62 protein-coding genes and 1 riboswitch (2 of these 63 only partly in view) are annotated in these 56,903 nt (G+C 41.8%); of the genes, 38 read left to right on the top strand and 24 right to left on the bottom strand.

What is annotated here, in order from left to right; genetic code table 11:
* From infC to ACFQZS_RS04975, 5 genes are all read left to right on the top strand, one after another.
* Nucleotides 1-183, top strand: partial view of a translation initiation factor IF-3 gene (gene infC, locus ACFQZS_RS04995; protein ID WP_377097893.1) — the 3' end only. The gene continues 384 nt to the left of window position 1, outside the view; 183 of the gene's 567 nt are visible here — the last part of the coding sequence; the start codon falls outside the window, past its left edge; the stop codon is at nt 181-183.
* Nucleotides 184-323: 140 nt separating this feature from the next.
* Complete coding sequence (gene rpmI, locus ACFQZS_RS04990; RefSeq protein ID WP_377097891.1) at nt 324-524, top strand: 50S ribosomal protein L35; 201 nt, start codon at nt 324-326, stop codon at nt 522-524.
* Nucleotides 525-599: 75 nt separating this feature from the next.
* On the top strand, nt 600-944 hold the full coding sequence (rplT, locus tag ACFQZS_RS04985) for a 50S ribosomal protein L20 (RefSeq protein ID WP_377097889.1): 345 nt from the start codon (nt 600-602) through the stop codon (nt 942-944).
* Nucleotides 945-1,219: 275 nt separating this feature from the next.
* Complete coding sequence (locus ACFQZS_RS04980) at nt 1,220-3,637, top strand: outer membrane beta-barrel protein (RefSeq protein ID WP_377097887.1); 2,418 nt, start codon at nt 1,220-1,222, stop codon at nt 3,635-3,637.
* 113 nt (nt 3,638-3,750) lie between these two features.
* Nucleotides 3,751-4,641, top strand: a complete 891-nt coding sequence (locus ACFQZS_RS04975; RefSeq protein WP_377097885.1) for a hypothetical protein — start codon at nt 3,751-3,753, stop codon at nt 4,639-4,641.
* 88 nt (nt 4,642-4,729) lie between these two features.
* Here ACFQZS_RS04975 and ACFQZS_RS04970 read toward each other — a convergent pair whose 3' ends face one another.
* Complete coding sequence (locus ACFQZS_RS04970) at nt 4,730-5,491, bottom strand: SRPBCC family protein (RefSeq protein WP_377097883.1); 762 nt, start codon at nt 5,489-5,491, stop codon at nt 4,730-4,732.
* A gap of 76 nt (nt 5,492-5,567) precedes the next feature.
* A riboswitch (cobalamin riboswitch) is annotated at nt 5,568-5,771 on the top strand.
* Between the two features lie 103 nt (nt 5,772-5,874).
* Between ACFQZS_RS04970 and ACFQZS_RS04965 the strand changes: the two genes are divergently transcribed.
* The 7 genes from ACFQZS_RS04965 to ACFQZS_RS04935 all read left to right on the top strand — a co-directional run bounded on the left by ACFQZS_RS04965 (nt 5,875) and on the right by ACFQZS_RS04935 (nt 13,767).
* Entirely contained in the window at nt 5,875-7,887 is a 2,013-nt protein-coding gene (locus ACFQZS_RS04965; RefSeq protein WP_377097881.1) for a TonB-dependent receptor plug domain-containing protein, read from the top strand.
* A 9-nt stretch (nt 7,888-7,896) separates the two neighbouring features.
* Nucleotides 7,897-8,964: a YncE family protein gene (locus tag ACFQZS_RS04960; protein WP_377097879.1), complete on the top strand. Its 1,068-nt coding sequence runs from the start codon at nt 7,897-7,899 to the stop codon at nt 8,962-8,964.
* Between the two features lie 58 nt (nt 8,965-9,022).
* Complete coding sequence (locus ACFQZS_RS04955; protein ID WP_377097877.1) at nt 9,023-9,601, top strand: DUF6580 family putative transport protein; 579 nt, start codon at nt 9,023-9,025, stop codon at nt 9,599-9,601.
* 66 nt (nt 9,602-9,667) lie between these two features.
* Complete coding sequence (locus ACFQZS_RS04950; RefSeq protein ID WP_377097875.1) at nt 9,668-10,357, top strand: SIR2 family NAD-dependent protein deacylase; 690 nt, start codon at nt 9,668-9,670, stop codon at nt 10,355-10,357.
* A 338-nt stretch (nt 10,358-10,695) separates the two neighbouring features.
* Nucleotides 10,696-11,319 (top strand): AAA family ATPase, encoded by a 624-nt coding sequence (locus ACFQZS_RS04945; protein WP_377097873.1) that lies wholly within the window; start codon nt 10,696-10,698, stop codon nt 11,317-11,319.
* A gap of 5 nt (nt 11,320-11,324) precedes the next feature.
* Nucleotides 11,325-11,798, top strand: a complete 474-nt coding sequence (locus ACFQZS_RS04940; protein WP_377097871.1) for a helix-turn-helix domain-containing protein — start codon at nt 11,325-11,327, stop codon at nt 11,796-11,798.
* Between the two features lie 448 nt (nt 11,799-12,246).
* A complete protein-coding gene (locus ACFQZS_RS04935; RefSeq protein ID WP_377097869.1) occupies nt 12,247-13,767 on the top strand; it encodes a glycosyl hydrolase family 28 protein in 1,521 nt (506 codons plus the stop codon).
* Nucleotides 13,768-14,308: 541 nt separating this feature from the next.
* Here ACFQZS_RS04935 and ACFQZS_RS04930 read toward each other — a convergent pair.
* Nucleotides 14,309-14,557: a hypothetical protein gene (locus ACFQZS_RS04930; RefSeq protein ID WP_377097867.1), complete on the bottom strand. Its 249-nt coding sequence runs from the start codon at nt 14,555-14,557 to the stop codon at nt 14,309-14,311.
* Nucleotides 14,558-14,645: 88 nt separating this feature from the next.
* Here ACFQZS_RS04930 and ACFQZS_RS04925 point away from each other — a divergent pair, with 88 nt between their 5' ends.
* The 4 genes from ACFQZS_RS04925 (at nt 14,646) to ACFQZS_RS04910 (ending at nt 17,362) form a co-directional block, all read left to right on the top strand.
* A complete protein-coding gene (locus tag ACFQZS_RS04925; protein WP_377097865.1) occupies nt 14,646-15,128 on the top strand; it encodes a GAF domain-containing protein in 483 nt (160 codons plus the stop codon).
* Nucleotides 15,121-15,774: an alpha/beta hydrolase gene (locus tag ACFQZS_RS04920; RefSeq protein WP_377097863.1), complete on the top strand. Its 654-nt coding sequence runs from the start codon at nt 15,121-15,123 to the stop codon at nt 15,772-15,774. The genes ACFQZS_RS04925 and ACFQZS_RS04920 overlap by 8 nt, the downstream gene beginning before the upstream one ends.
* Nucleotides 15,771-16,379 (top strand): DNA-3-methyladenine glycosylase, encoded by a 609-nt coding sequence (locus tag ACFQZS_RS04915; protein ID WP_377097861.1) that lies wholly within the window; start codon nt 15,771-15,773, stop codon nt 16,377-16,379. Before ACFQZS_RS04920 ends, ACFQZS_RS04915 begins: the two co-directional genes overlap by 4 nt.
* Before the next feature lie 80 nt (nt 16,380-16,459).
* The gene (locus tag ACFQZS_RS04910; RefSeq protein ID WP_377097858.1) at nt 16,460-17,362 is read left to right on the top strand and encodes a histone deacetylase family protein; all 903 of its coding nucleotides are present in this window, start codon (nt 16,460-16,462) and stop codon (nt 17,360-17,362) included.
* On the opposite strand, the gene ACFQZS_RS04905 is transcribed toward ACFQZS_RS04910, so the two are convergent.
* The 4 genes from ACFQZS_RS04905 to ACFQZS_RS04890 are packed head-to-tail and all read right to left on the bottom strand — an operon-like array spanning nt 17,359 to nt 20,351.
* Nucleotides 17,359-18,744 carry an MATE family efflux transporter gene (locus tag ACFQZS_RS04905; protein ID WP_377097856.1) on the bottom strand — a complete coding sequence of 462 codons (1,386 nt, stop codon included), beginning with the start codon at nt 18,742-18,744 and terminating at the stop codon, nt 17,359-17,361. The genes ACFQZS_RS04910 and ACFQZS_RS04905 overlap by 4 nt on opposite strands.
* Before the next feature lie 39 nt (nt 18,745-18,783).
* The gene (locus tag ACFQZS_RS04900; protein ID WP_377097855.1) at nt 18,784-19,410 is read right to left on the bottom strand and encodes an AlbA family DNA-binding domain-containing protein; all 627 of its coding nucleotides are present in this window, start codon (nt 19,408-19,410) and stop codon (nt 18,784-18,786) included.
* 4 nt (nt 19,411-19,414) lie between these two features.
* On the bottom strand, nt 19,415-19,879 hold the full coding sequence (locus tag ACFQZS_RS04895) for a GNAT family N-acetyltransferase (protein ID WP_377097853.1): 465 nt from the start codon (nt 19,877-19,879) through the stop codon (nt 19,415-19,417).
* Nucleotides 19,857-20,351, bottom strand: a complete 495-nt coding sequence (locus ACFQZS_RS04890; protein ID WP_377097851.1) for a DUF4442 domain-containing protein — start codon at nt 20,349-20,351, stop codon at nt 19,857-19,859. The genes ACFQZS_RS04895 and ACFQZS_RS04890 overlap by 23 nt, the downstream gene beginning before the upstream one ends.
* Nucleotides 20,352-20,460: 109 nt before the next feature.
* Here ACFQZS_RS04890 and ACFQZS_RS04885 point away from each other — a divergent pair, with 109 nt between their 5' ends.
* A complete protein-coding gene (locus ACFQZS_RS04885) occupies nt 20,461-20,661 on the top strand; it encodes a hypothetical protein (RefSeq protein WP_377097849.1) in 201 nt (66 codons plus the stop codon).
* A 105-nt stretch (nt 20,662-20,766) separates the two neighbouring features.
* On the opposite strand, the gene ACFQZS_RS04880 is transcribed toward ACFQZS_RS04885, so the two are convergent.
* The 8 genes from ACFQZS_RS04880 to ACFQZS_RS04845 form a co-directional block, all read right to left on the bottom strand.
* A complete protein-coding gene (locus tag ACFQZS_RS04880) occupies nt 20,767-22,032 on the bottom strand; it encodes a tetratricopeptide repeat protein (protein WP_377097847.1) in 1,266 nt (421 codons plus the stop codon).
* An 8-nt stretch (nt 22,033-22,040) separates the two neighbouring features.
* Complete coding sequence (locus ACFQZS_RS04875; protein ID WP_377097845.1) at nt 22,041-23,147, bottom strand: tetratricopeptide repeat protein; 1,107 nt, start codon at nt 23,145-23,147, stop codon at nt 22,041-22,043.
* Between the two features lie 5 nt (nt 23,148-23,152).
* Complete coding sequence (gene gyrA, locus ACFQZS_RS04870; protein ID WP_377097843.1) at nt 23,153-25,723, bottom strand: DNA gyrase subunit A; 2,571 nt, start codon at nt 25,721-25,723, stop codon at nt 23,153-23,155.
* 141 nt (nt 25,724-25,864) lie between these two features.
* Nucleotides 25,865-26,260: a hypothetical protein gene (locus ACFQZS_RS04865; protein ID WP_377097841.1), complete on the bottom strand. Its 396-nt coding sequence runs from the start codon at nt 26,258-26,260 to the stop codon at nt 25,865-25,867.
* A 1-nt stretch (nt 26,261) separates the two neighbouring features.
* Complete coding sequence (gene hemF / locus ACFQZS_RS04860) at nt 26,262-27,173, bottom strand: oxygen-dependent coproporphyrinogen oxidase (protein ID WP_377097839.1); 912 nt, start codon at nt 27,171-27,173, stop codon at nt 26,262-26,264.
* Nucleotides 27,174-27,235: 62 nt separating this feature from the next.
* On the bottom strand, nt 27,236-28,477 hold the full coding sequence (locus ACFQZS_RS04855) for an MFS transporter (protein WP_377097837.1): 1,242 nt from the start codon (nt 28,475-28,477) through the stop codon (nt 27,236-27,238).
* 114 nt (nt 28,478-28,591) lie between these two features.
* The gene (locus tag ACFQZS_RS04850; RefSeq protein WP_377097835.1) at nt 28,592-28,789 is read right to left on the bottom strand and encodes a cold-shock protein; all 198 of its coding nucleotides are present in this window, start codon (nt 28,787-28,789) and stop codon (nt 28,592-28,594) included.
* A 141-nt stretch (nt 28,790-28,930) separates the two neighbouring features.
* On the bottom strand, nt 28,931-29,566 hold the full coding sequence (locus ACFQZS_RS04845) for a peroxiredoxin (RefSeq protein WP_377097834.1): 636 nt from the start codon (nt 29,564-29,566) through the stop codon (nt 28,931-28,933).
* A gap of 216 nt (nt 29,567-29,782) precedes the next feature.
* Here ACFQZS_RS04845 and ACFQZS_RS04840 point away from each other — a divergent pair, with 216 nt between their 5' ends.
* The 14 genes from ACFQZS_RS04840 to ACFQZS_RS04775 all read left to right on the top strand — a co-directional run bounded on the left by ACFQZS_RS04840 (nt 29,783) and on the right by ACFQZS_RS04775 (nt 41,526).
* Nucleotides 29,783-30,163, top strand: coding sequence for a hypothetical protein (locus tag ACFQZS_RS04840; protein ID WP_377097833.1), 381 nt, complete (start codon nt 29,783-29,785; stop codon nt 30,161-30,163).
* 20 nt (nt 30,164-30,183) lie between these two features.
* On the top strand, nt 30,184-30,549 hold the full coding sequence (locus ACFQZS_RS04835; protein ID WP_377097831.1) for a hypothetical protein: 366 nt from the start codon (nt 30,184-30,186) through the stop codon (nt 30,547-30,549).
* 28 nt (nt 30,550-30,577) lie between these two features.
* Nucleotides 30,578-30,943 carry a hypothetical protein gene (locus ACFQZS_RS04830; RefSeq protein WP_377097829.1) on the top strand — a complete coding sequence of 122 codons (366 nt, stop codon included), beginning with the start codon at nt 30,578-30,580 and terminating at the stop codon, nt 30,941-30,943.
* Between the two features lie 27 nt (nt 30,944-30,970).
* Complete coding sequence (locus tag ACFQZS_RS04825) at nt 30,971-31,330, top strand: hypothetical protein (RefSeq protein ID WP_377097827.1); 360 nt, start codon at nt 30,971-30,973, stop codon at nt 31,328-31,330.
* Between the two features lie 26 nt (nt 31,331-31,356).
* The gene (locus ACFQZS_RS04820; protein ID WP_377097826.1) at nt 31,357-31,722 is read left to right on the top strand and encodes a hypothetical protein; all 366 of its coding nucleotides are present in this window, start codon (nt 31,357-31,359) and stop codon (nt 31,720-31,722) included.
* Between the two features lie 75 nt (nt 31,723-31,797).
* The gene (locus ACFQZS_RS04815) at nt 31,798-32,916 is read left to right on the top strand and encodes an aminotransferase class I/II-fold pyridoxal phosphate-dependent enzyme (protein ID WP_377097824.1); all 1,119 of its coding nucleotides are present in this window, start codon (nt 31,798-31,800) and stop codon (nt 32,914-32,916) included.
* On the top strand, nt 32,913-33,521 hold the full coding sequence (gene bioD / locus ACFQZS_RS04810) for a dethiobiotin synthase (RefSeq protein ID WP_377097822.1): 609 nt from the start codon (nt 32,913-32,915) through the stop codon (nt 33,519-33,521). The genes ACFQZS_RS04815 and bioD overlap by 4 nt, the downstream gene beginning before the upstream one ends.
* A 15-nt stretch (nt 33,522-33,536) precedes the next feature.
* Nucleotides 33,537-34,424, top strand: coding sequence for a 3-hydroxyacyl-CoA dehydrogenase family protein (locus tag ACFQZS_RS04805; protein WP_377097820.1), 888 nt, complete (start codon nt 33,537-33,539; stop codon nt 34,422-34,424).
* A 143-nt stretch (nt 34,425-34,567) separates the two neighbouring features.
* Nucleotides 34,568-35,275 carry a TolC family protein gene (locus ACFQZS_RS04800; protein WP_377097818.1) on the top strand — a complete coding sequence of 236 codons (708 nt, stop codon included), beginning with the start codon at nt 34,568-34,570 and terminating at the stop codon, nt 35,273-35,275.
* Nucleotides 35,276-37,432: a GumC family protein gene (locus tag ACFQZS_RS04795; RefSeq protein ID WP_377097816.1), complete on the top strand. Its 2,157-nt coding sequence runs from the start codon at nt 35,276-35,278 to the stop codon at nt 37,430-37,432.
* A 15-nt stretch (nt 37,433-37,447) separates the two neighbouring features.
* The gene (locus ACFQZS_RS04790; RefSeq protein WP_377097814.1) at nt 37,448-38,638 is read left to right on the top strand and encodes a glycosyltransferase; all 1,191 of its coding nucleotides are present in this window, start codon (nt 37,448-37,450) and stop codon (nt 38,636-38,638) included.
* Nucleotides 38,628-38,777 carry a hypothetical protein gene (locus tag ACFQZS_RS04785; RefSeq protein WP_377097812.1) on the top strand — a complete coding sequence of 50 codons (150 nt, stop codon included), beginning with the start codon at nt 38,628-38,630 and terminating at the stop codon, nt 38,775-38,777. Before ACFQZS_RS04790 ends, ACFQZS_RS04785 begins: the two co-directional genes overlap by 11 nt.
* Nucleotides 38,777-40,309: an O-antigen ligase family protein gene (locus ACFQZS_RS04780; protein WP_377097811.1), complete on the top strand. Its 1,533-nt coding sequence runs from the start codon at nt 38,777-38,779 to the stop codon at nt 40,307-40,309. Before ACFQZS_RS04785 ends, ACFQZS_RS04780 begins: the two co-directional genes overlap by 1 nt.
* 5 nt (nt 40,310-40,314) lie before the next feature.
* Nucleotides 40,315-41,526 (top strand): glycosyltransferase, encoded by a 1,212-nt coding sequence (locus ACFQZS_RS04775; RefSeq protein WP_377097809.1) that lies wholly within the window; start codon nt 40,315-40,317, stop codon nt 41,524-41,526.
* Nucleotides 41,527-41,652: 126 nt separating this feature from the next.
* On the opposite strand, the gene ACFQZS_RS04770 is transcribed toward ACFQZS_RS04775, so the two are convergent.
* From ACFQZS_RS04770 to ACFQZS_RS04755, 4 genes are read right to left on the bottom strand one after another with little or no spacing between them, the layout of a single operon-like run.
* On the bottom strand, nt 41,653-43,332 hold the full coding sequence (locus tag ACFQZS_RS04770; RefSeq protein WP_377097807.1) for a GMC oxidoreductase: 1,680 nt from the start codon (nt 43,330-43,332) through the stop codon (nt 41,653-41,655).
* A gap of 8 nt (nt 43,333-43,340) precedes the next feature.
* Nucleotides 43,341-43,916, bottom strand: a complete 576-nt coding sequence (locus ACFQZS_RS04765; RefSeq protein WP_377097805.1) for a gluconate 2-dehydrogenase subunit 3 family protein — start codon at nt 43,914-43,916, stop codon at nt 43,341-43,343.
* Complete coding sequence (locus ACFQZS_RS04760) at nt 43,913-44,692, bottom strand: glycosyltransferase (RefSeq protein ID WP_377097803.1); 780 nt, start codon at nt 44,690-44,692, stop codon at nt 43,913-43,915. Before ACFQZS_RS04760 ends, ACFQZS_RS04765 begins: the two co-directional genes overlap by 4 nt.
* 2 nt (nt 44,693-44,694) lie before the next feature.
* Nucleotides 44,695-45,498 (bottom strand): glycosyltransferase, encoded by an 804-nt coding sequence (locus ACFQZS_RS04755; RefSeq protein ID WP_377097801.1) that lies wholly within the window; start codon nt 45,496-45,498, stop codon nt 44,695-44,697.
* 78 nt (nt 45,499-45,576) lie between these two features.
* On the opposite strand from ACFQZS_RS04755, the gene ACFQZS_RS04750 reads away from it, so the two are divergent.
* The 3 genes from ACFQZS_RS04750 to ACFQZS_RS04740 all read left to right on the top strand — a co-directional run bounded on the left by ACFQZS_RS04750 (nt 45,577) and on the right by ACFQZS_RS04740 (nt 48,928).
* Nucleotides 45,577-46,920 (top strand): lipopolysaccharide biosynthesis protein, encoded by a 1,344-nt coding sequence (locus ACFQZS_RS04750; RefSeq protein ID WP_377097799.1) that lies wholly within the window; start codon nt 45,577-45,579, stop codon nt 46,918-46,920.
* 98 nt (nt 46,921-47,018) lie between these two features.
* A complete protein-coding gene (locus tag ACFQZS_RS04745; protein WP_377097797.1) occupies nt 47,019-48,185 on the top strand; it encodes an esterase in 1,167 nt (388 codons plus the stop codon).
* Nucleotides 48,186-48,253: 68 nt separating this feature from the next.
* Nucleotides 48,254-48,928, top strand: coding sequence for a 3-keto-disaccharide hydrolase (locus ACFQZS_RS04740; RefSeq protein ID WP_377097795.1), 675 nt, complete (start codon nt 48,254-48,256; stop codon nt 48,926-48,928).
* 41 nt (nt 48,929-48,969) lie between these two features.
* Here the strand turns inward: ACFQZS_RS04740 and ACFQZS_RS04735 are convergent, their stop codons facing one another.
* Complete coding sequence (locus tag ACFQZS_RS04735) at nt 48,970-49,572, bottom strand: CDP-alcohol phosphatidyltransferase family protein (RefSeq protein ID WP_377097793.1); 603 nt, start codon at nt 49,570-49,572, stop codon at nt 48,970-48,972.
* A gap of 27 nt (nt 49,573-49,599) precedes the next feature.
* Complete coding sequence (locus tag ACFQZS_RS04730) at nt 49,600-50,715, bottom strand: acyltransferase family protein (RefSeq protein ID WP_377097791.1); 1,116 nt, start codon at nt 50,713-50,715, stop codon at nt 49,600-49,602.
* 89 nt (nt 50,716-50,804) lie between these two features.
* Here ACFQZS_RS04730 and ACFQZS_RS04725 point away from each other — a divergent pair, with 89 nt between their 5' ends.
* Nucleotides 50,805-51,656: a beta-1,6-N-acetylglucosaminyltransferase gene (locus ACFQZS_RS04725; RefSeq protein WP_377097789.1), complete on the top strand. Its 852-nt coding sequence runs from the start codon at nt 50,805-50,807 to the stop codon at nt 51,654-51,656.
* On the opposite strand, the gene ACFQZS_RS04720 is transcribed toward ACFQZS_RS04725, so the two are convergent.
* From ACFQZS_RS04720 to ACFQZS_RS04705, 4 genes are read right to left on the bottom strand one after another with little or no spacing between them, the layout of a single operon-like run.
* Nucleotides 51,657-52,199, bottom strand: coding sequence for an ATP-binding protein (locus ACFQZS_RS04720; protein ID WP_377097787.1), 543 nt, complete (start codon nt 52,197-52,199; stop codon nt 51,657-51,659). It abuts the gene before it with no gap.
* 2 nt (nt 52,200-52,201) lie between these two features.
* Nucleotides 52,202-52,537 carry an STAS domain-containing protein gene (locus ACFQZS_RS04715; protein WP_377097785.1) on the bottom strand — a complete coding sequence of 112 codons (336 nt, stop codon included), beginning with the start codon at nt 52,535-52,537 and terminating at the stop codon, nt 52,202-52,204.
* Nucleotides 52,538-52,539: 2 nt separating this feature from the next.
* The gene (locus tag ACFQZS_RS04710; RefSeq protein ID WP_377097783.1) at nt 52,540-53,673 is read right to left on the bottom strand and encodes a SpoIIE family protein phosphatase; all 1,134 of its coding nucleotides are present in this window, start codon (nt 53,671-53,673) and stop codon (nt 52,540-52,542) included.
* On the bottom strand, nt 53,666-54,223 hold the full coding sequence (locus ACFQZS_RS04705) for a hypothetical protein (RefSeq protein ID WP_377097781.1): 558 nt from the start codon (nt 54,221-54,223) through the stop codon (nt 53,666-53,668). The genes ACFQZS_RS04710 and ACFQZS_RS04705 overlap by 8 nt, the downstream gene beginning before the upstream one ends.
* A gap of 67 nt (nt 54,224-54,290) precedes the next feature.
* On the opposite strand from ACFQZS_RS04705, the gene ACFQZS_RS04700 reads away from it, so the two are divergent.
* The 3 genes in view from ACFQZS_RS04700 to ACFQZS_RS04690 are tightly spaced (at most 1 nt apart) and all read left to right on the top strand, a layout consistent with a single transcriptional unit that may run on beyond the window.
* The gene (locus ACFQZS_RS04700; protein ID WP_377097779.1) at nt 54,291-55,208 is read left to right on the top strand and encodes a glycosyltransferase family 2 protein; all 918 of its coding nucleotides are present in this window, start codon (nt 54,291-54,293) and stop codon (nt 55,206-55,208) included.
* A complete protein-coding gene (locus tag ACFQZS_RS04695) occupies nt 55,205-56,368 on the top strand; it encodes a glycosyltransferase family 2 protein (RefSeq protein ID WP_377097777.1) in 1,164 nt (387 codons plus the stop codon). The genes ACFQZS_RS04700 and ACFQZS_RS04695 overlap by 4 nt, the downstream gene beginning before the upstream one ends.
* A 1-nt stretch (nt 56,369) precedes the next feature.
* On the top strand, nt 56,370-56,903 hold the 5' portion of the coding sequence (locus tag ACFQZS_RS04690; RefSeq protein ID WP_377097775.1) for an acyltransferase. It continues 87 nt past the right edge of the window; the window shows 534 of its 621 coding nt (coding positions 1-534); it begins with the start codon at nt 56,370-56,372; the stop codon falls past the right edge of the window.

Raw genomic sequence — 56,903 nt, 5'->3', positions numbered from 1 at the left:
GGCGAAAAAGTAAGAGCTTACGTGCACTTTAAAGGCCGTGCAATTGTTTACAAGGAGCAGGGCGAAATATTGCTGCTGCGTTTTGCACAAGCTTTAGAAGAAGTAGGCAAAGTAGAGCAATTACCAAAGCTGGAAGGAAAACGGATGTTTTTAACCGTTGCCCCTAAGGCCGCCAAAAAATAGGTTGGTTATACGTTAGACGTTTTACGTTGTACGTGTTAGTCAAAAAGAAAGAAAGTAAAAACGTTGAACGTATTACGTAAAACGTTTAACAAAGATAAAGCGTTGAGAAACGCCTGTAACTAACAAAAATAAATAACGACATGCCAAAAATGAAAACCAATTCCAGTGCTAAAAAGCGTTTTAAGCTTACTGGAACCGGTAAAATTGCAAGAAAGAGCGCTTTTAAAAGCCACATCTTAACCAAGATGAGCACTAAACGTAAGCGTAATCTTACCCACACTACATTAGTATCTGATGCTGATATGGGTAACGTAAAACGTATGCTTGCAATCGGAAAGTAATTAACAAATTAATTAACCAGGTATTAGAGTATTAAAGTTCGTTAATACGGCACTCACTACCAAAAACAACAAAAAATGCCACGTTCAGTTAACGCCGTAGCGTCCAGAAGACGCAGGAAAAGGATCATGAACCTCGCCAAAGGTTATTGGGGTTCACGCAGCAAGGTTTACACCATTGCTAAAAACACAGTAGAAAAAGGTTTACAATATGCTTACCGCGACCGTAAGACCAAAAAACGCGAATTCCGCGCGCTTTGGATACAACGTATCAACGCAGGTGCACGTCAGTATGGTATCTCTTACTCACAATTAATGGGTAAGTTAAATGCTAAAAACATCGGTTTAAACCGTAAGGTATTAGCTGATTTAGCTATGAACAACCCTGACGCTTTTAAAGCAGTTGTTGACGCAGTAAAATAAATTATTTTGATTTCACCGGTTTAAGGTGATTTCGCAGATCTATAAGGCTTCCCGAGAATTCGGGGAGCTTTTTTTGTTTAGGCTCATTTCTGAGCGACAACAAAATAGGGCGTAAGCCGCATTTTATTTTTCCTAACGCTATTTCCAAATCAGGTTGTTTTGTTACTTTAGAGTAATAAAAGTAGCATTGTATATGCTGCACAGCCAGTTACGTTATCATTTACAAAAACTTGTTATTACTTAAACACTGCCTGCCTAAGCTAGCAATTATTAATATGCCGCTACCTCGTTTTGTCAAAACCCTGGTGTTTGTTGTTGCATTGCTATTTTTTGTGTTACAAATACATGCCCAAAGCGCTAATAATGTGTATACCATTACAGTGCTGAACGACAAAATGCAACCGCTTGAAAATGTTGTTGTAATGCAATTACAGGCTCCCGATGATAAGCTTGTTAAAACTGACGTTACCGATCAAAACGGCGAGGTAAAATTCAGGATAGATATACCGGGCGATTACCGTTTTGCAACGCAGCTAATGGGTTATAATGACGGACTAACCGCCGCTTATACTTTACCAGGCAAAATTATGGCTGCTACCATTAACCTTTCAGCGGCTTCAATTGATTTGAAAGAGGTTAATATTAGTGGCAAACGCATGTTTTTAGAGATGCAACCCGGCAAAATGGTAGTTAATGCAGGCAGCAGCATTTCAAACGCGGGAACTAACGTACAAGAGTTTTTACCAAGATTACCGGGTGTGTCTGTTGATAAAAGCGGAACCATCAGCCTGCGCGGAAAAGCAAAGGTGCTGGTACTGATAGATGGCAGGCAGATCTATTTGTCCGGCGAAGACCTGCTTAACAGACTTAGCGGCATAAGTTCATCACAAATACAACAGGTGGAGTTGATCTTCAATCCATCTGCCAAGTATGATGCCAGCGGGAACGCGGGCATTATCAATATAATAACCAAAAAGAACGGACAAAATGGGTTCAACGGCAATGTTAGCGTTTCAGGTAATCAGGGTAAATATTTTAAGACGGCTGATTTTATTAATCTGAACTTTAAAACGGGCAGGTTCAGCTCATTTTTTGATTACTCGGCCAACGTAGATAATAATTATACTGATGTTTATGACACCCGAGACTACATAGCTTACGGCAGGTTAGAAATGACGACCCGCATAAAGGTAAAAAAGGTTAACACCGATCTCAGAACCGGTACAGATTACCAGCTATCTGATAAAAGCAGTGTTGGCTTAACCTTGAGCGCATCAACTTTTGACAGGGATCACCCCGGTTACGCGGAGGCTAAATGGCTGGACAATACGGGTAAGGTAATTTCAACCAATTCGCTAAGCAATAATTTTGTAGACGGTTTAAAAAACATTGGCGCAAGCTTAAATTTTAACAGTGAGTTAAGCCAAACGCAGCATTTTTCTGTTGATGTAGATGCTTTGAAATATAATGCCTATAACGATCAAACCACCACAAACCAGGAATTATCGCCCGGCGGCAATTTAACGGGAAGTATTGTGCATTTCCCCACAACTATTAATATTTACGCGGGCAAGGCCGATTACAGCCTGCAGCTGGATAAGAACAAACGCTTTGAAACCGGCGTAAAATTATCCAGAAGCAATACGGATAATATATCAGACTATAGAAATTACGATGGCGCGCTGCAATCTAAAGACCTTTCAAACAGTTACCGTTATTTTTATAACGAGCATATTTACGCGTTGTACTCTAATTTGAATATTACGGGCCAAAAAATAAACGCGCAACTGGGTTTAAGGTATGAAAATTCGCAGTATACATCGCAGATCACTGATAACTTAGCCGGCAGAAATAATTCGTTTACCACTAATTACGGTAGTCTTTTCCCATCATCAACCCTAAGTTATAAGGTTGATTCGGTTAACTCGTTTACCCTGGCGGCAGGGCGTCGTATAGACAGGCAAACCTTTAAAACCTTAAATCCGTTTTTACTGTTTTTAAATAACTACACTTTAGAGGGAGGGAATGCGGATCTGAAGCCACAGTTTAGCTGGAACTTTGATCTTAGCCATTCGTGGAAAGATAAAATTATTACCACCCTATCATACAATACCACAAAAAATTATATGGCGGGCTCGTCGCTGGGTACAACCGGGCCGCAGGTACTTGTAAATACTATAAACGTAAATAATGTACAAAACATAGGCTTATCGGTAGCTACACAATTTGAAATGGCCGCGTGGTGGTCGGCTACTGCTTCAGGGTCTGTTAATTATAAAAAATTTAGTGGCTACAAAGACTGGCAAATTCAAACATCAATTACCCAATTCCAGCTGAATGTTGGTAACCAGTTTACCATTAGCAAAAGTGTTAGCGCCGAACTTACCGGCAATTATATTTCAAAAAGCAGGCCCGAGCTGCTATCGGTGGAATTGCCCACGGGAAATGTTTCCGTAGGACTTTCAAAAACAGTGCTTAATGGAAGCGGCTCTGTTAAACTTTATGGCCGCGATCTATTTTACAACTCGGCAACCCGGGCACTATCTGACATTCGCACAGGTACTGACTATGCCGTGTTTAAGCGCGATTTTAGATATGTCGGAATCAGTTTTAGCTACCGCTTTGGCAAAACCATGAAAGACCGCAAGCGCTCTGACGGAAGCGCCGCTGAGGAGAGCGGGAGGGCGCAGTAAAATAGTATTAAGGCATGGCGTAGCGTAAAAAGGCTTTCCGGTTTTCGGGGAGCCTTTTTTGTTGTAGCAAATTGTACTATTTTAGCCGCACCAATATTTAAAACTTAAAATTAATGATAACGAAAAGATACTGGATAGGAATTTGCCTTGCCTTTAGCGTGCTTGCATCCTGTCGCAACGCCCAAAACAATAATGAAAATGACGGAGTTGATTCTTTAGTAACCAGAACCAGAGGACAGATTTGGGGGATGATGAAGATTGATGACACTCCCGCACAGCAAGTATCCGGTTTAGTAAAAACAAAAGTTTATGCTGTAAACGTATTTGCAGAAAAGCTTGCGGAAGAACCAACACTAAAAAACTGGCAATCGGTATTAACTTCTGCCAAGCGCGATAGCAGCCATATCTACATCAGCCAAAATTTAGATAAAGTTGCCGTTAACGCTATCATAAGCAGCGCTACGCAACAAGCTAAAAGCACCAACGCTTTGATCAGCAACTTAAAAGAGCTATCGGCAAGTGGAGTGGCGCTTAATTTTGGTGATGTAAACGCTCAGGATACATCGCGATATTTAACCTACATAAAAAAATTAGCGGGGGCTTTACATGCCGAAAAATTTGAACTTGCTATAGTCGTACCTCCGGTGAATTCATTTGATGTAAAAACACTCACCTCATTAGAGGTTGCTGCCGACTACCTGCTTTTTGATTTTAGCACTACCGGAAACGACGCAAGCCAGGCAATAGTTGACTTTAAGGGCATTGAACAAACCAGCATGATAGATGCTATTACCCATACGCTCACATCAAATATCAATCCGCGTAAATTACTGCTTGTTTTTTCTTCTGATGATGAAAACCTGGACATGCGTTGTAAGTTTGTTATACGTCTTGGCCTGAATGGGGTAGTAATTAACTATTCGGGCAAAAAAAGCGACCCAAATCTTAACGCGATTTTGAAGGAAAAATTTGTTTATGTGGATACGGTGCGGAAGGGGCAGTAAAGATTAGTTTTTTTGATTTCAGAGATAAATAAAAGGCCCCGTTTTCGGGGCCTTTTTGATGCAATTTGTGTGAGCGTAATGTTTGTGTTTAGCTTTTAACCCCTACCTTATGATTGGCCGTGCCGTTGCGGTGCACAGGCTTTAAACTGGTATCAATATCCATGTATTGTTTAAAATTACGTACATCGGTATCAACCATATTTTTAAATACAGGGTTTAGCACATGGGCCACGCCGGCGCCCAATCCTCCCGCAGGCGGCTGATAGCTGATGATCACATCAACAATAGTTCCTTTTCCGTCGGCAGCATCTCTAAAGAACACCTTGCCCGCATTATCAATTATTGAGTCGGGCAGAGAACTCCAGCCAATCACTTCGCCTGGCTTATCTTTTACTATTTGGGCATCCCAGCTTACGGTACCCACACCTGTAGGCAATCGTAATACCCAGTGTGAGCGGGTGTCGTCTACTTCCTCTACACTTTCCAGGTGGTTCATAAACAGAGGGAGGTTATCCAGCTTGCGCCAAAAGTTGTAAACCTCTTTACGGGGCTTATCAATAACAAATGCCGATTTAATGGTGACGTCAACAGGCTCTTGACTATTTTTGCCGATAGATTCATAAATATCGCAATGACCACTTATGCCACGGTTGAGCAAATAGCTGCCGGCGCCCAATTTGAACAAGCTAAAAAGCGGACTTTTAAAAAGCCCCTTCAAGCCCGAAAATGTCATTTTAACGCCTACAGCGATAGAAATATACCGCTCCGGCCAGTTCAGATTGATCTCATCCTCCTTTAACGGAAGCGATTTATAATCCTGTATTGTGGGTGTTAACGTTCTTGTTGCCATAGTAATTAGTTAACAACGGATATAGCGTAAGGTTTTGGTTGAGATAAAACAGGTTGTTTGCCATGGATACTTATTGTACATTTGCCATGCTTTAGGTTTCCTGCCAGATAACAATCGTCAGGAATTAAAAGGGAATACAGTGTAAATCTGTAACTGTCCCGCAGCTGTAAGCTCCATAACCAAACGTCCAATCAATTGGTCACTATCCTTTAACTAAGGGATGGGAAGGCCGGACAGGAGGGGAGCAAGTCAGAAGACCTGCCCATAGCCATATTAATTCACAGCTTTCGGGGATTGAAGCTTGGATGTGAAATACGCCAATTATCGGCGTGTTCTCATTCTGACGTATCCTTTCCCCTGCGCTGTAAGTTTTATTTGTAAGCGTGAAAAAATCAGTAATACCGTGTGTAAAATCAGTAACCTGCAAACTGGCGTGGGTATTGGCTGTATTACCCTTTCATCAGGCCTTAGCACAATCAGACACTACCAGAAAACTTAGGGAGGTTACCATCTCCTCATCACGGACTGAAATGTTGAAAAGCATAACACCCGCCCAGCAAATTAAAGCCGAACAATTTATCCGTTATGGCGCGTTTAACGTAGCCGATGCTATTCGTGGCTTTTCGGGGGTGGCTGTTAAAGATTACGGCGGCGTGGGCGGCTTAAAAACCGTTTCGGTACGTGGCCTTGGCGCTAACCACACCGCAGTGTTGCTGGACGGAATACAAATTAACGATGCCGAGAACGGACAAATCGACCTGAGCAAGTTTAATCTAAACAACGTTCAGGAGATAGCGCTTTACAACGGCCAGCCATCAGATATTAATCAGCCTGCAAGATCATTTGCTTCGGCAAGCGTGTTGTCTATAAAAACAATAAAACCTGATCTGACAGCAGAGAAACCTTATTCAATTACGGCGGGGATAAAAGCCGGGTCATTTGGTTTGATGAACCCTTACATGCAATGGCAGCAGCGTTTGAGCAATCAATGGTCGTTTATTGTTAACGGATATACCGAAAACGCGAATGGTAAATATCCTTATACCGAAAACGATGGCATTAATAATGTGCGTAAAGACAGGGTAGCCGCCGATGTTAAAATACAACAAATTGATGGCGCGGCTTATTGGATGGGTACGGATAGCAGCAAGTTTAGCCTGCGGGTAAATTATTACCATGCCAACAGAGGCCTGCCGGGGGCGGTTGTGTTATATGTGCCCACCCCGGAAGGGCAACGGCTGTGGAACAATGATTTTTTTGCGCAGTCAGGCTATCAAAAAAGTTGGGCCAACGGCTTCCGGCTGCTTGTAAATGCTAAGTATGCCAACAACTACCTGCATTATTATAATCCGCAGTTTTTTAACGCTGCCGGCTTTTTAGATCAGCATTTCCGTCAGCAGGAGTTTTATCAATCGGCTTCGCTGGCTTATATCATCGCCAAAAACTGGGAAGTATCTTACGCTGCCGACCTGGTTATAAATAATATGACTGCTAACCTGCCATCATTTAAATATCCCACACGCACTACGGTGTTAAATGTATTGGCTACTAATGTTAAATTGGGTAAGCTAACGTTACAGGGAAGTTTGCTCAACAGCAATATTAATGAAAGCGTGGCTACCGGCACCACCATTCCCAGCCGTAACGTATTCTCGCCAACTTTGATGGCCAATTACAAGATCAATGATCCGTTAACTGTTAGGGTATTTTACAAGAATATATTCCGCGTGCCAACCTTTAATGAGCTGTATTACAATTTTATAACCAACACTAAATTAAAACCGGAGTTTGTTGATCAGCTGGATGCCGGGCTTACCTACAGTAAAAACCTTTTCGGCGCGGTGGAGTATCTTTCAATAACTGCCGATGTGTATTACAATAAGGTAAAAGACAAAATAATATACACGCCTAATGTGTATTCAGGCTCCGCGCAAAATATAGATAAAACGGAAGGAGTAGGGGCAGATATCGGCATTCGTACAGAAAGTAACATGGGCAAGCTATACAAGGGTTTACTGGCCCTTAACTATTCCTATCAGCGGGCAATGAATTTTAGTTTTCCTACGGAGTCAACCTATAAAAATCAATTGCCTTATACGCCGCAGCATCTTGTTAATTTAAATGTAGGGGTTAGCAGAAAGGGTTGGGGGTTGTATTATAACCAGATGTTCTCTTCGTTGCGCTTTTATAATAACAACAACAGTTATTACAAAGACGAGTATCTGCCGGCTTATGCATTGGCTGATCTGTCGTTGGTTTATAAAGGGAAATATAGGCGGTTGCCCATATTGGTTTCGGCAGAGGTAAATAACCTGTATAACGAAAATTATGTGGTAGTGCGCAGTTACCCTATGCCCGGCAGATCATTCAGAATTTCATTTCAAATAACTATCTAATAAATAACCATGAAACAATTTAAACTCAACTACCTGTTAATTACCTTAGCCTTTGTTAGCCTACTGGCATCGTGTAAAAAAGATAAAGATCCGGAGTTTAGGCTTCCAACCCAGGGCGTTTATGTGCTTAGCCAGGGCAATTTTAATCAGAATAACAGCACGTTAAGTTATTATGATTACCGCGACAAAACTACCAACCCCGACATTTATCAATCTTCTAACGGCGTTAAACTGGGCGATACCGGGAATGATGTTGGTATTTACGGAAGCAAAATGTATATCGTTGTTAACAACTCAAACCGCGTAACTATTGCAGATGCTAAAACAGCCAAATTAAACAAGCAGATAACCATTGCCCAACCCCGCTTTGTTGTGTTTTATGATAAGAATGCCTTTGTAACATCATACAACGGAACAGTTTCTGTTATTGACACTGCATCGCTTACTATTACTAAAACCATTACCGTTGGGCGTAACCCAGAGCAAATGGCAATATCAAACGGCAAGTTATATGTGGCAAATTCAGGCGGACTTGATTTTAGCTACAATTTTGATAAAACGGTATCTGTTATTGATTTAACTACCCTTGCCGAAACTAAAAAAATAACTGTTACCGATAACCCGGTAAGTTTAGCTGCGGATAGCTACAACAATATATACGTGCTGTCAATGGGTAATTATGGAGGAGACGCTACCCATCCGCCTATTGACCCGGGTATGACTGTAATAAATGCGCAAACGGATGTAGTCAGATCAAAGCCTGCTGTAAGTTTAGGCTACAGCGTACCTATTTTGGCGCAAGGCGATTTTGTTTACTTCCCAACGGCTGATAATAAGATAGCCATGTTCAACGCTAAAACACAGACCATGGAACGCGCCAATTTTATTACCGATGCCACAACTGTTACAACACCATTTGCTTTGGCATTTGATAAGTTGACCAATCAGATATTTATTGCTGATGCAAAGGACTATTCATCTAATGGTAGTTTATATGTTTATGATGTAACGGGTAAAATGGCTTATTCAGTTACCACAGGCATCATTCCCGGTAAAATAGCCTTTATCAACAAGTAAGCTATTGCCGTTTTATTTAATGCGATAAATAACTAATTTTACTCCATCAATTTCAATTATGTCATTAGAGAAAATTAACACCCGTACCCTGATTCTTATTTTGATGATAGTGGCAGCCACTGCCATGCGCTTTGTAAGCTATGAGTATAAGTGGATGAGTAACTTTAGTCCGGTTGGGGCGATAGCCATGTTTGGCGGGGTTTACTTTACTGATAAATGGAAAGCATACGTTGTGGTGTTACTATCGCTTTATGCAAGCGATGTGGTTATTAATCATTTTTATACCAACAGCTGGATATTTTTTACCGGCGATACCTTTTGGAACTGTGTGTGCTTCTGCATGATGGTATTTATAGGATCGCGTATTAAAAACCTGAACATTGTTAGCTCGCTGATCATTCTGTTAGCGCCGGTAACTATACACTGGCTGATTATGGACATGCCGTGGATAAATGATGCGGGCGGTTTGTACCCTAAAACTTTGGCGGGCTATGGCGCGGCGTTAATTGCCGCCATTCCGTTTGAAAAGAATATGCTGCTGGGAGATGCCGTATTTGGCCTGATACTTTTTGGCGGATTTGAATTGGCTAAAAAGAAGTACGGCGCATTACGCAACCGCACCGAACTGGCCTTGTAAGATCAGCGTTAGATGATATTTTAAAGCGACCAGCCAACTGGTCGCTTTTTTTATGAAATTGGAATAATGAAAAAGAAGATAGTTGTTTTAACGGGTGCCGGGATAAGTGCCGAGAGCGGTCTGCAAACCTTTAGAGGAAGCGACGGCCTGTGGGAGGGTCACCGCATTGAGGATGTAGCTACCCCCGAGGCTTGGGCAGCCAATCCCGCGCTGGTGCAAAACTTTTACAACATGCGGCGCAAAGGGGTTTTAGAAGCCGCACCCAACGCCGCGCATACAGCGCTGGTGGCGCTGGAAGATAAATTCGATGTTACCATCATTACCCAAAACATAGATGATCTGCATGAGCGGGCGGGCTCCGGTAATGTAATGCATTTGCATGGGGTTATTACGCGCTCGCAGTCGAGCATTAATCCTGAGCTCACTTACCCTATTGAGGGTTGGGAGTTAAAGATGGGAGAGACGTGCGAATTAGGCTCGCAACTGCGGGCGCATGTGGTTTGGTTTGGCGAGGCGGTACCTATGATAGAACCGGCTATCCGTTTATGCGCGGCTGGTGATCTGTTTATCCTGATCGGTTCTTCGCTGGCGGTTTACCCGGCCGCCGGGTTGATCAACGCTGTGCCGCGGGCGGTTGTTAAATATATTGTCGATCCTGTTATTCCGGATGTGCGGGTTAATAATCTCATCAAAATAGAGGAGAGGGCAACCGCTGGTATCCCGGGGTTAGTAGCTCAGTTATTGGCACAACCATAGCGCGCGCTGTTGCAGAAATATTGGCAACACTTTGCAACACCTGCAACAGCAGTTTTTATATCTATTTGATTATTAAGTTTTTACAACTATTATAAGTTTAAACATGCAACACTTTGCAACACACTTATTCGTCAGGACGTTTAGCTGTAATAGGCCATCAAATATTTGATTATCAAAGTATTGTGATTCGCAAAAATTGACACTTTTTTGCAACACCTAATTAGGAGTTAACATCCCGGAAAACCTTCGTCATCCTAAACACTTGCCACTCACTACTGACAAAGTAGTGTCACCATTTGTGATTTATAAGATACTTACCTTGCGTAAAACCTTAAAATATGGATCACAGATATGCAGCCCTTTACCCATCTCGCCCCGCAGAAATAGAACTGATAAGAGATATGGCGCGCGGCGCTTTAACCGCCAAACAAAAAAAGCAATTAACAAAAGAACTCAATCAGCCTGAAATCGACAATAAAGACGCATTTATCATGCGTCCGGCTGCCGACTGGCTTACGCCCGGCGCAACATGCTCGTCGCCCGATAAGCTTTTTGGCGATTTTTGGTATAGGGGAGAGCTTTGCATCCTTTTTGCTGATACCAATGTGGGCAAATCAATACTGGCAGTGCAAATAGGCAATGCATTGGCCGGCGGCGAAGCGATTGAACAACTTGGCGCCGAACTACCGCCCGAGCCTGTACTTTATTTTGATTTTGAACTAAGCGCCGCGCAGTTTGAAAGCAGGTATACCAGTAACAGTAATGGCCGTTATGCGTTTAACAGCAATTTTTACCGGGTAGTTCTAAATCCGGATGCCGTAGGAGCCGGGCGCTTTAAAAATTACGCCGAGTACATGACTAACGCGCTCGAAAACATCATTATAACAAGCAAGGCGCGTACAATTATTTTAGATAATATTACCTGCATGGAAGCAGCACCCAGGCTGCCGAGAGTGCCATAACGCTGATGCGGAACCTGCAGGCCATCAAAAACAGGTATCAGTTGTCTATCCTGGTGCTGGCCCACACGCCCAAGCGTAACCAGGCCCGCCCTATAACACGCAATGATCTGCAAGGCAGCAAAATGCTGCTCAATTTTGCTGATAGTGCCTTCGCCATTGGCGAAAGTCAGACCACCGCGGGCACCCGCTATCTTAAACAGATAAAACAACGCAGCGGCAGGCAGTATTACGGACAAGAAAATGTAAGCCTTTGCAGCATTGTAAAGCAGGGCAGCTTTTTAAAATTTGATTTTAATGGGTTTGATAACGAGGCGGCCCATCTGCAGCATTATAACCAACAGCAGCGCCGCGACATGGAGGAACGCATTTTGTTGCTGCACAAACAGGGGCACAGCGTGCGTACCATTTCTGCGCAAACCAATGTGTATTATACCAGCGTTCACAGGTTGATCAGGAAGTTTGAGAAAGACGGGGATTAGCGGTATAAGGCCATTACCCCTACAAATCCACAATACATCAATCGTTCCCGCCGGAACGTAAATTTCTTTTTAATAAACTACCAACCAGAAGTTCCCTTGGAACGAGTTTGCTTTCTCGGCCCATCCAGCAATGTCATCAAGTTAATGAAGCTCCGTAAGGAGCTAAAAGTCGGTAGCAAATAGAAACGAAAAAAACGTGCCGTAGGTACGATACTTAGGAAGCATACCTACGGCATGCTACGTTCATTTTCCTATTTTCTACCGACCTTTTGCGTCTACGACGCATGCTATTGCTTAGTTTATACTTCATTATTCGATATTGGACATTTGATGTTCTGCATTAAAATTCGTTCGATCGATTAACTTGATTAGATAGTATCGAGATATTTAGTGGTCAACTATTTAAAGAGATAATTACCTATTTTAGCTGCAACCAATTACACTTCCAATGAAAATATCTTTCGTTTTAGCCGCGTTATGCTTAACAACAACGGCATTTGCAGAATCGCCCAAAAAAATACTGGTCGCTCCCGGCACTTTAACCGCTACGTCAGCAACAGTAGTGTGGGATAAACCCGTTAACAGCGCCGATATCGCAAGCTATCATCTTATTGTTAATAAAAAGGACATAGCCATGTCCACACGGTGCAATTTCAGGTTTAAAAACTTATCACCTTTAACCAACTATACCTGCGAGATAAGCGCGGAAGGTAAGGATGGCAAGTTTAGGCCCACAGGGCTTATGGTAAAATTTAAAACAACCGCGCAGGGCAAAATACTCAACGTACTTACATTTGGTGCCAAAGGTGATGGCACGACGTTAAACACCAAAGCCATACAGGCAGCCATTGATGTCTGCCCGGCAGGTGGTACAGTGCTAATACCATCAGGTACCTTTATAAGCGGTGCACTGTATCTAAAAAGTAAAATGACGCTTGATATAGCCAGGGGAGCCACGCTAAAAGGCAGTACTAATGATGCAGATTACCTGCCTTTTTATAAAAACCGTTTTGAAGGCTGGGAACTGGAGACCTATGCCAGTTTGCTTAACGCCGGTAAAATGAACAGCAAAGGCGGTTATGTGGTAGAACAACTGACCATTAGGGGCGAAGGTACTCTAAGCGGTGGCGGCGATCCGCTGGGTAAGGCAATGATAGCCAAGTCGGGTTTGCGCGGTCGCGGACGGTTGATCTGTTTAATGAACTGCCGGAATGTGGATATTCAGGGCCTTACTATTAAAGATTCGCCTTGCTGGACGATCCATTACATTTACAGCAAGGGCGTTAGTTGCCATGATCTCAATATTACCAGCACCTTGTTAAACGGCGATGGGATTGACCCTGATTCGTCTGACGATAGCTACATTTTTAACTGTTCGTTCCTTACCGGCGACGATTGTATCGCAATAAAATCTGGCAAAAACCCGGAGGGAGATAAAATTGCCCGGCCTACAACCAATGTGCGCATTACCGATTGCGATTTTCTTGCAGGGCACGGTATTTCCATTGGCAGCGAAATGTCTGGTGGGGTAGATGGTGTGCTGGTGCAGGATTGTAAAACAGGAAGCCTGCTGTATGGCATGCAGATAAAAGGGACGAAGGAGCGGGGAGGTTATGTACGCAACGTAACCGTTGCCGATTGCCAGCTGCTGCGGATTACCATTTATTCTAAGTTAGGTTATAACAACGATGGCGCTGCAGCCGCTGCCGAACCGATGTTTGAGCATTTCACTTTCCGTAATATCGATCTGTCGCGGGCTAATTTGCGGCAATCTGTTATGGATCTGAACGGTTTTAAACAGGCAGGGCATCAACTTAACGATGTAACGTTTGAAAACATAATAATGCCTAAAGACGGCAGGATAGTAATAAAGGATGCTACCAACCTAAAGTTTATTAATGTTCTGGCAACAGACGGCTCTAAACCGAATTATGAGATAACGGACGGTAGCAATATCGCTAATCGATAATAGAGCGAGAGTAGTTATTCAACCGCTTCTAAACCATAAAAAAAGCTGTTATTGCGAGGTACGAAGCAATCGCGAGTTTTGCGTTCAGCCTTTCTCCGTGGGATTGCTTCGTACCTCGCAACGACAAGATGGCTTTTTGAACGCGGACCTATCACCCTGAGCTTGTGGAAGGGTAGAGCGTAAAGGCCTGCCCGCTATGGTTCGACAGGCTCACCATGACGGCCCACCCGCTGTTACACCACTGCCAAAGCTGCGCTGCCGATTGAAAACCCCTCAACAAAAAATCCATGCAGTTAATGAAGTTTTACGGAAATGACCTTTGAGTCACTGCTTATCGACCGTGGCGACAAGCCTTATGTATAATATAAAGTTATTATAAAATAAATAACACATAATGTATTGATAGTAAAATAATTATGTATTAAAACAAAATATAATTTTGTTGCGTGTATGGATGCCCAACTGAAGCTATCGTAACCAAATTAAATTTTGTTTGAGATTTATAATAAATATAAAACGCTATATATCAAAATGTTACAATTTAGTAGTTGTACCTATTATACGCAGCCTTAAAATCTACCGCCATTTCTTTAAACCGGGCGGCAACTGTTGTTAAAAACTCTTCATCCAGCAATTCAAAAACACTGTTTACGCCGTCGGTCAAATCCATCTCGGCTATTTTATAACTCTGTTCCAGTATCCCCCGCTCTATCTTCACAATAAACTTTTGGTTCATACTGAAGATGGATATCTTAAAATCGGGGTGCGGCAGTTCTGCTATTACTCTCATTTTTTTGTTATTAATAGCGCTAAAATAAATTTTTAAAAATGATATTGGTCTTATTTAGTTTGGTGCAGGTGTAATTACCTTTGTTATTATGGCAGAAGACCTCCAAATAAGCACCTCGGTAAGTAAGGAAGAGCAATACACATCACTTATCCCGCAAATTGAAGCATTAATTACCGGCGAGAGCGATATGGTTGCCAACCTGGGTAATATATGCGCTGCCTTAAAAGAGCAATTTAAATGGCTCTGGGTGGGTTTTTACATGGTGAAGCACGGTGAATTGGTGTTGGGGCCGTTTCAAGGTCCTGTGGCCTGTACACGCATTAAAAAGGGCAAAGGCGTGTGCGGCGCTGCCTGGCAGCAGCAGCAAACTATTATTGTTCCGGATGTAAATGAATTTCTCGGTCATATTGCATGCAGTTCTGCTTCGGTATCTGAGATCGTTCTTCTGCTGTTTAAAGATGGGGAAGTAGTGGGCGTATTAGATGTAGATAGCGAACATGCAGCACACTTTGATAGTACGGACGAAAGGTATCTTACAGAAATACTAAAGCTGATCAGTTTTAATGAGTAAGATATTTTTAATTGCCGGTATGGGTGCCGATACCCGTATATACAACAATATAGAACTGCCGGACGAGGACGAAGTGATACCGGTAGACTGGATAAACCCGGATATAAGTGACACTTTAACAACCTATGCACAAAAGCTTATTAAACAATATAATATAACCTATAATTCTATTGTAATTGGTAACTCGTTAGGCGGAATGATAGCCATTGAGATAGCCAAGTTGATACCGCTTAATAAGGTGATCCTGATATCAAGCATCAAGACAATTGATGAGGCGCCGGGTTATTTTTCATTCTTTAAAATGCTGCCGTTATATAAAATTATCCCCGGTAAAATTTATACGCGAATGGGGGTAACCATCCGGCCAATATTTGGCGGCATGTCGCCACAGCAGCTTTGGTTGTTCAAGGATATGTTGAGTAAATCATCACCCAAATTTCTGAAATGGGCTATGGGAGCGGTATTAAAATGGAAAAACACAACTGTACCGCCCAATGTTTACCATATTATTGGCGACAAGGACAGGGTATTTAATTACAAACGAATAAAGAATACTACCCTTGTAAAAGGCGGAACCCACATTATGATATTTGATAAGGCTAAAGAGATCAACAAAATATTGAAAGGAATTTTGCGAAAGAAATGAAATTACCTTTAGCATTTTACCAACGGGAAGACGTTGTTACTGTTGCACGGGAGCTATTAGGCAAGTATTTATTTACTTGTATTGATGGTGTAATTAGTGGAGGATACATTGTTGAAACAGAAGCTTATAATGGCATAAATGATAAGGCTGCACATAGCTATGGCGGCCGCTTAACACCGCGTACTAAAACCATGTTTGAGGCAGGTGGTGTAGCTTACGTTTACCTGTGTTACGGCATACACGAAATGTTTAATGTGGTGGCATCTACCGAGGGCGATCCACGCGCGGTGCTTATCCGGGCCGTACATCCAACAGAAGGGTTGGAGGTTATGCTGTACCGCCGCAATATGTTAGCGCTAAAGCCAAACATCACCGCCGGGCCTGGTTCTGTAGCGCAGGCATTTGGTATCAACAGAAAACTAAATGGTATTAGTTTGCAAAGCGATACGTTATGGCTGGAAGACAGGGGCCTGAGTTTTGCCGCCGACCAGATTGCCGCTGTGCCGCGTGTTGGCGTAGCTTACGCTAAAGAAGACGCGCTTTTGCCCTATCGTTTTTTTGTTAAGGGCGATGCTTATGTAAGCAAACCCAATAAATATGAATAAGGCTTTTAAATGAGCTTTTGCTCTATAGCCGACCATTCGTGTTGTCGCGATGGAGAAAGTGGTTTATACCGACTTATTTTATGCTTAAAATAGCTTTTGATCCGATATATGCTCATCCCTTGCCGGAAGGCCATCGCTTTCCGATGCTGAAATATGAGTTGATCCCGGCTCAATTACTGCATGAAGGGGTTATAACCGTTGATAATTTATTTTCTCCGGCACAGGTAAGCGAAGAAAATATCCTTGCCACGCACGATGGCGATTATTGGCGGCAGCTCCGCGATTTGACCCTATTGCCAAAAGAGCAAAGGCGAATTGGCTTTCCGTTAACAGACCGTTTGGTTGAGCGTGAACGCCGTATAGCGCAGGGAACCATTGACGGAAGCATGCACGCCTTGAAGCATGGCGTGGCTTTTAACGTGGCCGGTGGCACGCACCACGCTGGTAGCAATTGGGGCGAGGGGTTTTGCTTGTTGAATGACCAGGCAATAGCGGCTAATTATTTATTAAATAATACGTTAGCCTTCCTTATTTTAATAATTGATTTAGATGTGCACCAGGGCAATGGTACCGCTCAGATATTTGAGAATGAACCCAGGGTGTTTACTTTCTCCATGCATGGCGCTAACAATTTTCCCTATCGCAAGGAAAGGTCTGATCTGGACGTAGCACTGCCTGATGGTACCGGCGATGACGAATATCTGCGTATACTGAAAGAAACCCTTCCAGAACTCATTGAAAAACACCGGCCCGGTTTCATCTTTTATTTATCAGGTGTTGATGTATTGCGAACCGACAAGTTGGGTAAACTGGCGCTAAGTGCTGATGCTTGTAAGCTTAGGGATGAGTTTGTTTTTAAAACCGCCCTTGATCACAATATTCCCGTTCAGGTGAGTATGGGAGGGGGCTACTCGCCCAATATTAAGGATATTGTTGACGCGCATTGCGCAACTTTTAAAATAGCCGGCGACCTGTACTTTTAATCTCGCGCCGCTATCAACGCCATCCTGTCGGTTTGCCGGTGTTTGTGGCTGATAATCTTAAATCTTATATACAACAAAACGGCCGAAGCCAATAAACCCAATGTAAGGCCATACCAAACGCCTGAAACGCCCCAGTCAAAATAGATACCCAGCAGCCAACCCAAAGGCAGGCCCAGTATCCAATAGGCAAAAAAGGTTATTAAAGTGGGGATGTTAACATCGCTCATGCCGCGCAATATACCCAGGCCTATAACCTGTGTACCATCAAACAACTGGAAGATTGCTGCAATGATAAGCAACTGTGCTGCAACAGCTATAACAGCTTTATCTGTAGTATATATCCAAGGTAAAAACGTACTTCCAAACGTAAAAAACATGGCCGTTAGCACCATGAAACCTATCACTACGTGGTAACTGGCATTGGCAGATTTGCGCAAATTGGAATGATCGCGCACGCCGAAGTAGTTACCTGATTTGATAGCCGCCGCCGCAGACAAACCACTCGACATCATATAGGTGATTGATGCGAGGTTAATAGCAATTTGATGGGCCGCTAATTGCACCAGCCCTATGCTGCCTATTATTACGGCGGCACCGCTAAAGGCGCTCACTTCAAAGCCGTACTGCATGGCAACGGGTCCGCCAATGGATAATATTTCGCGGCACCTGCGCCAATCTATATTTTTAACAGAAAAATGGCTCAGGTACTTCTTAAAATGTTTTGACCGGAAAACATATATGCCCATTACTATAGCCATTGTACAGCGGTCAATAAGTGTGCTGTAGCCCACGCCAATAATACCCATTGGCTTTATGCCGAACATGCCCTTAACAAATATTATCCCCAGGCAAATGTTAAGCACGTTACCCCAGATAGATATCAGCATAGCCTGTTTGGTGAACCCAAGACCTTCTGCAAACTGCTTAAAAGTATTAAAAACAAGCATAGGTATGATGGACACACCCAACAATATCAGAAATGGTTTGGCCTGAATTATTACCTGTGGGTCTTGCTTCAAATGGTCAAGCGCGTAGGCAGAACCTGCGGCGATAATTGTAAAGAGCAGTATTCCGGTAATAATATTTATAAAAAGGCTGTTAGAAAGCAGCAAACCGCACTCTCTAAATTTACGCCGGGCGTTGTGTTGTGCAATTAATGGTGTAGAACCGTAGGAGATCCCTATCCCGATCACCATAAAAACAACAAAAATGCTGCTGGCCAATGATACCGCCGCCAGACTTACCGTACCTGCAAAATGCCCCACAATAATACTGTCAGAAGCATGCACCAGGGTGTGCCCCAGCTGCGAAATAACCACAGGTATAGCCAGTGTTAGGTTATCCCGGTAATGATTACGGTATTTTTTAAAGGTGAATTTCATTTAGAAGCAAGCAGATATCCGCAAAAATAAGCATTTATGCTATGCGGCCCGGGTATAATATTCTTCCTTTTCAGAAGTATGGATCTTTACCATTCCGGATAGGGCCAGATTTACCAGCAAACGCTGGGCCGCGCGGCGGCCCACTTTTATCAGCTCGCAGAGCTGTTTAACATCAATACGATCATTGTTTTCCAGGTATTGAAGTAATGTTTTTTCTTTTTCAGAATAAGAAATAAAAACACCGGTAGGGCTCGCGGAGCGTTTCAACACATCAACCACCACTTTACTTGCCAAAACACTTTTATCTTTTACCCGCACATACACCCACCATTTGCCATCCTCGGCTAATGCGGAGTGGGGTTTCAGTGTGCTTTCTTCTATGTCAACTATTAAAACAAGTTTATCATCCACATATACCTCCTCAAAGCGTGGTTCAAGGGCCGGGCGGGAGAATATGTGCGCCGCCCGGGTTATCATGTAACGCTCCTCGTCTTCAGATTTAACGCCTTTAATAGTACCATCATCAGCTACGCCAATAAACAACCGCCCGCCCTTATTATTGGCAAACGACACCATGGTGCGGGCAATTTTCTCGCAGCTCGTAATGGTTTTCTTAAAGTCGAGCGTTACACTTTCGCCTTCGAAGATCTGTTTTTTAACGTTCATCAATTCAACTTTCGGCAATCTTGTGAGGCGTAAATATCTGCATCCATCTTTCAGAATTAGTAAGTTCTGTAAAACCAAACTGAGCATACAGGCCATGAGCGTCTAAAGTAGCCAGGCTCCAGCGGCGCAGGCCCTGTAGGTCCGGGTGAGCCATAATGGTTTGCACAAGCCATTTGGATAAGCCTTTTTTCCGGTGCTCAGGCAGTATAAAAACATCAGCCAGGTAACCAAACACGGCTTTGTCTGTTACCACGCGGGCAAAACCAATTTGTTTTTGTTTATAATATAACCCAAAACAAAGCGAATTGTTAATAGAACGCTCCAGTTTTTCAAAGGGTATGCCATTGGCCCAATAGGAGTCTTTATCCAGGTAATTGTAAATAAGATCTATGTCAAGCAGGCTGTTATCTGTAGAGATGGAAAACCCATTATTAATGAATACCTCGTCATTCATGTACACCTTGTTCATTTCTGGATTTTTTAAAATTTAAATTGCGTATGTAAACCTCGCACATAACGTTAACACAAACATCGCCGTTGTTATTATAAATAACAATAGGGTAGGACTTAATATGCTTCCCGTGTTCATTTAAAACCTGTTCTGCCTCACTTATATCTTTGTCTGACAAGCTAATGCCAAATTTTATAGTCCCGTTACTTTTTTTAAGGAAATCTATATGTGCTGATCTTGACCATACAGCAACTTTATAGCCTTTACGGCTCAATAACTGATGAAATAGCACAGGGTAACAAACATCGGCAGCAGAAAATATTGTTCCGCCGAATATTGACCGGTTATAATTGCGATTGAGGATGCTTTTGCTAATATTAACCTGTAAGCCGCTGAAATCCTTTTCAATATTAACCACCCAGATACGCTGGAAAAAAAGCGGCGGATAAAACCGCAGTACCCACTTTAATAAGCCCGCCGAAACTACCATTACAGCTAAATATGCGAAAAATATGTTTAACCTGTAAAATACTATGCAATAATTTTAGGAACGGTTATTGTTTAAACTGATGAAGTGATAATTATAAAACTGAAATACCATGAAAAAGCAAATTTTGAGTTTCGCGCTAGTCGCGGCAATGATCGGGTCAATTGCAGCGGGCTGCAGTTCCGTAAACGAAACAGTTGGTTCAGATTCACCAAGTGTTGACAGTCCATCAGTAGTGGCACCAGCCGATACAAGTTCTGCAAAACCAACTGATACCACAAAAGCACCGGGCGCAGCAACAAATCCACAGTAAATTAAATCTCATATTTATTTCTCATAATTAACATTATGTTAAGTAATATTTGATTTTAAAAGCCTGCGTTTATATGCAGGCTTTTATTTTTAAGCTACTCTCCCTTTATTTCTTGGTCTCAATAGCGTCAATTTTCTTTTGAATCTCATTGGCTTTAGGAGCATTCTGCACGCCAATGTAATATGTTTTTAAGTTTTTCCAGGCATCAGTAGAATTAGGCTGTAGCTCGGTTGCTTTTTCAAGGTATGGTTTCGCGGCATCAAATTGCGTTTTAGCTTTTAATAATGCTGCGTCATATTCCTTTTGTTTAGCTGCAGGCAATTGCTGCGCTGCATTGTAAGTATCAATAGCCGGGTTTAACGTAACATAGCCCAAGTTTAAAACAGCGTCAAAATAAGTCGGATCTATCTCAATGGCCTTTTTATACATCTCAGAGGCTTTGGCATAATTATCTGCTTTATCTTTTTGAAGTGCAGCTATAGTTGCGGCATCTTTAGTTTTAGCAATTTTTGCAGAGTTTCCGTCAGCAGTCTGGCTATAAATTAAACCTGCATACAGATATAAGGTTTTATTCTTAGGATCGTTTTTAAGGGCAGATATAATTTTATCAAGCACCTCTTGCACTTTTCCGGCCTGTAAAGATATTTCTATCTCTCTTTTACGTAGTTCAGTATTCGCAGGGAATTTTTTCACTGCTTCGCCGGCAACATTAAGTGCGTTTACGGTGTCTTTTTCTGTTAGGTAAAGTGAAGAAAGGTCCATGTAAACTTTATCATTTTCAGAAAAATTGGTGGTAATCAATCTTTTGTATTGATCAATGGCGCCTTTATAGTTTTTACCGGCTGCTGCAGAAATACCCGCATAATACATGGCGGAGGTATCGCCTTTTGAATATTTTTGGGATGCGTCAAAAGCCTTATAAGCATCGTCATATTTTTTGTCTCTGTAAAGAGATACACCGGCATTTAACCTGCCTTGTGCAAGCGCGGCTTCGGCTGAAGCGATTAATTTGTCGTTTTCTTTCTTGGTGTCCAGGTCCTTAGCTTTTACCAATGCTTCTTCTGCAGCACCAAAAATAGGCGCTGATGTAGATTCAATTGTATCAGCCATAGCAGCATGCGCGTAAATGGCTGCTTTTAAAGCATAAGTTTCTGGCAACGCAGATGTTTTTTCGTTTTGAGAAGCTTTGTCAATAGCAATTTTTGCCTTGCTTAACGCATTTTTTACCAGCGGCCCATTGTTGGCGGCTCTTAAAGCGTCATATGTTTCAAACGCGCTTTTTGCATTCGATACCTCTCCTTTTTGTGCAAATACCGGCGCGGCAAACAAAGTTGCCAGACCGGCACTAACAAATAAAATTCTTATTTTCATTTTAGTTACTAATTTGTTAACTGTTTTAATTTATTATTTACTTTATCTAATTGGGTTTTGTTTTTGGTTTGGCTGTATAATAAGCGCAGCACTTCTAAACAATTTATGTTATTAGGTGCAATTTCTGTAGCTTTTTCAAGCCATGCTGTAGCATAAGACAAGTTTTCGGCCGCACTCCCCTCTTTTTGCGCGCTCTTTTTTAAATAGAGCAGACCAAGGTTAAAAGTCGGGTCGTATGCGGCACCATTCAATTCAACGGCCTTAAGATACAATTTTTCTGCATTTTCATACTCTCCCAACCTGTCGTAGCAGTTAGCGGCAACAAATACAATATCAGGGTTATTTTGATTAATATCAAGTAAACCCGGTAATAATGGCTTTAACGAGGTATAATTCTGTTTATTGTTGTAAATGTTGGCCGCATCAAGCAGGATAAAATTATTTTCGGGCGATTTTTTTCTGAAACGCTCCAGTAATTTTATAGCTTTTGCCGTATCACCTACTGCTTTATAAACTGCCGAGGCCGCTTCTACATGATCGGCAGTTATATCGTCAGCCAGGCTGTCGTAAAAACTCGCGGCGGCGGGTAAGTTGCCTAAACTCGCGTTTACATAGGCCAGGTAAGCGTCGATCTGCTTAAAGGCAGGAGCAAACTTTTTTGCCGTTAAAAACTGTCGTTGGGCGTTAATAATATCAGACCTAACCAGATAGTTAAAGCCGTTACGCATATATACATTGGCCAGGCAGGTAGCCGCAAAAGAAAGATCTTTTTCAAATCTGCCTTTTTTAGGATTGTCTTTTAATTTATCCATCAGCCGGGATGTTTTAGCTAAAAGATTTATCGGCTGATTGAGTGAATTAAGCGAATCAACATATAAAACCGAGCTGTTTACAACAGTAAGGTATACGTTTTTTTCAAAATTGGTCGAGTCGCTGTTAACTACAAAAAGGCTGTCGATAGATTTTTTTGCAGCGGCGAGATATTTAAGTTCTTTATGCTCTTTGTAACGGGCAAGGCTGTTTACCACACCTTTCAACACTTCTGACTGGCAAAAGGCTGCAGGTGTGATAAACGCTATCAGTAAAACCGAAAAAATGATTTTACGAACCCTCATTTCTATTATTCCGTTACTTCGCCGGGACTGTCGTTGTTTTCAGCAGATTCTTCACCGCCATTATTTTCAACATCACCGCCCTCAGCTGTATTTTCTGCATCTTCTTCGTCGTCGTGTTCTATTTTCGCAACCGAAGCTATCTCATCATCACCCTTCAATGTTATCAGCCTTACTCCTTGTGTTGCACGGCCCATTGTGCGCAATTCGCTCACGGCAATACGTATAATTATGCCCGATTTGTTGATGATCATCAGGTCTTCCTTATCGGTAACACCTTTAATAGCAACCAATTCGCCGGTTTTATCGGTAACGTTAAGCGTTTTAACGCCTTTGCCACCACGGTTGGTAACACGGTAGTCGTCAATATCGGTACGTTTACCGTAGCCTTTCTCTGATACCACCAGCACGGTTGTTTCCGGATTATCAATACTGATCATGCCTACAACCTCGTCGTTATCGCTATCCAATGTGATACCTCTAACACCGGTAGCGGTACGTCCCATCGGCCTTACGGTCGACTCATTAAAACGTATTGCACGGCCCGACTTAAGTGCCATAACAATCTCGCTGGTACCGCTTGTTAAGTTTGCTTCTAATAATGAGTCGCCATCATTAACATTTATAGCGTTTATTCCGTTAGCCCTTGGGCGCGAGTAAGCTTCTAACGATGTTTTTTTGATAACACCTTTACGGGTACACATAATAATGAAATTGTTTTCCAGATAATCTTTATCCTTCAAATTCACCACTTTTATGTAAGCCTTTATCTTCTGCTCTTTAGGAATATTAATAATGTTCTGAATAGCGCGGCCTTTTGATGTGCGCGATCCTTCAGGTATTTCAAACACGCGTAACCAGAAACATTGACCCTGTTCTGTAAAGAACAGCATATAGTTATGGTTTGACGCTATTAACAGGTGTTCAATAAAATCCTCATCACGGCTGTTACTGCCTAATGATCCTTTACCACCCCTGCCCTGCCTGCGGTACTCTGTTAACGGTGTGCGTTTTATGTAACCTTCGTGCGATATGGTGATAACTACATCCTCATCCTCAATAAAGTCTTCAGACTGCATTTCGGCTGATGAATGAACTATTTCGGTTTTACGGTCATCGCCATATTTTTCCCTGATCTCTAATAACTCATCTTTGATGATCTGCATACGCAGGCCTTCATCGTTAAGTATCGTATTCAGGTGGGCGATCAGTTTCATTAAGCCCTCGTATTCATCTTTAATCTTATCACGCTCAAGTCCGGTTAACCTGCGCAGCGTCATATCCAATATGGCACGGGCCTGCAGATCAGAAAGGCCAAACTGGTTTATCAAACCTTCGCGGGCCTCATCAGGCGTTTGCGATGCGCGGATCAGTCTAATAACCTCATCCAGGTGATCCAGAGCGATCAATAAACCTTCTAATATATGCGCACGTTTCTCTGCTTCGGCCAGCTCAAATTTAGTACGACGTACAACCACCTCGTGCCTGTGCTCAACAAAATGATGGATCAGATCCTTCAAATTAAGCAGCATAGGCCGGCCATGAACCAGCGCTATGTTGTTTACGCTGAATGATGTTTGTAAGGCTGTGTATTTAAACAGGTTGTTTAATACGATGGCTGCGTTGGCATCGCGGCGGATCTCATAAACTATGCGGATACCTTCGCGGTTTGACTCGTCACGAATAGCTGATATACCTTCCAGTTTCTTTTCGTTCACCAGGTCGGCTGTGCGCTCAATCATGTTAGCCTTGTTTACCTGGTAAGGTATTTCGCTAACAATAATGCGCTCACGGTCGCCGCCGCCGTAAGTTTCAATTTCTGCACGTGCACGTATTACAACACGGCCACGACCGGTTTCTAAAGCTTCACGCGGGCCTTCTGTACCATAAATTATAGCGCCGGTTGGGAAATCCGGACCTTTTACATATTGCAGCAGTTCGCTTATTTCTATATTGCGGTTGTCAATCAACGCTATGGTAGCATCAATAATTTCTGACAAGTTGTGTGGCGCCATATTAGTGGCCATACCAACAGCAATACCTGACGCACCGTTAACCAGCAGGTTTGGAAATTTTGCAGGTAAAACAGTAGGCTCTTCTAACGAATCATCAAAGTTAAGCTGAAAATCAATGGTGTCTTTATTGATGTCGGCTATCATCTCCTCTGCCATCTTCTCTAACCTGGCCTCGGTATAACGCATAGCTGCCGGGTTGTCACCGTCAATAGTGCCGTAGTTACCCTGGCCTTCAACAAGCGGGTAACGGAGGCTAAAATCCTGTGCCATACGCACCATGGTATCATAAACAGACGAGTCGCCGTGCGGGTGGTACTTACCCATTACCTCACCCACAATACGGGCAGATTTTTTGTATGGTTTATTGCTATTCAGGCCCAGATCAAGCATGCCAAAAAGCACACGCCTGTGTACCGGTTTTAAACCGTCGCGCACATCAGGCAAAGCCCTTGATACGATAACCGACATTGAATAATCAATGTAAGCCGATCGCATTTCTTCATCAATATTTATCGAAATTATTTTATCTTCTTGATTATTATCGTTCTCTGTTCCTTCAGCCATTTTGTTTTCTTAGAAAGTTTCTTCTATAAATTTAGGGTGCGTAGCACGGTTTTTCATACGACCTGCGAAGTTAAGAAAATAGTTGGTTTATCTCATTCAAAATAGTAACAAATTAGGTGTATAAACGGGCGTTTATCTAATCTATTTTACTTTTTTCCAATAGTCTACCACTTCAATTCCGTTGGGTAATTTACCCTTTAAAAAAAGCGTGTCGTTTTTTATATTGTAATGGTAATTAATGGTTTTTCCTGTTAGGGTTGATGGCTCTAAACTGTAGGTTTGTTTTTCAAAACACGAATCTTTTTTAAGCGAATAAGTACCGGCCTCGTATTTTACCGGCTTCTCTCCTTTCTCCAGCAAAAAAGCTTCAAACTTATCCTTAGTGTATTTTCTTTGCTGCGTAAACCCATCCGGAGCGGCGTATTTTTTTCCGTTGCTTATACCGCCTGCATATTGCCAGTTGCCTTTTAGCGATGATAGCTGCGCAAACGATGAAAAGATAAGAAATGCGGCAATTGCAAATACCAGCTTTTTCATATTATATCCAATTGATGCCCTTTTTTAACAACGAAAGTGTTTTCTCTTCTTCACTCCCTGCCTCGGCCTGATAATTATAAACCCATTTTGCCGTAGGTGGCAGGCTCATTAAAATTGATTCTATACGGCCATTGGTTTCCAGGCCGAATTTTGTACCCGAATCATAAACCAAATTGAACTCCGCATACCGGCTGCGGCGAAGATATTGCCACAACTGCTGCTGCTCAGTGAAAGTTTCGTTTCTGTGGCGGTTAACTAACTCGATATAGGTTGGCGCAAAGGTGCGGCCCAGTGCTTTTGAAAATTCAAAGATCGTTTCCAGGCGTATATGTTCATTATCTACCAACTTATCATAAAATATACCGCCTATTCCGCGTGTTTCTTCCCGGTGCTTTATGTAGAAATAATCGTCGGCCCAGGTTTTAAATCGCGTATAGAAGTCCGCGTTAAATCTATCACAAACCGATTTTAGCGATTGATGAAAAAAACGCGCGTCATCCTCAAAAACATAGTGTGGCGTAAGGTCAATACCGCCGCCAAACCAACGCACAGGCTCTGCCCCTGCCATGGTCGATGGCATTTCAAAGTACCGTATGTTCATGTGGATAATGGGTACCAACGGATGGTTAGGATGAATAACGATAGATACGCCCGTCGCGAAGAAATCATCGCTATCAACCTTTAACGCTTTCTTCATCACATCAGGCAGTATACCGTGAACGGCGGAGAAGTTTACACCGCCTTTTTCAAGAATATTGCCGTTTTGGATAACCCGCGTACGGCCGCCGCCGCCGCCATCGCGCTCCCAAAGTTCCTCTGCAAATTTGCTTTTGCCATCTAAACCTTCCAGTGCCAGGCATATTTCATCCTGAATAGACCGGTAATCGGCCGTTATCTGTTCTTTGGTAATCATTGGGGCAAAAATGCGGTTATTTTAGTAGAGACGCAAAATTTTGCTGAATACTGCTGAGCTGGCTAAATGTGTTCATCAATATAGTTAAGGTCCTTACCAAAAGTTTCTTTAAGCTGACTTAATGAAAACAGGGATATAACGGTAAGTATTGCCATCATAATATAACCCGCTCCTATCATTCCGTATTGACCTTTAAAGAATAAAAAGGCCCAGTTGATCGGGATAAGGGCGCCACGTACAAAATTAGGCACAGTAGTGGTAACAGTGGCCCGCAAGTTGGTGCCAAATTGCTCTGAAGCAATGGTAACAAAGGTGGCCCAATAACCAACCGTACAACCCATAAAGAAGCAGATCCACAAAAACTTATTGCTGTCTAAACCAATAGAGGTTAAGTACACAACCACACTAACAATTGATATTAATAAAAACACCAGCATGGTAAGCCGCCTTGAGCGGGTGGCCTGCGCTAATAAACCTGCAGCCAGGTCGCCAACGGATATGCCTATATAAGTATATAAAATGCCATCACCTGCTTTAAGTACTTCGGTAGCTTTTAGTGCTATGCCAAACTCCTGCGCCTGTGTTACCAGTACGCCTACAACAAACCACAAGGGGGCACCTAACAGTATACAATACAAATATTTAAGAAAGCGCTTTCTGTTGGTAAAAAGACTCAGAAAATCGCCCCTTGAAGCGCTGCTTTTCTCGGCTTGTTTAAACATACCCGACTCAAAGGTGCCTGCTCTCAATAGCAATAAGCAAATGCCCAACCCTCCCCCAACAAAATAGGCCTTTTGCCAGCCGAAATGTTTAGCTACTATATTGGCCAGTACAGCACCGAAAAGACCTACAACTGCAACTATCATGGTGCCGTAACCGCGTTTCTCTTTGCTCATGGTCTCGCTTACTAATGTTATACCCGCACCCAGCTCGCCGGCCAGGCCAATGCCTCCAAAAAAGCGAATGGCCGCGTAAGTGTTAACATCCTGCACAAAACCATTGGCAAAGTTGGCTATGGAATATAAGAGTATGGAGCCGAAAAGCACTTTAATACGGCCCAGTTTATCGCCCACTACGCCCCATATTATACCCCCCAGTAACAAGCCAAACATTTGCACGTTAATAATAAAGGTTCCGCTTGATGTAATTTCATCCGGGTTGGTAATGCCGATGCCTTTAAGGCTCTCTACCCTTACTATTGAAAAAATTAGCAGGTCGTATATATCAACAAAGTAGCCTAAGGCAGCTACAATTACTAAAAAAATAACGTTACTGTTAGATTGTGCCGCTGTGGTAGTGGTCATATATAATTGCGATAATTAGCTGTGCTAAAGTAATAGAATTTGTAAACGGTTTAAACTTAAAGGACAAAAAAAAACCTCTGCGTTAACAGAGGTTTTTTTATAAGCAACAGTAAATTAAACTTTTTTTACGTTTATTGCCTGCAGTCCTTTTCTTCCTTCTTCCACATCGTATTCAACGCTGTCGTTATCTTTGATAGCATTTACGCCGCCTTGTACATCTTTAAAGTGCACAAAAAGGTCTTTACCGTCTTCAGTAATAATAAAGCCGTAACCTTTCTGAGTGTTAAACCATTTTACTTTTCCAGTTTTCATAATTAAGTTATCGTATTAAAAAAAATTAACTCTTAGTAAATATAACTAACCCTAACTGAATTACAAATGGCATTAATAATCAGTGGAATAACTATACCCTCTTTTTTCAAATATAATAAAATAATTATTTAAGCAAATAATTTATTTATTAGGTTGTGGGGTCATGCGCAGATAAGGTTTAACCTCGCGGAAGCCCTTAGGAAACTTAGCCGGAATGTCTTCTGTTTTAATAGCAGGTACCACAACAACATCCTCGCCATCTTTCCAGTTGGCCGGTGTAGCAACGCTATGATAAGCGGTTAACTGCAATGAATCTATAACGCGCAGTATCTCCTGGAAATTACGTCCGGTTGATGCCGGATAAGTAATGATCAATTTTACAGCCTTATCCGGACCGATAATGAACAGCGAACGAACGGTTGCATTTACCGAAGCATTGGGATGGATCATATCGTAAGCTTCTGAGATTTTGCGATCCTGGTCAGCAATTATCGGAAATTCAACCTCAACGCCTTGTGTTTCGTTAATATCGTTTATCCAGCCGGTATGAGACTCTACAGAGTCAACGCTTAGCGCTAAAACTTTAACGTTACGTTTGGCAAACTCATCTTTTAGTGCAGCGGTAGCACCTAATTCTGTAGTGCAAACCGGGGTGTAATCTCCCGGGTGCGAAAACAATACACCCCAGCTATCGCCAAGGTATTCGTAAAAATCTATCTCTCCTAACGAGGTTTGTGCCTGAAAATTTGGGGCTTTATCGCCTAATCTTAAACTCATGATGTGATGTATTTGGATGTGTTTATAAATATCAAAATAAAGTTACGGCGATTGTTGTAAAAAGCAAGAAAAAAATCTACTATTTACATAGACATTACATGGAATTTAATAATTGTACAAATAACACTTGTGCGGCAACTTTTTAGTTACATGTTGTTTGTAACATAAATACACGCTATCTTTATTTTACAATTACATAATAAACCGAAAAAAAAAATGAAAAAAGTATTATTAGTATGCGCCTTAGCGTTAGGCGTTAGCGCGGCGGGTTTTGCGCAAGGTTTTCAACAAAGAACGCCTGCAGAACAAGTAGATCAATTAAAAACACAAGTTGCTGGAATTACCGATGCTCAGGCCGCTAAACTTAAAGTGGTTTATGAGGCTGCCGGCAAAAGCCGCGATAGTTTGATGTCTGCTATGCAAAACGGCGGTGGCGATATGCAGGCTGGCATGGCTAACTTTACAAAGATGAGAGACAAAACAAATGCTCAGATCAAAGCCATCCTAACTGCAGAACAACAGCCGGCGTTTCAAAAGCAAGTTGATGCTCAGGCGGAACGTATGAAACAGATGATGAATGGCGGTGGCCCTCGTTAATATAAACCAATAAATAGTAAATGAAAAAAATATTATTAGTAGGCGCGTTTATATTAGGTTTAAGCGCGATGGGTTTTGCACAAGGTCCCCCTTCTCCCGAAGAAAGAGTTGCTCAATTAAAAACATCATTATCACTAACTGATGCGCAAGTTGCGAAAGCCAAAGTAATATATGAGGCGCAAGGCAAGAGCCTGGATAGTTTAATGAGTGCCGGGCAAAATGGTGGTGATATGCAATCCATGTTTCCAAAATTTACAAAAATGATGGAGACCACCAATACGAAGATCAAGGCAATTTTAACACCAGAACAAGCTCCGGTTTTTCAGAAACAAGTTGACGCTATGAATGAACGCTTTAAGCAAATGCAACAAGGCGGTGGTAATTAATTTATAAACCAATTAATAAAATAAAAAGATGAAGAAAATAATGTTAGTATGCGCCTTTGTATTAGGCGTTAGCGCGGTTAGTTTTGCGCAAGGCGGCGGCAGAATGAACCAAACCCCAGAACAACAATTGGAGCGTTTTAAAACACAAATTGCCGGTATCACAGATGCTCAATCAGCAAAACTGATGGTTATTTACCAGGCTCAGGCTAAAAGCATGGATAGCTTAAGAAAAGCTAATGAAGGTGGCGATATGATGGCGCTGTTCCCTAAAATGCAGCCTATACAGAATGGTTATAACGCAAAAATCAAAGCTTTATTAACTCCTGAGCAAGCTACCGCGTTTCAAAAACAATTGGATGAGCGTGCTGAAAGAATGAAACAATTCCAGCAATAATTAAAAATCAATAATAAATCTATTAAAATGAAAAAAGTATTATTAGTATGCGCCTTAGCATTAGGCGTAAGCGCAGCAAGTTTTGCTCAAGGTCCTCCGCAAAGAACTCCTGAAGAGCGCCTTACACAATTAAAAACTCAGATTGCCGGCATTACTGATGCTCAGTCTGCAAAGCTAAAATTAGTTTATGAAGCTCAAGCCAAAACTCAGGATAGTTTGATGAAAACTATGCAAGGTGGTGGTGGTGATATGGACGCTATGAGAGCCAATTTTACCAAAATGAGAGAAGCCAATAACGCTAAAATTAAAGCGATTTTAACTGCTGAACAACAAGCTGCTTTTGATAAACTTCCTCAAAGAGGACCTGGCGGCGGTGGCCCACGTTAATTATCAGTAATTAAACTATAAAAAACATGAAAAAAATAATGCTAGTATGCGCCTTTGTATTAGGCGTAAGCGCTGTTAGCTTCGCACAAGGTGGCAGACCACAGAGAAGTCCTGAGGAGCAAGTTACACAATTGAAAACTCAACTTACAGGCATTACAGATGCGCAATCAGCAAAGTTACTTGTGATTTATCAGGCTCAAACTAAAAGCATGGATAGCTTAAGAACTGCTGCCAATGGCGACATGGCTTCTATGAGAGAGAAAAGAGCACCTTTAACTGCGGCTTATAACGCAAAAATTAAAGCTGTTTTAACACCTGAGCAGGCAACTGCTTTTCAGAAAATGGCGGATGAGCGTGCTGCACGCGGCCCAGGCGGCGGTGGCCCTCGCTAATTACTGATAGAATTTTTAAAAGCCTTCCGGATAAACCGGAGGGCTTTTTTTTTACTTTAGCTGAAATTTACCGGCTTGAAAGCAGCAGAGAATTTTATAGCAAACAGATTAGCAGAACGCCGTGAAGCCGGAAACCTTAGAGCCCTAAAACCCGAAGGCAATCTTATTGACTTTTGTTCAAACGACTATCTGGGTTTTGCCCGTTCGGCAGAACTTAAAAAGGCAGTAGCGAGCGAATGCAGCGCAAACCATGCGCTAAATGGTGCAACCGGATCAAGGTTAATATCCGGTAACTTAAAGTATACCGAAGCCGTTGAGCAGCAAATTGCACAATGGTTTGATAGTGAAGCATCGCTCTTATTTAATTCCGGTTACGATGCCAATGTTGGCCTCCTCTCCTCTTTACCCCAGCGCGGCGACACCATTATTTGTGATGAACTAATTCACGCGTCGGCAATTGATGGTGCCAGGTTAAGTTATGCCAACCGTTTCAGCTTTAAACATAATGATGTAGATAGCCTTGAAGCCAAACTGAAAAATGCGAAGGGTGTTTGCTATGTTGTGATTGAGAGTGTTTATTCTATGGATGGCGACAGTCCGCCCCTGATAGACATTGTTGAAATGACAGAGAAATACAAAGCTCATTTAATAGTAGACGAGGCTCATGCCTTCGGTTTATACAAAAGAGGGCTGGTAAGCGAGTTGGGTTTGCAACACCGTGTATTTGCACGCCTTATAACCTTTGGTAAGGCACTGGGCGGCCATGGTGCTGCCATTGTTGGCAGCAGTTTATTAAGAAACTACCTGATAAACTTTGCACGGTCGTTTATTTATACCACCGCGGCACCATTTCATCAGGTAGCGGCTATAAAGACGGGGTTGGATCTTCTAAATAGTTCTGATGATATGGTCGATCAATTAAAGCATAATATCGCTTTGTTTAAAGCCTTATCCTCGCCTGAAGCACTACAAATAATGCCGCCAAGCAATAGCCCAATCCAATGCGTTGTGTTAACAAGCGCGTTAAAAGCCACTACAATGGCTACCGCATTGCAAAACAAAGGGTTTGATGTGCGCGCTATACTAAGCCCTACCGTGGCCGAGGGCAGCGAGCGGTTGCGTATTTGTTTGCACGCCTTTAATACCGACGTTCAAGTAAAGCAACTTACGGAAATAATAAACCCCTCAATATGAAGGAGAAACCATTATTTATAACCGGCATTGGTACCGGTATTGGTAAAACAGTGGTTGCAGCCATCCTGACCGAATCATTAAAGGCTGACTATTGGAAACCGGTACAGTCCGGAGACCTGGATAACAGCGACACGATGAAGGTAAAAAGCCTGGTTGCTAATGATAAAACAGTATTTCATACGGAAGCCTACCGTTTAACTCAGCCTTTTTCGCCGCATAAATCTGCCGCTTTAGATGGTGTTGAGATAGAATTGGATAAATTTAAACTACCGCAAACAAACAATACTTTAATTATAGAAGGTGCCGGCGGGCTGATGGTTCCTTTAAATAATAAAGATCTGATGATAGATCTGATTAAAAGGCTTGATGCCGAAGTAGTGCTGGTTATACAGCATTATTTGGGCAGCATCAATCACACATTACTTTCGTTAGAGGCTTTGTATAACAGAAATATCCCCATAAGGGCTATTATATTTAACGGCGATAGCGATGAGTATTCAGAAAATGTTATAAAAGCGCACACTAAGGGAGAGCCAACCGTTTCTATTCCAAAACTTTTAACTTTAAACAAACAAAGCGTAGCATCGCAAAGTATTGTAATTTAGGAAAACCGGTTTTTAATGAAGAATGTAGCTGTTATAGGTTCGGGTACAATGGGCAACGGTATAGCGCATACTTTTGCTTTGTATGGCTTTAACGTTATGCTTATTGATGTTGATAATGCCGCGCTTGAAAAAGCCCTGCAAAACATAGCGCGCAATATGGATAAGCAGATAAGCAAAGGTGTAATAACAGAAAACGATAAACAGACTGCCTTAAGCCATATAAAAATATCTGCGTTACTGACAGATATCCCGCCCGAAACCGAATTGGTTGTTGAAGCCGCCACAGAAAATAAAACCATAAAACTGGATATATTTAAACAGTTAAGCAGCATTTGCAGCGATGGAACCATATTGGCTTCCAATACATCTTCCATATCAATTACTGAAATTGCAGCTGTAAGTAAAGAGCCGCAAAATATTGTGGGAATGCATTTTATGAATCCTGTACCCCTGATGAAACTTGTAGAAGTGATTCGCGGCAAGGAAACATCAGATGCGGTTACGGCAAAAATTATGGAAACAGCGCGGCAATTGGACAAAAGCCCGGTAGAGGTTAATGATGCGCCTGGTTTTGTTGCCAACCGGATATTAATGCCTATGATAAATGAAGCAATTTATGCTTTAGCTGAAGGGGTATCAGGCGTAGCAGAAATTGATACCGTGATGAAATTAGGCATGTCTCATCCAATGGGGCCGCTCCAATTGGCTGATTTTATTGGACTTGATGTTTGCCTGGCCATAATGAATGTTTTATACGCCGGATTTGATAATTCAAAATACGCCCCCTGCCCTCTTTTGGTTGACATGGTTGCTGCCGGGCATTTAGGCGTAAAATCCGGCAGCGGTTTTTATGATCATACATTAAAAAACAAAGAGCTGGCGGTAGCAGCAAAGTTTAAATAGCCGTAAAACACAGTTTTTACAGCACGGGCTAATACAAAAATTGAAGAAAAAAAGTAGCTTTACTGCATAATTGAAACTCCTTACCCAAAAAAAACGTTTATAGATCGTTATATTGTGACCATAAAAGCTAAATGCATTTATTGATGACTATCCGGATAAAACTTATACTATCGCTTTTATTAACTTGTTGTATTTACAAAACCGGTTTTGGCCAGGCTACTGCTGCTCAGACAACCATTATTCCTGAACTTTCTGATGCTAATATTCAGCGATTGATAGATACAGCCATTAAAAATTATCCCCGTATTGGTTATTTTAAAAACAGGGTTAGCGTAGCCGAAGCCAACGTATCAAAAGTTAAAGCATCGTGGTTTGATGCCTTAACTGTATCATATGTTTATCAACCTAATGATCCTACTATAAATCCTGTTAATCCTACAAGTACCTATTTTAAAGGAGCGCAGGCAGGTGTGTTTTTAAACTTTGGAAGTTTATTATCAAAACCATCGGCCGTTAAGCAAGCCAAGCGCGAGGTTATGGTACAACAAAGCGAACAGGAGGAGTATATTAATACGCTTAGCTATGAAGTTAAACGGCGCTACTTTATGTATGTACAGCGCGTGGCCGAATTGAAACTGCAGATACGCTCTGCTGACGATGCTGAGACCCAGTTAAAAGATTTTAAGATTAAGTTTGAAAAAGGGGAAGAAACTTTTGACAGCTATAGCAAGGTTTTGATACAGCTTACTGAGCATCAGCAAACAAAAGTACAGGCAGAGGCCAATGTGTTTATTGCCAAAGCCGGAGTTGAGGAATTGATTGGTACCAAACTGGAAAACGTTATAAAGTAAATGGATCTGAAAAGCTTTTTACGGGTTTTAAAAAGACACAAGTATACAATTGTGATCATTCCGTTGATTGCGGTTATCATCACCTATTTTTTAGTTCGCAACCAGGGAGATTCATATTCATCGGAGGCTAAGATAGCCACCGGCATTGTTGACCAAACCCAACGCGGTATTGGAGATATTGTGGGTTTTCAGGAATCAGAAATAAACCAGGAATTTTCTAACCTGGTGGAGATGATCCGCTCAAAGCGTATATTGGAGCAGGTGTCCTACAAGCTGATGATCCATGATCTAACCAGCGATAAACCCTTTCGCCCACCAAGTAAACTGGTGCTTACTTTAAATGCCAGTGCGCGGCAACACGCAATTGATGGTTATACTGCAATGTATAAAAAGAGGCAGGCCCTTTCTTTGTTTAATCCTGATCAGAATGGGATGAATAAGTTGCTTGAATCAATGAAGTATGATGATAAATCATTACTTGATAAGTTGCAAGCCTACCGCCTTCAAAACAGCGACTATATCAGTGTGCTATTTGACTCGGAGAACCCCGAGCTTTCTGCTGTTGTGGTAAATACACTTTGTAATGAATTTATAGGTTATTACGGCGAATTAGTTAAAAATAATCAGCAAAAATCTGTCGATTTTCTATTCAATTTACTACAGGTTAAACGCGATACGCTTGAAGCCAAAATGATGGCTTTAAAAGATTACAAAACCCGCAATCACGTTTTAAATCTAAACGAAAAAGCCAAAAGTTTATACGGGCAGATGGCCGATTTTGAAACACGGCGCGAGGAAGTAGATAAAGTATCCCGCTCAACCGCGGCCGCCATAGACAGCATTGACAGGCAGTTTAAACCGGGATCGCGCAGGTACAGCGAAAGTAATAAGTTAGACGTTACACAGGATCTGATATCGGCACAGTCGCAATTGCATGCCGCTAATGATGCCTACGTACAAAGTGGTTTTAACCCACGTTACCGTCGGTCGGTAGATTCGCTTAAAAATGTAGTATCTAATCGTTTAGGGTCGCTTTCTGATAAATATATCGTCAATCCGCTGGCTACCAAACAGGACCTTGTTGACCAGCGCTTAAGCCTGCAAATACAAAATGACCTGGCTGTAAATAGTAAAGGCGCTATAAACAAAGAGATAACGAGGCTTAATAACAAATTTGATGAGTTGGTTCCGCATGAAGCTGCAACACAATCGTTAGAGCGGGCTGTGGATATTGCCAGCCAGGAATACATGGAGATATTGCAAAAATATAACCAGGCGAGTTTAGAGTCGAGCTTTAGCACCAAGTTGCGTTTATTGGAAATTGCCGAACCGGGGCAAGCGCAGCCATCGAAGAAAATGCTGCTGGTAATATTGGCAGGCGTAGCCAGTTTTATTGCCTGTATCGCGGTGTTGTTTATTCTCTTCTTTTTAGATAACAGTATAAAAAATGCTGTTGAGCTTGCTAACCGTACCAAAGCACCTGTGCTGGGCAATTTGAATAAATTATCTGATGCTACGATAGACCTGCGTAACATTTGGGAAAGCAATCAAGGCGGTAAGGATCTGAGAGAGTTTAAAAACCTGATGAGGGCTACACGCTTTGAGATAAGTAACGAATTGAAAGAATGTAATATATTACTGATCAACAGCTTGTCCTCCGGCGAAGGAAAAACATTTTTCGCGCTTAATTTAGCCTATGCCTATGGACAGATCAATCAAAAGGTGCTGGTGATAGACGCTAATTTTGATAACCCTGTAATTACGCAATCTGTTAAACCAAAATTATATCTCGAGGATATACTTAATAATTACAGCGAGATCCTTACCGTACAGGCTAATCAGAAAATAAGCTTTGTAGGTAATAAAGGCGGCGATACTTCTATACTTGAGATAAGTAGCGAGCAACGCATTAAAGAAGTGCTACAGTCGTTAAAGGTGATATTTGATGTTATTATAATTGAAGCACCGGCGCTTGATGCACTGAACCGTTCAAAAGAACTGAGTTTGTTTGGTGAAAAAATTATAACGGTTTTTGAGGCGAATAAAAACATAAGCGACGCCGGAAAACATCATGTGGAATACCTGAAAAATCAGAACGACAAGTTTATCGGCTGGGTAATAAACCTGGTGGATAACGATCAGTTAATAAGCGAATAGCAAAAAACCTCTGAAATGGCAATTGTTGGCTTTATTTGGATATTTATTCAGGTTTTAATAGGCTATAACCTGGTATTGCCAGCATTCATTTACATCCTGTCGTTTTTCCGTAAGAACAATACACCGGTACTGGCGTCGGTAGAAGGCGATTACGCCATTATTGTAACTGCGTATGAGCAGGTTACTAATATACCCGCCGTTGTTGAGTCGCTTTTGAAATTAAAGCACAGCAATTATTTGATCTATATAGTTGCTGATAAATGCGATATAAGCTCGCTAAATTTTAGCGACGACAGAGTTATTGTACTCAGGCCCCCTGAAACACTTGCCAGCAATACCCGCTCGCATTTTTACGCCATTAACAACTTTAAGCGCGAGCATGAGCGCCTTACTATAATTGATAGTGATAACCTGGTACATCCGGATTATTTAATTGAGCTGGACAGATATTTTTACAAAGGTTACTTAGCCGTTCAGGGCATCCGCGAAGCGAAAAACCTCAATACTACTTACGCCTGTTTAGATGCCGCCCGCGATATTTATTACCATTTTTATGATGGTAAACTATTATTTAAAGTAGGTTCATCTGCTACACTTGCAGGCTCGGGCATGGCGTTTACAACATCACTGTATCGCGAGTGCCTGGAACATCTTGACGTTCAGGGTGCAGGCTTTGACAAGGTACTGCAATCACAAATTGTTGGGCGCAACATCAGGATAGCTTTTACCGACCGCGCAAAAGTTTATGATGAGAAAACTACTCATTCAGATCAGTTAGTTAACCAACGTTCACGTTGGATAAACACGTGGTTTAAGTATTTTAAATTTGGCTTCGTTTTACTTTTTAAAGGAATAACCACCCCAAGCTGGAATCAATTTTTATTTGGTTTGATCTTGCTCAGGCCTCCCCTGTTTATTTTCCTGCTGCTTTCGCTGTTATTTTTGTTCGCCAATATATTTATCAGCATAACCGGCGCGTTTATCTGGACAATAGCATTCGTGGTATTTATCGCGGGTTTTTACATCGCACTGGCCCGCTCAGAAACCGACGCCAGGATCTACCGTTCGCTGATCAACATTCCTAAATTTATGTTCTTCCAGGTGCTGTCTTTACTTAAAGCCCGTACTGCCAATAAACGCTCTGTTGCCACAAAACATACATACACCACCACCGTTGACCAAATAGTGAAAGACAATGAGAGTTAATCCGGAGGAGCAAATAGTACGCGGTAAGGAGCTAAAGGCGGAGTATCAGAAAAAAAAAGATAAGATAACCCGCATTGTAGCTTTAGTGGTAGCTTTTTTAAGTACCTATTTTTTCATTATAAAAATTTTGTTTTTGTAATGAGGATAGAGCCAACAACCCCGCAAACCATACTGCAGTTAAAAAAACGGCAGCCTAATTGGGTCCAACGATTTAAAAACTTCGCCTTAGTTGAGAAATTGAATAACCCTGTAGGTATTGGCTTGTTGGTTTTATTAGCTGTTATAGTAGCCGTAGGTACTGCAAAATTCGGTTTTGTTTTTGGTGGTTTGGTTGTTGTAGCCGTAGTGGGGTTACCTGCCCTTTGCGCGGTAGTTGGCTATCCGCAATTTGGTATGGTGGTGCTGCTTGTGCTGGCTTATGGACTTTTTTTATTGGGCAGATTAGGCATACCCGGCCCCATGGGCGTTGTAGCTGATTTACTGCAGGCAGCGCTAATGTTGGGCACGCTGGTAAGCTTGCGCCGCCACAATGATTGGGAATTGCTTAAGGGCCCGGTATCAACCATGATATTGGTTTGGATAGGTTACAATTTATTGCAGATAGCTAACCCCAGTGCCGTATCAAGATTAGCCTGGGTGTATACGGTGCGTACTGTTGCCATTGTATTACTCAGTTACTTCGTATTTTTATATAATATCCGCTCCATAAAATTTGTAAGGCTGATATTTAAAATGTGGCTGGGTATGAGCTTTTTAGCTGCGTTATATGCCTTTAAGCAAGAGTTTATAGGCTTTTCTGCCGCCGAGGAAACCTGGCTGCACTCTGACCCGGAGATAACCGGTCTTTTATTTATAGGCGGGCATTGGCGTAAGTTCTCAATATTTTCTGACCCCGTAGCATTTGCTTATAACATTAACATGGCGGCTATTTTTTGCATAGCGCTAATTGCAGGGAAACTTCCTATGTGGAAGAAAATAGTTCTGGGCATTTTTGCAGCCACTTTTTTGGTTTCCATGCTGTTTTCGGGCACACGGGCTGCCAACGTATTGGTACCGGTGGCGGTTTTTCTTTTCGCCATTATAAATTATAACAGGAAAGTGTTGATATTTAGCTGTATTGGCGCAGTGGGCCTCCTGATACTTATTAATGTACCCTCCGGTAATCCCAATATACAGCGTTTTCAAACGGCATTCCGCCCTAACGAAGACCCCTCCTATAAACTCCGGAAATTTAACCAGGAGCGTATTAAACCCTACATCTACAAACACCCCATAGGCTTTGGGTTAGGTGCCACGGGTGGCTGGGGCAAGCGGTTCGGCGACGGATCTGTAGTGTCTAATTTTCAGCCGGACAGCGGGTATATACGTGTAGCAGTGGAGTTGGGCCCCATAGGTCTGATAATTTTTTGTACGCTGATGTTTACCATTTTGCGAACGGGTATTAATAACTATTACCGTATAAAAGACCCGGAATTGAAAATGTATACTATGGCCGTACTTTTAATAGTTTTTGCGTATAACATAGCTAACTTTCCGCAGGAGGCGTTGGTGCAGTTCCCGTCAAATGTGTATTTTTCGTTGGATGTGGCGCTGCTTACTGTTCTGTACCGTTTAGATAAGCAAAAACAGGCCCAACTGGCAGAACTTAATAAACGATTGACCCTAACCTAAGCAATATGGTAAACGATATACTTAAAGGGAGAGATATTATTGTAGTTGGTCAACAACCCTGGGACGTTGAAATTGGCAGCAACTGCAAAAACCTGGCGCTTGAATTTAGCAGGCATAACCGCGTGTTATATGTAAACTCTGCCCTTGACCGAAGGAACAAAATTAAAAATGCCGACGACCCTAAAATACAAAAGCGCGTAGAGGTAGTTAATGGCCGTATGGATGGCCTGGTAGAACTGAAGGAAAATCTTTGGAATCTTTATCCGGATGAGATCATTGAATCTATTAACTGGATGCCCCATAATTTCATCTACACTTTTTTAAACAGAATAAACAACAGGCGTTTTGCGCGCTCAATTGATAAAGCGGCCAAAAGGTTGGGTTTTAACAATTATATATTGTTTAATGATGATGACCTTTTTAAGAGCTTCTATTTAAAAGAGATGCTGAAACCGGCATTAAGCATTTTTTACTCGCGCGATTACCTGCTATCCGTTGACTATTGGAAAGTGCACGGCAAGACCATGGAACCGGCCTTGATCAAAAAAAGCGATCTGTGCGTTGCTAATTCTACCTATCTGGCGGCATACTGCAAAAAATATAATCCCAATTCGCATTACGTTGGGCAAGGTTGTGATCTGGAGATGTTTACCAACCAACAGGAACTGCCGATACCAGCCGATGTGGAGCCTATAAAAAAACCTGTTATTGGTTATGTAGGCGCTCTGCAAAGTATACGGCTGGATATAGAATTGTTAGAACACATTGCTAAAACCAAGCCTGAGTGGAGCATTGTACTTGTCGGCCCGGAGGATGAAGTATTTAGAGCGAGCAACCTGCATCAGATAAAGAATATCCACTTTTTAGGTGGTAAAGATCCTTCTACCCTGCCATCCTATATTAATTCATTTGATGTTTGCCTTAATCCGCAATCTGTCAATCAGGTTACAATCGGCAACTATCCCCGCAAAATTGACGAATACCTGGCTATGGGGAAACCCACTGTAGCTACCCGCACCGAGGCCATGAGCGTATTTGAAGAGCATACCTATTTAGGCGCTACTAAAGAAGATTATGTTACGCTGATTGAAAAAGCACTAACAGAAGATAGCGCAGAAAAACAGCAGCAACGCATTGGTTTTGCCACTACACATACGTGGGAGAATAATGTTAAAGAGATCTATAAAGCTATAAATCAGACAGAAAGAAGGAAATAACCCAATCTGTCATTCTGGCGAATTGTCATTGCGAGGTACGAAGCAATCGCACAGAGAAAAGCGGCATGCAAGTCCGCGATTGCTTCGTACCTCGCAATGACAGCAAGTATAAATGGCGTTAGCGATTTAAATATTCCCCTTCTTCAATTCATTCACTGCAAAATCACAGGCGCGCGCGGTAAGTGCCATATAGGTTAATGATGGGTTTTGGCTGGCGGAAGATGTCATGCAGCTGCCATCGGTAACGAAAAGATTTTTAACTGCGTGTACCTGGTTATTGCCGTTCAATACAGAGGTTTTTGGATCGTGGCCCATGCGGGCTGTACCCATTTCGTGCACGGTTGCGCCGCCGGGCTTTCTGTAGTTAAAGGTTTCAATATCAGTAAAACCGGCCTCTTCCAACATTTCGCCGCATGAGCTGCGGATGTCTGCCATCATTTTGTCTTCATTGTCTTTAAAAGAAAAATCAACATTGATGAGTGGCAAGCCCCATTTATCTTTCTCAGTCGCGTTAAGCGATATTTTATTATCATGATAGGGCAAACATTCGCCCCAGCCTGCCATCCAAACTGTCCAGGGGCCGGGTGTGGTTATCTGTTGCTTAAAATCAGCGCCAAAACTTCCGAAGTTCTTCATGTCCGGCCATTCAGAACGCTCGCCGTGCCCTTGTATATTAAAGCCGCGTGTATATCCCAGGCCCTCATCGCCTTTAAGATTACGGTAACGTGGTATCAAAAAGCCACAGGGCCTGCGACCCTTATAATACATGTCTTTATAGCTATGGTGCTTACCTGAAGCTCCGGCTGATGAATGATGATCCATCAGATTATGTCCCAGTTCGCCGCTATCGTTACCCATGCCGTTGGGGAACCTGTTTGATTTTGAGTTGAGTAAAATACCTGCAGTAGCAATGGTTGAGGCGTTCAGAAAAACCACTTTGGCGTGATACTCAAAGCTCTCTTTTGTCTCTGTATCAATAACACGTACACCTTTAGCTCGCTGTTTATGCTCGTCATACAAAACCTCGGCAACTATAGAGAATGGCCTTAGCGTAAGGTTTCCTGTTTGCATAGCCGCCGGAATTGTTGAGCTATTGCTGCTAAAATAGCCGCCAAACGGGCATCCGCGCGAACACAAGTTACGGTTCATGCACGGCCCCCTGCTGTCCCAACCTTTGGTTAAATTAGCTATGCGTGCAATTGTAAGCAAACGATCAGAGTTTTTTTTGCGGATAGAATCATTCAGATGATGTTCTATACAGTTTAGCTCCATCGGTGGCAAAAATTCGCCATCGGGCAGTTGATGCAGGTTCTCTTTATTGCCGCTTACACCAATGTGCTTTTCTGCATAACTATACCACGGCGCAATGTCTTTATACCTGATGGGCCAATCAACGCCTATCCCCTCCTTTAAGTTAGCCTCAAAATCCAGGTCGCTTAAACGGTAGCATTGCCTGCCCCAGGTTAAAGACCGACCGCCAACCTGGTAGCCGCGATACCATAAAAATGGTTTTTCCTGTATGTAAGGATGATCTTTATCGTTTACATAAAAAAGCGCGTTGCCGGCATAAGTTCCGGTAGATTGTATGGGGCTGTCGGCTTTAAATTGCGGCGTGTTGTTCAAACGGTACTCAAAATCCCACGGATTTAAGTTTGCGGTGGGATAATCCATTAAATGTTCCACATTGCGGCCGCGCTCCAGCAGTAAGGTTTTTAAACCTTTTTTACATAGCTCCATAGCCGCCCAACCGCCGCTTATACCCGACCCTACCACTATTGCATCAAAACTATTATCTGCCGAAGCCATTTTTTAAATTATTTAGTTGACCAGGCCAGCTGGTTTTTTTGTAACGGAATGCAGGCTTCAAAAGTAACGGGTATATAATCATAAGCCATGCCCTGCGTAGCACCGGCTAAAGATGTGCAATACCCTTCAACGGTAAGGTCGCGCAGATGAAAGAAGAAAGGCGCGCCCAAAAACTTACGGTTAGCGCGGTTCAATAAATCAAACGGATAGGTTGCCTTATCCTCAAAATGCTTTAAAATTTTATTTTTTTCATCGCTTGCGCAGTTGGTAAATAGCTTTTTATACTCATCCATAGCATAATGGTCAACTGCATACAAGCCTGCTAAAAACGACCGCTGCATTTTTGGGTCGGTATTTTCCGCGATCATTTTTATGATGTAGTCTTCAACATGCGCATCTTTTGCTCCCGGTGTATGCGTACGCGGAATTATCGTTTCGGCAAGTTCAGCAATTAAAGGTTTCTTTTTAGACAGATCACTTAGCGGTATAGCTTTGCCTGGGGTTAAAAAGTTATATAAAGCGCCTGATGCACCACCCAGCGTTACTATGGCTACAATACTTTTAATGGCTGTTTTCCTTTTCATTTACCGGTTTTAAAAGTAAGGTAATCAAATGTGTGTTTCACATTTCTATATATCGCCCTTACAAAACTTATCGCAAAGTTATCACTTTGCCGCACATCGCTGCGTGTCATGGTGCTGGGTTCATCTTCAGAGTTAAGCTGATCAAATAAACCTTTGGGATCATCATAGATCATCGCCTTCCCTTTGTTTTTATTAAAGGACATAGCCATGGTGAACTCCGTTTTATCGCCTTTTATCCCTTCAGGATACCGCCCGAATTTTTCTAAAAAGCTACTCCTGCGTAAGTGAGGGTGATCGCTGTAAACATGAAACTTGCGGTACCCCGGATACCATATCTTAAATATCATTTCAGAAAAGCCGTTTTTATACGGTTTAAGATAAGGATATTTAAAATAGGCATAAAACCTTACTATATCAACATCTTTTCGCTCCTCCATAATGGCTAAGGCATTTTCTAAATGCGTTTTATAACCGGGGAATGGATCAAAATCTTCTTGAACATATAAGGTATAAGGTGTGTTTATGGCATCCTGCCCCTTATTAATGTTATTACCGAGTCCGGCGTTTTTAGGGGTGGTTATCAGGCGGAAATGGTATTTATCGGTAATTGATTTAAGGTAATCAAGGTGTTCCGGCTTACTACCATCATCAGATACCACAATATCGCCAAAACTGATATGCTGCGCTTCAAATGCCTTTAATAAGCGCTCAAGCGACTGGCTGCGGTTATAATGAGTAACCAGTAAAGTGATTGAACTGAACTTAGAAGCCGACATAATTATTTTTTAACCGGTTTGGTAAACAACACCTGGTAAGTGTTTTTTAATAATCTGAATTGCAAATACGCCGCGCGTAATGCCAAAGCAAGCGGGTTTCTGCTTTCGCGCCAGTTGGCCCTGCTCATGGTACTTGGCTCGTCGGATGAATTTTTTTGCCAGAACATATCGTTAAAATCATCCCGGATAATGCCTTTGCCTTTGTTTTGAATAAAGGATACGGCCATACCGAATTCGGTTAGATCGCCTTTTATACCTTCAGGATAACGGCCGAATTTCTCGAAAAAAGTGCTTCTGCGTAAATGCGGATGATCACTATAAACATAAAATTTAAGGTGATTATTGGCCAACGGAGAAATACTGAATTTCATTTCAGAAAAGCCTTTACCATAGGGTTTTGTATACGGATATTTAAAGTAGGCGTAAAAGCGCGCTACGTCCAGTTGTGGGTCGGCGTTCATAAAGCCGAGCGCGTCTTTAAAGTGTTCTGCAAAAGCCGGTTTGGGCTCAAAATCTTCCTGAACATAAAGCGTATACGGCGTTTTTACGGCATCCTGTCCTTTGTTAATGTTGTTGCCCAAACCCGCGTTTTTAGGGGTGGTGATGAGCCTAAAGTTTAACTCTTTCTCAAGCACCTTCAATCTTTCCTGGTTTTCGGGCTTGCTGCCATCGTCAGATACCACAATGTCCTCAAAGGCAGCATTGAGCGCCGTAAAGGCATTTAGCAACCGCTCCAACGATCTGGTGCGGTTATAATGAGTAACCAGTAAAGTAACGCCTTCAAAATAGGTTTTATCCCTGCTCATGCGCGAACAAAATGTTTTTAGTTGCCGTTTAAAAGGATAAAATTCTTTATCCTTGTTTCAGCGTAAGTTTACGAAAAGATGTTCAAAAAAGTTTTTAATCTTATCCGTAATAAACATTTTTTATCCTTAGCGGGCAATATCATTATGTCCGGGCTGGGTTTGGTTACCACTACGTTGATCTATCGCGCTCTCCCGCAGGATAGTATGGGTAATTGGGTACTTTTTCTTTCTAACCTGTTGTTTATTGATACCATTCGTTCCGGCTTTTTAACAACTGCTTTTATTAAGTTTTTTGCCGGCTCAAGTGAAGAGCGAAGCGCAGAAGTGGCGGGGTCTGCGTGGTTTATAGGCGCTGTCATTTCCGGCATACTCGCGCTCATTGGCTTGTGTTCCTACCCTTTTTTACATTTAATAAAAGGCGATGGTTACCGGCTGTTCTTTCAGTTCTCAGGTTTGTATTACCTGATATCTTTACCTTGGTTTATGGCAACCTGCATGGTACAGGGTCAGCAAAAGTTTGATCGCCTGCTTTACATCCGCTTCTGCAACCAGGGCAGTTACATTGTTTTTATTATAGCGCTAATGGTTACCGGCCGGGCCACTATACATGCCATATTAGCATCTTACCTGGTATCCAGCTCGTTAACAACTGTATTTGTACTCATAAAAGGTTGGTCGGGCATAAGCAATTTAAAACACCGGACTAAGGCAGGTATTTTGGAGATCTATCATTTCGGCAAGTTTTCTGTTGGGTCATCATTAAGCTCAAATATGTTTAGCTTTTCTGATGTTCAAATAATTAATACTTTACTTGGCGCGTCTGCCCTTGCTATTTATAACCTTGGCCAAACATTGATGCAACTGGTTGAGATACCATTACGCAGCTTTTCTGCTACAGGTATGCCCGAACTATCAGCCGCTTATAACCAGGGCAACCGCGAGTTGGTAATACACACAATGAAACGTTATGCGGGTATGTTGGCGGTAGTTTTAATACCTATAGTTATAATTGGCTGCGCTCTGGCCGATCTGCCTATTTATATTATAGGTGGTGGCAAGTATGTGGGTACCGAGGCGGCTAATGTTTTCCGGCTATTTTTAAGCTTTGCCATTATCTTCCCACCTGATAGATTCTTTGCGCTTACACTTGATGTTATACATCAACCTAAAATAAACTTTTATAAGGTGTTGGTAATGCTGGCGGTTAATATAGCTACAGATTTTCTGGGTATTTACTTAACCGGCAGCGTTTACGGTATCGCCTTTGCTACGGTGTTCCCTATTTTAACCGGTACTATAATTGGATACTGGGCGCTTAACAGATATAGCAAATTTACCTACTGGAGTATTTTTAAAACAGGCTTTTATGAAGTGAAGCTATTTTTGAAGAGCCATTCGCGTAAGAAAGCGGTAAACGCGTAAATTGGGTAACCAACAGCAATTAAACTTTGCAAATATTTACATCGTTTGCGTAACGGAAATATTATTCTGATATTTAGTGCAACCAACTATAAATCATAATGAGACAAATTAACACTAATACTGCCTGCTCAGGCAAAATGAGCTTCGGCAGGTCTGCACTTATCACGGTACTTTGTTTAAGCGCTTCGTTAAGTGCCATGGCACAGGCTATGGGCGGCGCGCAAACGCTGTTTATATCCAACGAGGTAAGCAAAGACAATATGGTTACGCTTAGATTTAACGCGCCAAAAGCAAACGACGTTAAGGTTGTTACCCAAATGACCAAAGCGCCGCAGCAAATGAAAAAGAACGATAAAGGTGTGTGGGAAGTTACCTTCGGGCCTGTAAAACCTGATATGTATCCCTACGCATTTAATGTAGATGGAGTGCAGGTTGCCGATCCGGGAAATTCAAACATATTTCCTAACGAGAATTTTCAAAACAGCGTACTCGATGTGCCCGGCCCTACTCCCCTGGTGCATTCCATTCGTAATGTGCCGCACGGCCTGGTAACTTATCGTTACTACAACTCGGCTGAGTTAGGCAACCGCACGGTTGTTGTTTACACGCCGCCGGGCTACGAAGCTAATCCTTCAAAAAAATACCCGGTTCTGTATTTGTTGCACGGATCATCGGACACTGAAGAAACCTGGACGAAAGTTGGAAGGGCCAACTTTATACTGGATAACCTGATAAAAGAAGGTAAAGCACAGGAAATGATAATTGTTATGCCTTACGGCCGCGCCTACCCTACCATTACCAAAACCGGTAGCCTGCGCGACTGGCCGAATCTGCAGGAGTTTAAAAAAGACTTTTTTGGCAACCTGATGCCGTTTGTTGAAAAGAATTACAGAACTAAAAATGATAAGGACAGCCGCGCTATAGCTGGTTTCTCCGGCGGTGGCGGCACCTCGCTTTATTTTGGCTTGAACAATCAGGATAAATTTAGTTACGTAATTGGTTTTGCACCGGGGATGCTTAAAAACGAGTTCGACCGCAACAATGCGTACGCGTTTGAAAACCCGGAAAAAACCAACAAACAGTTAAAACTGTTTTGGATGGGTGTTGGAACCGAAGACCCTACCTACGGTACAATAAAGAACGATTACATGAAAGTGTTGGATGAAAAGAAGATAAAATATGAGTCCTTCTTTTCAGACGGTGGACACACCTGGATGAATTGTAAGCTGTTTCTAAGTACAGTAGCTCAAAAGCTTTTTAAATAAAACCATAATCAAAGCCCGGTGCGAATGTACCGGGCTTTGATCGTAATAAGCTAAATCACATTACTGGTATGAGAAGATCTCTGTTAATCTGTTTTTTACTGGCCGCGCATGTTGTAAATGCTCAAAGTGTAAAAAAAGTGCAAACGCTTTTCAATGGCACCGACCTTAAAGGCTGGTACAGCTTTTTAACTTCTAAAGGAAAAAATAATGATCCGGAGAAGATTTTTACGGTGAGTAATAAAATGCTGCACATAACCGGAAAAGAATTTGGCTATATAGCTACAGAAAAATCGTACAAAGATTTTCATTTAGTAGTTGAGTTTAAGTGGGGAACAAAAAAATATCCACCCCGGGATGCTGATACAACAAGGCGGGATAACGGCATATGCTTTTTTGTACCTGCGAATGATACCGACGTTGTATGGCCAAAATCAATTGAGTGCCAGATACAGGAAGGTGATGTAGGCGATATATGGTTAATTGGTTACACCACTGTAGTTATCGACGGAAAGCGCACCACTCCTAAGGATTATAACCGGGCTCAAAAGAAACGCGACGGCGAAAAGCCAACAGGTGAATGGAACCGTGTAGAAGTGATTGCAGATAAAGGAAAAATAAAATATATAGTTAACGGGGTGGTTGTTAACGAAGCTGAAGCGCCGTCTGTAACTGAAGGTAAGATATTGGTACAGTCTGAAGGCGCGGAGATTTACTACCGGAAAATTGAGATAACGGAACTGTAATAATCCCTTTCACACCTTTATACTTGTTTTGTCTCGGAAGATTATCCGTTAAACAGTTTATTGCGTTTAATCTCTTTGCCTTGTCTAATCTGTAAGGCATGCCAACAGCTCGGAACATCAGGCATCCATTTGGGTAATAGTAAAATTATCAGGTATACATCAATATGAGCGATAACGCCGACAATGAAGGTTATCAATAAAGGTACTCCCCCATAACCAAAGCCAATTAAACTGATGAATGCGATGAAAAGTGTAACTGCCCAAAATTTGCTTATTAAAGCATGCGTGGCATTTTCTTTTTTAAACTTTAAAAAGCTTAACACGTAGGTAAGCCCCTCCATTATTAAAATTATTATTATCAAATACCTGTTATCAAGTATTACTTGGGGATTAAGTAACCACGCGCACCAGGCAACACAAAGCCAGAAAAACAGGTCGGTTGTACTATCTATACGTCTCATTTTAACGGTAGATACATTCAACCGTCGGGCAATAATGCCGTCAAAAATATCAGATAGAATTCCCAACAATATCAATACTGCTAAAACAAAGCGCAAAGCTTCCCCATTGCTGTAGGCCAGCCATATCATAACAGGCCCAAGCAACAGCCGGAATAAGATCAATAGATAAGGGATCGATTTCATTTTTAAATAAACATCATGCGCAACGTTCTACCAAACCCACCAGCCTTTTTTCCCGGGCTCTTTTTTAGTTGATAGGTTAAAGCGCATTTCAATGTGTTTAAAGGTCCAGGCAGAGGCTACCCATATAATGGCATAGTTTACTATAAACATGTATGCATAAGCTGATGGCGGTAGCTTTAACGCCCTAAAGAACACCACATTAAATAAACTCAGAATTAGGGTATGGATCATGTAGATAGAATACGAATATTGACCGGTGCGATGCAAAAACTTCGACTTTTTTAGCTGAGCTGATAGCCACCCTTTCTCGAAAGCGAAAACCAGTATAGTTGTAAAAAATACAGCCAGGTAAATAAAACCATAGTTTTTAAACACCTCGCCATAACAAACGGAAATAATGGTAATGGCAAGCATCAGTATCTCTAAAAAGCTAAACAAAACGTTGCCAGCTGTTCTGATGGCAGTTTTATAAGTATTGAACGTTGTGAAGCAAATAACACCAATAAAAAAACCGGTTATGCCACGAAGAAAGCCGTAATCGAAAGTAAATAATAACCCGAATGTGCCGGTTAGCACATGCAGCAATGCTATCCCGGCCAATACAACCAGGGCGTAAACAAACAATTTGCCTTTAGTTAAACCAGCTTTGCCAATCATCAGCATCGTTAAACCGAATACGATATAAGCTATCATTTCGGCGCTTATTGACCAGCTTGCTATGTTCCAGCTCACGTCATGAATGCCGGGCAGCTTTACCGAGTTGAGTAAAAATATATTGCTTAAAAAGGTGCTTAAATTGTTACTTACGTTATCAATTTTATTAACCTGCACATAACCGGCGGCAAAATGTTTAGAAAGTTCTATAGCGACAAAGGCCAGTAAAACAATTAAATGCAGTGGATATAAACGAAAAAAACGCTTTTTGTAAAACCTGTTAAGCTCTGCTCCCGTTGAAATGCTTTGATAACTGTAAGCAATTACAAATCCGCTTAAAACGAAGAAGAAATCGACAAAAAGGTCGCTGTTATAAACAAACTGATTATTTATAATTGGGGTGGCCGAAAAGGTACTCATGTGGAATAAAACAACCAGGCTTGAAAAAATACCCCGGAAAATATCCAATACCTCAAATCTTTCCTTCATTTAAATGTTATAAGTGTATAGCTTTATACGAATATAAGGCAGCTATGTTAGCTTCAATAATAAAACCGAAATAAATTTACCCGCGATACGTGAAAGTAGCACATTTAATACTGGCCCACAGTCAACCACAGCAATTAGAGCGTCTGGTTAATAGCCTGCACCATGATGATGCCGATATCTATATCCACCTGGATAAAAAAACGGATGTCGCGCCATTTCAGCACCTTGCCGGTATTAAAAATGTACACTTTATACAAAAGCGCGTTAAAGTTTACTGGGGTACTTATAATATAATTAAAGCAACCTTTAATGGCTTTACAGAGATATTGAACTCGGGTAAAAGTTATCAATACCTCAACTTATTAAGCGGACAGGATTATCCCCTGCGGCCACAACAGGAATTGCACGATTTTTTGGACGCCAACCCAGGCAAAGCTTTTATGAACTACCTGTTGTTTGAATCTGAATGGCCTGATGGTTTGCCAAGGGTGCGCTTTTATCATTTTAATAATTTCAGGCTGCCGGGGCATTTTATTTTGCAGGAACTTGTTAATAAATTGTTTGGGGCGCGTACCATGCCAAATGATATGATACCTGTGGGCCGTTCGCAATGGTTCACTATATCAATGGACTGTGTGCGATACATACTTGATTATTGGAACAATACGCCCAAACTGCGCCATTTTATTAAACTAACCTGGGGGCCTGATGAGTTTATTTTCCAGACTATTTTATACAATTCGCCTTACCGGGATGTAATGGTAAAAAATGATCTGCGCTATATTGATTGGTCGGGTGGCGGGGTTAGCCCCAAAACTTTAACTGTTGAGGATGCATCGCTTTTGAAGAAATCAGGTGCCTATTTCGCCCGTAAGTTTGATGTGAACACAGATGAAGCTGTTATGGATATTTTAGACGGTTTAGTTAAAACTAACTATTAATTATTCTGCTAAACGCATCCGCACGGTAAATCTGTTAAGCCCCGAAGCGATATCATAATGATAGGTAAACGCTTCGGCAGATCTGGATATAATGACCATACCGAAATGTTCGTTTATGGCGTTAATATCTACCTCTTTCTTGTTGTCGTTTTGTTCGCAGGTAAAACGGACGGTATTGTTCATCTCTACAACGGCGTAAATACTGTGCAGCTCGTCGTAAGTTAATAGTTTTTTGTATCCGGGTGCCTGTTTAAAAATATCGGCAAAATTTTCGGGGTTAAACTGCGAGCCGAAGTCTGTTTTTTCAATGGTAAGGTAATTGTCGTCAAGATAAATTCGCATACAGGTTTCTGCATTCTTAACATGTTTAAGCGCGTTAGTCAGCAGTTCGGTTATTACCATTTCTATTTTAAATCCCAATTGTTCGCTGGCAGCATCCGCAGGTAAAAATTCATAGATAAACGCGCGTATCTCCCGCAACGACGAGATCATTGATTCGCGTATATTAGGTAATACAAACTGATTAAATATTCTACCCGGCATAGCTATTGAGCAAGCGCATCATTAAAATTATCATAGATCTTAAACACCTTATCTAACCTAATCAGCGCGAAAAGGTTTAGGATATCTTTACGCATACCAACCAAAATAACATCAGATTGGAAGGATATGACATATTTAAGCGCCGCAACCAAAGCCCCTAAAAAAGAGCTGTCAATATATTGCACCTGCTCCATATTTATTATAAGGCGTTTTCTTTGATGTTTATCAAAAATATTGATCAACTCGGCCTTAAAGGCATCGGCATGGCCCATGTTGGCATCTTTAATTTGCAGGGTAAGCAAAACGTTTTGGGGATCTTCCTGATATATCTTTATCATACCTATATTTTGTAAATACATATAATGCTTTGATCATCTACCTGCCCCTGTAAATCGTGCTCAAATTTTGCCTTCATTTCGGTAAATGATGTGTTGGGTAACATATCCAGTAAAAGGGAAGCAAAACGGTAGTAATCGCTTTTTTTTCCGGCATCATCGGCTAAGTCTATCATGCCATCAGTAAAAATAAATAATCTGTCGTCGGGCTTAAGTGTTAGCTGTTGCTCGCTGTAGCTTCCATCAGCAAAAAGACCAAGTAATAATCCCGATGAACTAATGTGTGTAACCTTGTTTTCTGCCTGTTTATAATGCATCAAGGGCAAGTCGCCCGCGCCCGAATAAGTTATAGTTGCCTTTTCGCTGTCTATTAATAGCAGCGACAGGCTCGATAAAATATCTTTCAATACTTCATCAAAGCAAATAACATCGTTAACCTGCTGCAATATTTTCGCGGTTGAATATTCGCCGTTAAACGCTGCAAAACGCACAGCAGACCGTATGTAGCTTAGAAAGCCAAAAGTGAAGAACCATGCCATCCACTTTTTACCCATTACATCGCCCAAAACAACAAATGTATAACGGTCGTTAACGCGTATAAAGTCAATAAAATCGCCTCCGGGTATATCATCAAAAGGCTTGTGCCAAAAGTCTATGTTAAAGCCTTCAACCGAGGGGACATTAGCAGGTATTGATTTTATATTGAGCGAGGTAGCCGCTTTTTTTATTTCGAGTTGTGAAAGTTCCCGCTGTTTATCAACGGCAAAAAGTATGTTGTTAACCTTAGATACCAGAACATTTACCGGTGTGTTTTTAAGCACATAGTCAATAGCCTGCAGGTCAAGGCCCTGTATCATCAGGTCGCGGTCTGAAAAGTAAGTCAGAAACAGAAATGGAATATTCTTAAAGAACTCATCTTCCATTAAATACTTCCTGAACTGCAACCCGTTCATCGCCCCCATGTTATAGTCAGACAGGATAATATCTGGCGCGTTCGTTTTGTCTAAAAAGGCGATAGCATCCTCAGCAGACTGGGCGGTATCACAAACAAATCCTGAATTTATAAACGCCTGGCCCATCAGCTTTAAAAAAAGCGCGTCATCATCAACAAGTAATATTTTGTAGGGGCGTTTATTCATTTGTCCGACTTAAAAAAGGGTCTTCATATAAAGTTCGTATCAGCATATAAATTCCGGTAAGTATAATAATGCAGGCAATTACATCCATTATTGTTATCCCATCATCCTCAGTAAAATAATAGATAGTAAACAATTCAAATGAAGGTGGGGCGGGTATAATTATCATAGACAGGCCCAGCATCACCATTACCACTGATATGATTATCAGCACTAAATTATTTATTTTTTTTGCTTTTAAATACTTTCCGGCTACCCGGCTATCCACTTTGTTAGATAATAACAGGATTGAAAATTCATCAAGCAACTCCTCGCGCGAGGCATCCTCTTTTTTATCAATTACGTTGAATGCGGCAATAGCGTCCATAGCTACATTTTCATCACGATTGTATAGGGCATTGTTGAATTTTTGCTGAAGGCGATCCCGCGTGTCATCATCCAATTCATTACCGGCCAACAACGCCGCAACCTCGGTGAGCTTTTCGTCAACCGCCGATTCAATTTCTGCGCCGGTCAACGGTTTCTCTTTTATATTATTTGCTTTGATTCTCAATTTTAATTAATAATTTCAACAAAACATAGCAGCGGCTTTCTCCGTATTAGCCCACAATATCTATATAATGAAATTGGTTTCCATCATTACGGTTAATTTTAATCAAAGTTACGTTACAGAACAATTGTTAACGTCTATAAGCCAAACAAATACCTATTCTGCTATTGAAATAATAGTTGTTGACAACGGAAGCACCGAAAATAGCGTACCCGAATGGAAAATAAAATACCCCGAAATTATTTTTATCCGCTCTGATAAAAACCTGGGTTTTGCCGGTGGCAATAACCTGGGCATTAATGCAGCTAAAGGCGATTATTTTTTTCTGGTGAACAATGATACCGAGTTTACGGACGGCCTTGTACAAACATTAGTTGAAACCCTTGAGTCTAATTCACGTATAGGTATGGTATCGCCTAAGATAAGGTATTTTGACCAGCCGGAAATGCTGCAATACATGGGCTTTACTGATATGAACTACTATACCGCTCGTAATGCCAGTATTGGCCAGTTTGAAACCGATGATGGGCAGTACGACCATTTAACAGGCCGTACCGGTTATGCCCACGGCGCGGCAATGATGGTTAAAAACGAATGCATTGATAAAGCGGGCTTAATGGCCGACACCTTTTTTTTATATTATGAGGAACTGGATTGGTGCGACCGTATTAAACGCGCGGGCTATGAAATATGGTTGCAGAGCGCCGCGCTTATTTATCATAAAGAGTCGGTATCGGTAGGTAAAATAAGCGCGCTTAAGGAGTATTTTATGAACCGTAACCGCATTTTATTTATACGCAGAAATGCCCCGTTACCGGCACGATTATTTTTTTATATCTACTTTGTAGCTTTAGTTGCGCCTCGTAACATATTGAAATATATTAAGATAGGGCATAAAGACTTTATCAGGTGGTTACTAAAGGCCATTTGGTGGAATGTTACCCAAAGTAAGGACAGTAAAAAATTAGGTTACCCTATTGCACTATGATAGCATTATTCTGGATAAGCTTTTTTATTATTTTCTATGCCTTTATCGGATACGGCATATTGCTGTATTTCATCATAAAAATAAAGCGCGCGGTTAAAGGTAAGCCGGTATTACCTGCTGCCGATAACCTGCCCACTTGTACCTTAATTGTTGCGGCATACAACGAAGAAATTTTTATTGCCGAAAAGATAAAAAACAGTCTTGAGCTTAATTATCCGGAAGGTAAACTCCAGCTTATATTTATTACCGATGGCTCAAGCGATAAAACCGCTGATATTGTAGCTAAATATCCGGGCGTGATACACATGCATTCTGCCGGGCGTAAAGGCAAAATGGCCGCTGTTAACCGCGCTATAGCCAGTGTTACAACTGATGTAATGGTATTTACCGATGCCAATACATTTTTAAACAATGACGCGATAATTAATATTTGCCGCCACTATGCCGATGCCAAAGTAGGCGCAGTAGCAGGCGAAAAGCGTGTACTGATAACTGAGAAATCTGACGCTACGGCCGGTGAAGGTTTTTACTGGAAATATGAATCTAAATTAAAGGTTTGGGATTCTGAATTATACTCTGTGGTAGGTGCTGCCGGCGAATTATTCAGTGTGCGCACTGATCTGTACGAGCACGTGCCCCCTACCGCCATTATTGACGATTTTATGATCTCTATGCTGATAGCCAAAAAGGGTTACCGCATTGTTTACGAACCAGAGGCTTACGCCATGGAAACAGCATCAGAAGATGTTAAAGAAGAACTAAAACGTAAGATCCGCATTGCCGCGGGCGGCTTGCAGTCGGTTATATGGTTAAAGAGTTTGTTTAACCCCTTTCCGTTACCCATATTATCGTTTCAGTACATCAGTCACCGGGTGTTGCGGTGGACGGTTGTGCCCTTCCTGATGATAGCATTGGTGGGGCTGAATATTGCCATTGTACATGCAAATGGCGGTGCCATATATCAATTGTTTTTGGCGGGGCAGGTCGCGTTTTACGGTATGTCCCTATTTGGCTGGATGTTAGAAGCAAGGCAGGTTAAAATCAAAATATTTTTTATCCCCTACTATTTCTGTATGATGAATTACGCCGTAATAAGAGGGATCTTCCGCTATCTTTCGGGCAAACAGAGCGCCGTTTGGGATAAGGCAAAACGTAAATGATATGACGCTAAAAGAGAAAATAAAAAGCAACCCAAGGCTTAAAAAGTTGGTTCATTGGATGTTGATACCAACGGGCGATGCCAAACCGCGTTTGTGGGTAAAGCTATTTGTTAACCCGTTTGTGCATAAGCGTGGTAAGGGCTCAAAAATACGCTGGTACGCCGTACTTGATGTTATACCTTTTAATAAATTTAACCTGGGCAATTGGTCAACCATTGAACATTTTTGCAACGTTAATAATGGCGTAGGCGATGTTACCATAGGTTATGATAGCCTTATTGGGCGAAGCAATATCATTATAGGCCCCGTAACCATTGGTAATAATGTAATTTTTGCTCCTAACGTGGTTGCGAGTGGTTTAAACCATGAGTACCGTGACATTAAGGTTCCTATCAGGCTGCAGAAAATTATAGTAGCCCCCATAATCGTAGAAGACAATTGCTGGATAGGTGCTAATTCGGTAATTACATCCGGCGTTACTATTGGCAGGCATAGCGTTATTGCGGCCGGGGCAGTGGTAACTAAAAATATTCCG

The organism is Mucilaginibacter calamicampi, from assembly GCF_042676765.1.
GTDB classification, from domain to species: Bacteria; Bacteroidota; Bacteroidia; order Sphingobacteriales; family Sphingobacteriaceae; genus Mucilaginibacter; species Mucilaginibacter calamicampi.
The sequence above is the reverse complement of the archived record's forward strand: the minus strand, read 5'-3'. Positions and strand labels throughout refer to the sequence as shown.

Coding starts and splice junctions, on each gene's coding strand:
- ACFQZS_RS04900 (WP_377097855.1), bottom strand. CDS start 19,410: ATGAACGTTAAAAAACAGATCTTCGAAGGCGAAAGTGTAACGCTCGAC.
- ACFQZS_RS04975 (WP_377097885.1), top strand. CDS start 3,751: ATGATAACGAAAAGATACTGGATAGGAATTTGCCTTGCCTTTAGCGTG.
- ACFQZS_RS04855 (WP_377097837.1), bottom strand. CDS start 28,477: ATGACCACTACCACAGCGGCACAATCTAACAGTAACGTTATTTTTTTA.
- ACFQZS_RS04755 (WP_377097801.1), bottom strand. CDS start 45,498: ATGAGCAGGGATAAAACCTATTTTGAAGGCGTTACTTTACTGGTTACT.
- ACFQZS_RS04715 (WP_377097785.1), bottom strand. CDS start 52,537: ATGATAAAGATATATCAGGAAGATCCCCAAAACGTTTTGCTTACCCTG.
- ACFQZS_RS04950 (WP_377097875.1), top strand. CDS start 9,668: ATGAAAAAGAAGATAGTTGTTTTAACGGGTGCCGGGATAAGTGCCGAG.
- ACFQZS_RS04955 (WP_377097877.1), top strand. CDS start 9,023: ATGTCATTAGAGAAAATTAACACCCGTACCCTGATTCTTATTTTGATG.
- ACFQZS_RS04710 (WP_377097783.1), bottom strand. CDS start 53,673: ATGAATAAACGCCCCTACAAAATATTACTTGTTGATGATGACGCGCTT.
- ACFQZS_RS04945 (WP_377097873.1), top strand. CDS start 10,696: ATGGATCACAGATATGCAGCCCTTTACCCATCTCGCCCCGCAGAAATA.
- rplT (WP_377097889.1), top strand. CDS start 600: ATGCCACGTTCAGTTAACGCCGTAGCGTCCAGAAGACGCAGGAAAAGG.
- ACFQZS_RS04740 (WP_377097795.1), top strand. CDS start 48,254: ATGAGAAGATCTCTGTTAATCTGTTTTTTACTGGCCGCGCATGTTGTA.
- ACFQZS_RS04895 (WP_377097853.1), bottom strand. CDS start 19,879: ATGAACAAGGTGTACATGAATGACGAGGTATTCATTAATAATGGGTTT.
- ACFQZS_RS04785 (WP_377097812.1), top strand. CDS start 38,628: ATGAGAGTTAATCCGGAGGAGCAAATAGTACGCGGTAAGGAGCTAAAG.
- gyrA (WP_377097843.1), bottom strand. CDS start 25,723: ATGGCTGAAGGAACAGAGAACGATAATAATCAAGAAGATAAAATAATT.
- ACFQZS_RS04980 (WP_377097887.1), top strand. CDS start 1,220: ATGCCGCTACCTCGTTTTGTCAAAACCCTGGTGTTTGTTGTTGCATTG.
- ACFQZS_RS04800 (WP_377097818.1), top strand. CDS start 34,568: ATGACTATCCGGATAAAACTTATACTATCGCTTTTATTAACTTGTTGT.
- ACFQZS_RS04880 (WP_377097847.1), bottom strand. CDS start 22,032: ATGAAAATAAGAATTTTATTTGTTAGTGCCGGTCTGGCAACTTTGTTT.
- bioD (WP_377097822.1), top strand. CDS start 32,913: ATGAAGGAGAAACCATTATTTATAACCGGCATTGGTACCGGTATTGGT.
- ACFQZS_RS04790 (WP_377097814.1), top strand. CDS start 37,448: ATGGCAATTGTTGGCTTTATTTGGATATTTATTCAGGTTTTAATAGGC.
- ACFQZS_RS04825 (WP_377097827.1), top strand. CDS start 30,971: ATGAAAAAAGTATTATTAGTATGCGCCTTAGCATTAGGCGTAAGCGCA.
- ACFQZS_RS04700 (WP_377097779.1), top strand. CDS start 54,291: ATGAAATTGGTTTCCATCATTACGGTTAATTTTAATCAAAGTTACGTT.
- ACFQZS_RS04805 (WP_377097820.1), top strand. CDS start 33,537: ATGAAGAATGTAGCTGTTATAGGTTCGGGTACAATGGGCAACGGTATA.
- ACFQZS_RS04695 (WP_377097777.1), top strand. CDS start 55,205: ATGATAGCATTATTCTGGATAAGCTTTTTTATTATTTTCTATGCCTTT.
- ACFQZS_RS04875 (WP_377097845.1), bottom strand. CDS start 23,147: ATGAGGGTTCGTAAAATCATTTTTTCGGTTTTACTGATAGCGTTTATC.
- ACFQZS_RS04885 (WP_377097849.1), top strand. CDS start 20,461: ATGAAAAAGCAAATTTTGAGTTTCGCGCTAGTCGCGGCAATGATCGGG.
- ACFQZS_RS04920 (WP_377097863.1), top strand. CDS start 15,121: ATGAGTAAGATATTTTTAATTGCCGGTATGGGTGCCGATACCCGTATA.
- ACFQZS_RS04775 (WP_377097809.1), top strand. CDS start 40,315: ATGGTAAACGATATACTTAAAGGGAGAGATATTATTGTAGTTGGTCAA.
- ACFQZS_RS04820 (WP_377097826.1), top strand. CDS start 31,357: ATGAAAAAAATAATGCTAGTATGCGCCTTTGTATTAGGCGTAAGCGCT.
- ACFQZS_RS04865 (WP_377097841.1), bottom strand. CDS start 26,260: ATGAAAAAGCTGGTATTTGCAATTGCCGCATTTCTTATCTTTTCATCG.
- ACFQZS_RS04910 (WP_377097858.1), top strand. CDS start 16,460: ATGCTTAAAATAGCTTTTGATCCGATATATGCTCATCCCTTGCCGGAA.
- ACFQZS_RS04835 (WP_377097831.1), top strand. CDS start 30,184: ATGAAAAAAATATTATTAGTAGGCGCGTTTATATTAGGTTTAAGCGCG.
- ACFQZS_RS04850 (WP_377097835.1), bottom strand. CDS start 28,789: ATGAAAACTGGAAAAGTAAAATGGTTTAACACTCAGAAAGGTTACGGC.
- rpmI (WP_377097891.1), top strand. CDS start 324: ATGCCAAAAATGAAAACCAATTCCAGTGCTAAAAAGCGTTTTAAGCTT.
- hemF (WP_377097839.1), bottom strand. CDS start 27,173: ATGATTACCAAAGAACAGATAACGGCCGATTACCGGTCTATTCAGGAT.
- ACFQZS_RS04940 (WP_377097871.1), top strand. CDS start 11,325: ATGCGGAACCTGCAGGCCATCAAAAACAGGTATCAGTTGTCTATCCTG.
- ACFQZS_RS04925 (WP_377097865.1), top strand. CDS start 14,646: ATGGCAGAAGACCTCCAAATAAGCACCTCGGTAAGTAAGGAAGAGCAA.
- ACFQZS_RS04845 (WP_377097834.1), bottom strand. CDS start 29,566: ATGAGTTTAAGATTAGGCGATAAAGCCCCAAATTTTCAGGCACAAACC.
- ACFQZS_RS04795 (WP_377097816.1), top strand. CDS start 35,276: ATGGATCTGAAAAGCTTTTTACGGGTTTTAAAAAGACACAAGTATACA.
- ACFQZS_RS04840 (WP_377097833.1), top strand. CDS start 29,783: ATGAAAAAAGTATTATTAGTATGCGCCTTAGCGTTAGGCGTTAGCGCG.
- ACFQZS_RS04745 (WP_377097797.1), top strand. CDS start 47,019: ATGAGACAAATTAACACTAATACTGCCTGCTCAGGCAAAATGAGCTTC.
- ACFQZS_RS04970 (WP_377097883.1), bottom strand. CDS start 5,491: ATGGCAACAAGAACGTTAACACCCACAATACAGGATTATAAATCGCTT.
- ACFQZS_RS04765 (WP_377097805.1), bottom strand. CDS start 43,916: ATGAAAAGGAAAACAGCCATTAAAAGTATTGTAGCCATAGTAACGCTG.
- ACFQZS_RS04905 (WP_377097856.1), bottom strand. CDS start 18,744: ATGAAATTCACCTTTAAAAAATACCGTAATCATTACCGGGATAACCTA.
- ACFQZS_RS04730 (WP_377097791.1), bottom strand. CDS start 50,715: ATGAAGGAAAGATTTGAGGTATTGGATATTTTCCGGGGTATTTTTTCA.
- ACFQZS_RS04770 (WP_377097807.1), bottom strand. CDS start 43,332: ATGGCTTCGGCAGATAATAGTTTTGATGCAATAGTGGTAGGGTCGGGT.
- ACFQZS_RS04960 (WP_377097879.1), top strand. CDS start 7,897: ATGAAACAATTTAAACTCAACTACCTGTTAATTACCTTAGCCTTTGTT.
- ACFQZS_RS04735 (WP_377097793.1), bottom strand. CDS start 49,572: ATGAAATCGATCCCTTATCTATTGATCTTATTCCGGCTGTTGCTTGGG.
- ACFQZS_RS04760 (WP_377097803.1), bottom strand. CDS start 44,692: ATGTCGGCTTCTAAGTTCAGTTCAATCACTTTACTGGTTACTCATTAT.
- ACFQZS_RS04830 (WP_377097829.1), top strand. CDS start 30,578: ATGAAGAAAATAATGTTAGTATGCGCCTTTGTATTAGGCGTTAGCGCG.
- ACFQZS_RS04890 (WP_377097851.1), bottom strand. CDS start 20,351: ATGGTAGTTTCGGCGGGCTTATTAAAGTGGGTACTGCGGTTTTATCCG.
- ACFQZS_RS04930 (WP_377097867.1), bottom strand. CDS start 14,557: ATGAGAGTAATAGCAGAACTGCCGCACCCCGATTTTAAGATATCCATC.
- ACFQZS_RS04750 (WP_377097799.1), top strand. CDS start 45,577: ATGTTCAAAAAAGTTTTTAATCTTATCCGTAATAAACATTTTTTATCC.
- ACFQZS_RS04915 (WP_377097861.1), top strand. CDS start 15,771: ATGAAATTACCTTTAGCATTTTACCAACGGGAAGACGTTGTTACTGTT.
- ACFQZS_RS04780 (WP_377097811.1), top strand. CDS start 38,777: ATGAGGATAGAGCCAACAACCCCGCAAACCATACTGCAGTTAAAAAAA.
- ACFQZS_RS04935 (WP_377097869.1), top strand. CDS start 12,247: ATGAAAATATCTTTCGTTTTAGCCGCGTTATGCTTAACAACAACGGCA.
- ACFQZS_RS04720 (WP_377097787.1), bottom strand. CDS start 52,199: ATGCCGGGTAGAATATTTAATCAGTTTGTATTACCTAATATACGCGAA.